The 55,922-nt window shown below is 54.1% G+C and carries 60 protein-coding genes and 5 pseudogenes (1 of these 65 running past the window's edge); 43 read left to right on the plus strand and 22 right to left on the minus strand.

What is annotated here, in order from left to right; genetic code table 11:
- The first annotated feature begins 139 nt into the window (after positions 1-139).
- From C8P63_RS14200 to glnA, 4 genes are all read left to right on the plus strand, one after another.
- Positions 140-1,423, plus strand: coding sequence for a methionine gamma-lyase family protein (locus C8P63_RS14200; RefSeq protein ID WP_245920933.1), 1,284 nt, complete (start codon positions 140-142; stop codon positions 1,421-1,423).
- A gap of 16 nt (positions 1,424-1,439) precedes the next feature.
- The gene (locus tag C8P63_RS14205) at positions 1,440-1,916 is read left to right on the plus strand and encodes a DUF456 domain-containing protein (RefSeq protein WP_108025317.1); all 477 of its coding nucleotides are present in this window, start codon (positions 1,440-1,442) and stop codon (positions 1,914-1,916) included.
- Positions 1,917-2,100: 184 nt separating this feature from the next.
- A complete protein-coding gene (locus tag C8P63_RS14210) occupies positions 2,101-2,514 on the plus strand; it encodes a MerR family transcriptional regulator (RefSeq protein WP_108025318.1) in 414 nt (137 codons plus the stop codon).
- Positions 2,515-2,547: 33 nt separating this feature from the next.
- On the plus strand, positions 2,548-3,888 hold the full coding sequence (glnA, locus tag C8P63_RS14215) for a type I glutamate--ammonia ligase (protein ID WP_108025319.1): 1,341 nt from the start codon (positions 2,548-2,550) through the stop codon (positions 3,886-3,888).
- A 48-nt stretch (positions 3,889-3,936) separates the two neighbouring features.
- Here the strand turns inward: glnA and C8P63_RS14220 are convergent, their stop codons facing one another.
- Both C8P63_RS14220 and C8P63_RS14225 read right to left on the minus strand, forming a co-directional pair.
- On the minus strand, positions 3,937-4,599 hold the full coding sequence (locus C8P63_RS14220; protein WP_108025320.1) for a spermine/spermidine synthase domain-containing protein: 663 nt from the start codon (positions 4,597-4,599) through the stop codon (positions 3,937-3,939).
- Between the two features lie 75 nt (positions 4,600-4,674).
- A pseudogene (locus C8P63_RS14225) lies at positions 4,675-5,255 on the minus strand (DUF2087 domain-containing protein).
- Positions 5,256-5,654: 399 nt separating this feature from the next.
- On the opposite strand from C8P63_RS14225, the gene C8P63_RS19190 reads away from it, so the two are divergent.
- Entirely contained in the window at positions 5,655-5,807 is a 153-nt protein-coding gene (locus C8P63_RS19190) for a hypothetical protein (protein WP_170109668.1), read from the plus strand.
- Between the two features lie 204 nt (positions 5,808-6,011).
- Here the strand turns inward: C8P63_RS19190 and C8P63_RS14230 are convergent, their stop codons facing one another.
- Positions 6,012-7,379 carry an FAD-binding oxidoreductase gene (locus tag C8P63_RS14230; RefSeq protein WP_425437313.1) on the minus strand — a complete coding sequence of 456 codons (1,368 nt, stop codon included), beginning with the start codon at positions 7,377-7,379 and terminating at the stop codon, positions 6,012-6,014.
- A 138-nt stretch (positions 7,380-7,517) separates the two neighbouring features.
- Between C8P63_RS14230 and C8P63_RS14235 the strand changes: the two genes are divergently transcribed.
- Positions 7,518-8,078, plus strand: coding sequence for a C40 family peptidase (locus C8P63_RS14235; protein ID WP_245920926.1), 561 nt, complete (start codon positions 7,518-7,520; stop codon positions 8,076-8,078).
- 174 nt (positions 8,079-8,252) lie between these two features.
- Here C8P63_RS14235 and C8P63_RS14240 read toward each other — a convergent pair whose 3' ends face one another.
- The gene (locus C8P63_RS14240; protein WP_108025322.1) at positions 8,253-9,434 is read right to left on the minus strand and encodes a CapA family protein; all 1,182 of its coding nucleotides are present in this window, start codon (positions 9,432-9,434) and stop codon (positions 8,253-8,255) included.
- Between the two features lie 130 nt (positions 9,435-9,564).
- Here C8P63_RS14240 and asnS point away from each other — a divergent pair, with 130 nt between their 5' ends.
- The 9 genes and pseudogenes from asnS to dhaM all read left to right on the plus strand — a co-directional run bounded on the left by asnS (position 9,565) and on the right by dhaM (position 15,489).
- Positions 9,565-10,854 (plus strand): asparagine--tRNA ligase, encoded by a 1,290-nt coding sequence (gene asnS, locus C8P63_RS14245; RefSeq protein WP_108025323.1) that lies wholly within the window; start codon positions 9,565-9,567, stop codon positions 10,852-10,854.
- 109 nt (positions 10,855-10,963) lie between these two features.
- Positions 10,964-11,692, plus strand: a complete 729-nt coding sequence (locus C8P63_RS14250; protein ID WP_108025324.1) for a DnaD domain-containing protein — start codon at positions 10,964-10,966, stop codon at positions 11,690-11,692.
- A gap of 176 nt (positions 11,693-11,868) precedes the next feature.
- Positions 11,869-12,207: pseudogene (locus tag C8P63_RS14255) on the plus strand (ammonium transporter); the annotation flags it as partial.
- A 112-nt stretch (positions 12,208-12,319) separates the two neighbouring features.
- Positions 12,320-12,424, plus strand: a pseudogene (locus tag C8P63_RS20075) (hypothetical protein); the annotation flags it as partial.
- A 108-nt stretch (positions 12,425-12,532) separates the two neighbouring features.
- Complete coding sequence (locus tag C8P63_RS19620) at positions 12,533-12,706, plus strand: hypothetical protein (protein ID WP_245920928.1); 174 nt, start codon at positions 12,533-12,535, stop codon at positions 12,704-12,706.
- A 14-nt stretch (positions 12,707-12,720) separates the two neighbouring features.
- The gene (locus tag C8P63_RS14265) at positions 12,721-13,281 is read left to right on the plus strand and encodes an exonuclease domain-containing protein (RefSeq protein WP_170109670.1); all 561 of its coding nucleotides are present in this window, start codon (positions 12,721-12,723) and stop codon (positions 13,279-13,281) included.
- Between the two features lie 192 nt (positions 13,282-13,473).
- On the plus strand, positions 13,474-14,478 hold the full coding sequence (gene dhaK / locus C8P63_RS14270) for a dihydroxyacetone kinase subunit DhaK (protein WP_108025327.1): 1,005 nt from the start codon (positions 13,474-13,476) through the stop codon (positions 14,476-14,478).
- Complete coding sequence (gene dhaL, locus C8P63_RS14275) at positions 14,475-15,110, plus strand: dihydroxyacetone kinase subunit DhaL (RefSeq protein ID WP_108025328.1); 636 nt, start codon at positions 14,475-14,477, stop codon at positions 15,108-15,110. The genes dhaK and dhaL overlap by 4 nt, the downstream gene beginning before the upstream one ends.
- Positions 15,100-15,489, plus strand: coding sequence for a dihydroxyacetone kinase phosphoryl donor subunit DhaM (gene dhaM, locus C8P63_RS14280; RefSeq protein WP_170109671.1), 390 nt, complete (start codon positions 15,100-15,102; stop codon positions 15,487-15,489). The genes dhaL and dhaM overlap by 11 nt, the downstream gene beginning before the upstream one ends.
- 58 nt (positions 15,490-15,547) lie before the next feature.
- On the opposite strand, the gene C8P63_RS14285 is transcribed toward dhaM, so the two are convergent.
- From C8P63_RS14285 to C8P63_RS14300, 4 genes are all read right to left on the minus strand, one after another.
- Positions 15,548-16,894 carry a UDP-N-acetylmuramoyl-tripeptide--D-alanyl-D-alanine ligase gene (locus C8P63_RS14285; protein WP_170109672.1) on the minus strand — a complete coding sequence of 449 codons (1,347 nt, stop codon included), beginning with the start codon at positions 16,892-16,894 and terminating at the stop codon, positions 15,548-15,550.
- Positions 16,895-17,063: 169 nt separating this feature from the next.
- Positions 17,064-17,741 (minus strand): TerC family protein, encoded by a 678-nt coding sequence (locus tag C8P63_RS14290; protein WP_108025331.1) that lies wholly within the window; start codon positions 17,739-17,741, stop codon positions 17,064-17,066.
- Positions 17,742-17,981: 240 nt separating this feature from the next.
- The gene (locus C8P63_RS14295; RefSeq protein ID WP_170109673.1) at positions 17,982-19,358 is read right to left on the minus strand and encodes a UDP-N-acetylmuramoyl-tripeptide--D-alanyl-D-alanine ligase; all 1,377 of its coding nucleotides are present in this window, start codon (positions 19,356-19,358) and stop codon (positions 17,982-17,984) included.
- Between the two features lie 116 nt (positions 19,359-19,474).
- The gene (locus tag C8P63_RS14300; protein WP_108025333.1) at positions 19,475-19,831 is read right to left on the minus strand and encodes a transcriptional regulator; all 357 of its coding nucleotides are present in this window, start codon (positions 19,829-19,831) and stop codon (positions 19,475-19,477) included.
- Between the two features lie 189 nt (positions 19,832-20,020).
- Between C8P63_RS14300 and C8P63_RS14305 the strand changes: the two genes are divergently transcribed.
- Positions 20,021-20,383 carry a hypothetical protein gene (locus tag C8P63_RS14305; RefSeq protein ID WP_108025334.1) on the plus strand — a complete coding sequence of 121 codons (363 nt, stop codon included), beginning with the start codon at positions 20,021-20,023 and terminating at the stop codon, positions 20,381-20,383.
- An 86-nt stretch (positions 20,384-20,469) separates the two neighbouring features.
- Here the strand turns inward: C8P63_RS14305 and C8P63_RS14310 are convergent, their stop codons facing one another.
- Complete coding sequence (locus C8P63_RS14310; protein ID WP_108025335.1) at positions 20,470-20,655, minus strand: DUF896 domain-containing protein; 186 nt, start codon at positions 20,653-20,655, stop codon at positions 20,470-20,472.
- A 76-nt stretch (positions 20,656-20,731) separates the two neighbouring features.
- Here C8P63_RS14310 and C8P63_RS14315 point away from each other — a divergent pair, with 76 nt between their 5' ends.
- The 9 genes from C8P63_RS14315 (at position 20,732) to C8P63_RS14355 (ending at position 29,614) form a co-directional block, all read left to right on the plus strand.
- Positions 20,732-21,403 carry a YneB family resolvase-like protein gene (locus tag C8P63_RS14315; RefSeq protein WP_108025336.1) on the plus strand — a complete coding sequence of 224 codons (672 nt, stop codon included), beginning with the start codon at positions 20,732-20,734 and terminating at the stop codon, positions 21,401-21,403.
- A gap of 23 nt (positions 21,404-21,426) precedes the next feature.
- On the plus strand, positions 21,427-22,491 hold the full coding sequence (locus tag C8P63_RS14320) for a M42 family metallopeptidase (protein WP_108025337.1): 1,065 nt from the start codon (positions 21,427-21,429) through the stop codon (positions 22,489-22,491).
- A 71-nt stretch (positions 22,492-22,562) separates the two neighbouring features.
- A complete protein-coding gene (locus C8P63_RS14325) occupies positions 22,563-23,513 on the plus strand; it encodes a DUF7847 domain-containing protein (RefSeq protein WP_170109674.1) in 951 nt (316 codons plus the stop codon).
- Entirely contained in the window at positions 23,473-24,171 is a 699-nt protein-coding gene (locus tag C8P63_RS14330; RefSeq protein ID WP_170109675.1) for a DUF4129 domain-containing protein, read from the plus strand. Before C8P63_RS14325 ends, C8P63_RS14330 begins: the two co-directional genes overlap by 41 nt.
- Positions 24,168-25,373, plus strand: a complete 1,206-nt coding sequence (locus C8P63_RS14335) for a DUF4350 domain-containing protein (protein ID WP_108025339.1) — start codon at positions 24,168-24,170, stop codon at positions 25,371-25,373. Before C8P63_RS14330 ends, C8P63_RS14335 begins: the two co-directional genes overlap by 4 nt.
- Positions 25,316-26,275 carry an AAA family ATPase gene (locus tag C8P63_RS14340; protein WP_108025340.1) on the plus strand — a complete coding sequence of 320 codons (960 nt, stop codon included), beginning with the start codon at positions 25,316-25,318 and terminating at the stop codon, positions 26,273-26,275. Before C8P63_RS14335 ends, C8P63_RS14340 begins: the two co-directional genes overlap by 58 nt.
- Positions 26,229-27,590, plus strand: coding sequence for a DUF58 domain-containing protein (locus C8P63_RS14345; RefSeq protein WP_108025341.1), 1,362 nt, complete (start codon positions 26,229-26,231; stop codon positions 27,588-27,590). The genes C8P63_RS14340 and C8P63_RS14345 overlap by 47 nt, the downstream gene beginning before the upstream one ends.
- 35 nt (positions 27,591-27,625) lie before the next feature.
- The gene (locus C8P63_RS14350; protein WP_245920929.1) at positions 27,626-28,087 is read left to right on the plus strand and encodes an HIT family protein; all 462 of its coding nucleotides are present in this window, start codon (positions 27,626-27,628) and stop codon (positions 28,085-28,087) included.
- Between the two features lie 207 nt (positions 28,088-28,294).
- Positions 28,295-29,614 (plus strand): YncE family protein, encoded by a 1,320-nt coding sequence (locus tag C8P63_RS14355; RefSeq protein ID WP_108025342.1) that lies wholly within the window; start codon positions 28,295-28,297, stop codon positions 29,612-29,614.
- A gap of 358 nt (positions 29,615-29,972) precedes the next feature.
- Here C8P63_RS14355 and C8P63_RS14360 read toward each other — a convergent pair whose 3' ends face one another.
- Positions 29,973-30,530 carry an acyl-CoA dehydrogenase family protein gene (locus C8P63_RS14360; protein WP_281258730.1) on the minus strand — a complete coding sequence of 186 codons (558 nt, stop codon included), beginning with the start codon at positions 30,528-30,530 and terminating at the stop codon, positions 29,973-29,975.
- Positions 30,520-30,690 carry a hypothetical protein gene (locus C8P63_RS19195; protein WP_170109676.1) on the minus strand — a complete coding sequence of 57 codons (171 nt, stop codon included), beginning with the start codon at positions 30,688-30,690 and terminating at the stop codon, positions 30,520-30,522. Before C8P63_RS19195 ends, C8P63_RS14360 begins: the two co-directional genes overlap by 11 nt.
- Positions 30,691-31,428: 738 nt before the next feature.
- Here C8P63_RS19195 and ahpC point away from each other — a divergent pair.
- The 4 genes from ahpC (at position 31,429) to C8P63_RS14380 (ending at position 34,774) form a co-directional block, all read left to right on the plus strand.
- Entirely contained in the window at positions 31,429-31,998 is a 570-nt protein-coding gene (gene ahpC, locus C8P63_RS14365; protein ID WP_108025344.1) for an alkyl hydroperoxide reductase subunit C, read from the plus strand.
- 15 nt (positions 31,999-32,013) lie between these two features.
- The gene (ahpF, locus tag C8P63_RS14370) at positions 32,014-33,543 is read left to right on the plus strand and encodes an alkyl hydroperoxide reductase subunit F (protein WP_108025384.1); all 1,530 of its coding nucleotides are present in this window, start codon (positions 32,014-32,016) and stop codon (positions 33,541-33,543) included.
- 207 nt (positions 33,544-33,750) lie between these two features.
- Positions 33,751-34,389: an IS3 family transposase gene (locus C8P63_RS14375; RefSeq protein WP_170109677.1), complete on the plus strand. Its 639-nt coding sequence runs from the start codon at positions 33,751-33,753 to the stop codon at positions 34,387-34,389.
- Positions 34,382-34,774, plus strand: coding sequence for an integrase core domain-containing protein (locus tag C8P63_RS14380; RefSeq protein WP_245920935.1), 393 nt, complete (start codon positions 34,382-34,384; stop codon positions 34,772-34,774). The genes C8P63_RS14375 and C8P63_RS14380 overlap by 8 nt, the downstream gene beginning before the upstream one ends.
- A 1,077-nt stretch (positions 34,775-35,851) precedes the next feature.
- Here the strand turns inward: C8P63_RS14380 and C8P63_RS14385 are convergent.
- The 4 genes from C8P63_RS14385 to C8P63_RS14400 all read right to left on the minus strand — a co-directional run bounded on the left by C8P63_RS14385 (position 35,852) and on the right by C8P63_RS14400 (position 37,616).
- The gene (locus tag C8P63_RS14385; protein ID WP_108025347.1) at positions 35,852-36,088 is read right to left on the minus strand and encodes a YitT family protein; all 237 of its coding nucleotides are present in this window, start codon (positions 36,086-36,088) and stop codon (positions 35,852-35,854) included.
- 90 nt (positions 36,089-36,178) lie between these two features.
- Entirely contained in the window at positions 36,179-37,024 is an 846-nt protein-coding gene (locus tag C8P63_RS14390; protein ID WP_108025348.1) for a YitT family protein, read from the minus strand.
- 62 nt (positions 37,025-37,086) lie between these two features.
- Positions 37,087-37,413, minus strand: coding sequence for a YnfA family protein (locus C8P63_RS14395; RefSeq protein ID WP_108025349.1), 327 nt, complete (start codon positions 37,411-37,413; stop codon positions 37,087-37,089).
- Positions 37,414-37,424: 11 nt separating this feature from the next.
- Positions 37,425-37,616: an AbrB/MazE/SpoVT family DNA-binding domain-containing protein gene (locus tag C8P63_RS14400; RefSeq protein WP_108025350.1), complete on the minus strand. Its 192-nt coding sequence runs from the start codon at positions 37,614-37,616 to the stop codon at positions 37,425-37,427.
- A gap of 447 nt (positions 37,617-38,063) precedes the next feature.
- Between C8P63_RS14400 and C8P63_RS20080 the strand changes: the two genes are divergently transcribed.
- Positions 38,064-38,615, plus strand: a complete 552-nt coding sequence (locus tag C8P63_RS20080; RefSeq protein WP_108025351.1) for a molybdopterin-dependent oxidoreductase — start codon at positions 38,064-38,066, stop codon at positions 38,613-38,615.
- A 212-nt stretch (positions 38,616-38,827) separates the two neighbouring features.
- Positions 38,828-39,601 (plus strand): four-helix bundle copper-binding protein, encoded by a 774-nt coding sequence (locus C8P63_RS14415; protein ID WP_483869523.1) that lies wholly within the window; start codon positions 38,828-38,830, stop codon positions 39,599-39,601.
- 193 nt (positions 39,602-39,794) lie between these two features.
- Here the strand turns inward: C8P63_RS14415 and C8P63_RS14420 are convergent, their stop codons facing one another.
- Both C8P63_RS14420 and C8P63_RS20085 read right to left on the minus strand, forming a co-directional pair.
- A complete protein-coding gene (locus tag C8P63_RS14420) occupies positions 39,795-40,373 on the minus strand; it encodes a transglutaminase-like domain-containing protein (RefSeq protein ID WP_245920931.1) in 579 nt (192 codons plus the stop codon).
- A gap of 800 nt (positions 40,374-41,173) precedes the next feature.
- The gene (locus C8P63_RS20085; RefSeq protein WP_108025353.1) at positions 41,174-41,545 is read right to left on the minus strand and encodes a CocE/NonD family hydrolase; all 372 of its coding nucleotides are present in this window, start codon (positions 41,543-41,545) and stop codon (positions 41,174-41,176) included.
- A 29-nt stretch (positions 41,546-41,574) separates the two neighbouring features.
- On the opposite strand from C8P63_RS20085, the gene C8P63_RS14430 reads away from it, so the two are divergent.
- The 6 genes from C8P63_RS14430 (at position 41,575) to C8P63_RS14450 (ending at position 45,473) form a co-directional block, all read left to right on the plus strand.
- On the plus strand, positions 41,575-42,048 hold the full coding sequence (locus C8P63_RS14430; RefSeq protein ID WP_108025354.1) for a hypothetical protein: 474 nt from the start codon (positions 41,575-41,577) through the stop codon (positions 42,046-42,048).
- 281 nt (positions 42,049-42,329) lie between these two features.
- On the plus strand, positions 42,330-42,536 hold the full coding sequence (locus C8P63_RS14435; RefSeq protein WP_108025355.1) for a hypothetical protein: 207 nt from the start codon (positions 42,330-42,332) through the stop codon (positions 42,534-42,536).
- A complete protein-coding gene (locus tag C8P63_RS14440) occupies positions 42,533-43,099 on the plus strand; it encodes a dienelactone hydrolase family protein (RefSeq protein ID WP_108025356.1) in 567 nt (188 codons plus the stop codon). The genes C8P63_RS14435 and C8P63_RS14440 overlap by 4 nt, the downstream gene beginning before the upstream one ends.
- A gap of 204 nt (positions 43,100-43,303) precedes the next feature.
- A complete protein-coding gene (locus C8P63_RS19920; protein WP_425437315.1) occupies positions 43,304-43,669 on the plus strand; it encodes an LD-carboxypeptidase in 366 nt (121 codons plus the stop codon).
- A 131-nt stretch (positions 43,670-43,800) separates the two neighbouring features.
- Complete coding sequence (locus C8P63_RS19925; RefSeq protein ID WP_342748082.1) at positions 43,801-44,403, plus strand: S66 peptidase family protein; 603 nt, start codon at positions 43,801-43,803, stop codon at positions 44,401-44,403.
- 497 nt (positions 44,404-44,900) lie between these two features.
- A complete protein-coding gene (locus tag C8P63_RS14450) occupies positions 44,901-45,473 on the plus strand; it encodes a beta-class carbonic anhydrase (RefSeq protein WP_108025357.1) in 573 nt (190 codons plus the stop codon).
- Positions 45,474-45,578: 105 nt separating this feature from the next.
- Here C8P63_RS14450 and C8P63_RS14455 read toward each other — a convergent pair whose 3' ends face one another.
- The gene (locus C8P63_RS14455; protein ID WP_108025358.1) at positions 45,579-46,568 is read right to left on the minus strand and encodes a stage II sporulation protein M; all 990 of its coding nucleotides are present in this window, start codon (positions 46,566-46,568) and stop codon (positions 45,579-45,581) included.
- A gap of 59 nt (positions 46,569-46,627) precedes the next feature.
- Here C8P63_RS14455 and C8P63_RS14460 point away from each other — a divergent pair, with 59 nt between their 5' ends.
- The 5 genes and pseudogenes from C8P63_RS14460 to C8P63_RS14475 all read left to right on the plus strand — a co-directional run bounded on the left by C8P63_RS14460 (position 46,628) and on the right by C8P63_RS14475 (position 49,737).
- Positions 46,628-47,425 carry an RDD family protein gene (locus C8P63_RS14460; RefSeq protein WP_170109678.1) on the plus strand — a complete coding sequence of 266 codons (798 nt, stop codon included), beginning with the start codon at positions 46,628-46,630 and terminating at the stop codon, positions 47,423-47,425.
- A complete protein-coding gene (locus C8P63_RS14465; RefSeq protein WP_108025360.1) occupies positions 47,415-48,170 on the plus strand; it encodes an SDR family oxidoreductase in 756 nt (251 codons plus the stop codon). The genes C8P63_RS14460 and C8P63_RS14465 overlap by 11 nt, the downstream gene beginning before the upstream one ends.
- Positions 48,122-48,541: pseudogene (locus C8P63_RS14470) on the plus strand (DUF6886 family protein); the annotation flags it as partial. The gene C8P63_RS14465 and the pseudogene C8P63_RS14470, both read left to right, overlap by 49 nt.
- 25 nt (positions 48,542-48,566) lie before the next feature.
- A complete protein-coding gene (locus C8P63_RS20090; protein WP_425437316.1) occupies positions 48,567-48,722 on the plus strand; it encodes a DUF6886 family protein in 156 nt (51 codons plus the stop codon).
- A 22-nt stretch (positions 48,723-48,744) separates the two neighbouring features.
- The gene (locus C8P63_RS14475) at positions 48,745-49,737 is read left to right on the plus strand and encodes a quinone oxidoreductase family protein (RefSeq protein ID WP_170109679.1); all 993 of its coding nucleotides are present in this window, start codon (positions 48,745-48,747) and stop codon (positions 49,735-49,737) included.
- Positions 49,738-49,981: 244 nt separating this feature from the next.
- Here C8P63_RS14475 and C8P63_RS14480 read toward each other — a convergent pair whose 3' ends face one another.
- Together C8P63_RS14480 and C8P63_RS14485 are read right to left on the minus strand one after the other, a co-directional pair.
- The gene (locus C8P63_RS14480; RefSeq protein WP_108025362.1) at positions 49,982-50,302 is read right to left on the minus strand and encodes an AzlD domain-containing protein; all 321 of its coding nucleotides are present in this window, start codon (positions 50,300-50,302) and stop codon (positions 49,982-49,984) included.
- Complete coding sequence (locus C8P63_RS14485; RefSeq protein ID WP_211308288.1) at positions 50,295-50,585, minus strand: hypothetical protein; 291 nt, start codon at positions 50,583-50,585, stop codon at positions 50,295-50,297. The genes C8P63_RS14480 and C8P63_RS14485 overlap by 8 nt, the downstream gene beginning before the upstream one ends.
- Positions 50,586-51,156: 571 nt before the next feature.
- On the opposite strand from C8P63_RS14485, the gene C8P63_RS14490 reads away from it, so the two are divergent.
- Entirely contained in the window at positions 51,157-52,398 is a 1,242-nt protein-coding gene (locus C8P63_RS14490) for an MFS transporter (RefSeq protein WP_108025363.1), read from the plus strand.
- A 103-nt stretch (positions 52,399-52,501) separates the two neighbouring features.
- On the opposite strand, the gene C8P63_RS14495 is transcribed toward C8P63_RS14490, so the two are convergent.
- Entirely contained in the window at positions 52,502-53,005 is a 504-nt protein-coding gene (locus tag C8P63_RS14495) for an ankyrin repeat domain-containing protein (RefSeq protein WP_170109680.1), read from the minus strand.
- Positions 53,006-53,338: 333 nt separating this feature from the next.
- Positions 53,339-55,922, minus strand: a pseudogene (locus tag C8P63_RS14500) (Tn3 family transposase) (it continues 406 nt past the right edge of the window).

Below are 55,922 nucleotides of genomic sequence, written 5' to 3' on the forward strand. Positions count from 1 at the left end.
AGATCTCCTCCGTTCCGTTCAATCCTTTTGTAATGAATTCTACAGATCGGACAGAAAACCTGGCTTGACAACGGACTTTTTCACAACGCTTCTAGTGAGCAGTCATGACATAATATCAGCAGTGGAAATGGTGTGTAACGTGTACGAGCATTTCAAACACAGCAGAATTCTGAAAAAGTGGTCTGAAGAAGCACAGCTGCGCATCGATCCGGTCATCCGATCCATCGAAAGCCGGGTGGACACCCACCAATGGCGGTTGCTGGAAGCATACCGGGACGCGGGGGTGGGGGAGCACCACCTGTCATCATCCACCGGATACGGTTATGACGATGCGGGGAGAGAGACACTGGAGGCGATCGTGGCCCGGCTGTTCGGAGCAGAAACAGCCTTGTTCCGTCCCCACATTGTTTCCGGGACTCACGCGATCGCCTCCTGTCTGTTCGGAGTGCTCCGTCCGGGAGACCAACTTCTCTACATTACCGGACCCCCGTACGACACCTTGGAAAAAGTGATCGGAAAGGGTCGGGACGGTTCGGGGTCCCTCGCTGATTACGGGATCTCTTACCAGGCGATTCCGCTGACTCCCGAAGGGAAAGTGGACTGGCGGAGGGTGAGGGAAGAAGCGGGTGCTGGAACCCGGTGTTTCGCGATTCAACGCTCGAGGGGTTATTCGGAGCGCTCCTCCTTCCGTGTGGAGGAAATCGGGGAAATGGTGGAGAAATGCCGGGAAATCTGTCCCGGCGCCGCCGTTTTCGTGGACAATTGTTACGGAGAATTTGTGGAGGACCGGGAACCCACTCACGTGGGGGCGGATCTGATCGCAGGTTCTTTGATCAAAAACCCGGGTGGAGGGCTGGCCAAGTCCGGCGGATACATCGCGGGGAAGAAAAAATGGGTGGACCGGGCCGCAGCGCGGTTGGTCGCTCCCGGGATTCTGGCGGAAGGAGGGGCTACCCACGGATACCTCCGGGATTATTATCAAGGTTTTTTCCTGGCTCCCCACGTCGTTGGGGAGGCGCTGAAAGGGGCGGTCTTCACATCCGCCGTTCTGGATGCCGCCGGTTTTGAAACCACTCCTCGGTTCGACGAGCCCCGTACAGACATCATCCAGCTGATCCGACTCGCCGATCCGAAGTTGCTGGTGGCTTTCTGTGAGGGGATCCAGGCCGCTTCCCCGGTGGATGCCCATGTGCGTCCGGAGCCATCTCCCATGCCGGGATATACGGATCCGGTGATCATGGCGGCGGGCACCTTCGTCCAGGGAGCGAGCATCGAATTGTCCGCCGACGGTCCTCTCCGTCCGCCGTACCTGGCCTACATGCAGGGGGGGTTGACCTTCTCCCACGTCAAAATCGGGGTCTTGACGGCGTTGGATCGGATGCTGGAGCATCGCCGGCGGTTTCCCTCGGAATCGGTACGATGAAAAAAGGGGTGGAAACATGGAACTTATCTGGTGGATATTGACGGTGGGGTTGTTTATCCTGGGGTTTGCCGGTCTGGTGCTTCCCGTCCTGCCCGATGCGCCGCTTCTTTTGCTCGGATTCCTCGTTTACCACTTTTTGATCAACCCGGAGGTCCTGAATCCCCCCTTCTGGATCGGAGCGGTGTTGATCACCATCGGGGTCGTTTTGATCGACTATTTCGCCGGCGGGATCGCGGCGCGAACCTACGGTGGTTCCAAGTGGTCGGTTTTGGCTGCGGTGGCCGGAGCTCTGGCAGGGATCCCCTTCGGACCTCTGGGGATCCTGGTCGGGCCCTTGGTGGCCGTGGTGGGGGTGGAGTGGATTCGTAAAAAGGACTGGCGGGAAGCCCTTCGAATCGGGTACGGGACTTTGGTGGGCTTTCTGGGCGGTCTGTTGGTCAAGGGGCTCCTGATGACGGGGCTGGTGATCTGGTTTGTGTGGCTTGCAGTCTGAGGCCGGTTTCGTGGGAAACCGGCTTTTTTCATTTCCGAGTGGGAACCGGAATGCGCGCGACATGTCCACCGGTTGCTGGTGACCGGCATGACCCACTTTTTTGTAAAAAATCCTTACATCGCTTGACAATATAATCTGACAAACATACAATGAAATCAAAGTTCAACCAAGGGAGGCACTGCTGATGCGCGATGAGATTCGTCGCAACATGCCCCTTTTCTCCATGGGCATCATCACCAAATTGACGGAACTGACGCCTCGCCAGGTTCGTTACTACGAACAGCAGGGCTTGATCCGTCCGGCCCGGACGAAGGGGAATCAGCGGTTGTTCTCATTCAATGACGTCGACCGGTTGCTACACATCAAATCCTTGATGGAAAAAGGGGTCAACATCGCCGGTGTCAAGGAGATGCTGCAGGAAAGAGACCGGCAGCAGGCCCGGGAGAGCCAGCCGGAACCGCAGCCGAAGAAAGCGGTCAAACCGGATCTGTCGGAGGCCGAACTCCACAAGCTTTTGAAACGGCAACTTTCGGAACTGAGTTACAAGCCGAATCGGAGCCATTTGATTCAAGGCGAGTTGTCCCGTTTTTTTCATTAATTCCACATCACTTCTTGAAGGGAGCTCACACACATGCCGAAAACGTTCACCCGGGAGGACATTCTGAAGTCGGTTGAGGAAAACAACGTCGAATACATCCGGCTTCAATTCACCGACCTTTTGGGAACCATCAAGAATGTGGAGATTCCCAAGTCCCAGTTGGAAAAAGCTCTCGACAACAAGATGATGTTCGACGGTTCTTCCATTGAAGGGTTTGTCCGGATCGAGGAATCGGACATGTACCTGTACCCGGATCCGAACAGCTGGATCATCTACCCTTGGGGCGGGACGGAGGATTCCCGTGTGGCCGGGCTGACCTGCGATGTTTACACCCCGGACGGTGAGCCTTTCGCCGGCGATCCCCGCGGTATTCTGAAAAGGGTCCTCAAAGAAGCGGAAGAGATGGGCTTCACCTCTTTCAACGTGGGTCCGGAGCCCGAATTCTTCCTCTTCAAGACGGATGCCCAGGGCGAACCGACGATGGACCTGAACGACAAAGGCGGATACTTTGACCTGGCTCCGCTGGACCTCGGCGAAAACTGCCGGCGGGACATCGTGGTCACGCTGGACAAACTCGGTTTTGAAATGGAAGCTTCCCACCATGAAGTGGCTCCGGGTCAGCACGAGATCGACTTTAAATACGCCAATGCGGTGGTTGCGGCCGACAACATCCAGATCTTCAAGCTGGTGGTGAAAAACATCGCCCGCCGATACGGGTTGCACGCCACCTTCATGCCCAAACCGCTGTACGGCGTGAACGGTTCAGGGATGCACTGCCACCAGTCCCTGTTCCGTGGGAACGAGAACGCCTTCTATGACGAATCCGACGAATTGGGCCTCTCGGAAACCGCCCGCCACTATTTGGCCGGGATTCTGAAACACGCCCGGGCGTTCACGGCACTGACCAACCCGCTGGTCAACTCTTACAAGCGGCTGGTCCCCGGATATGAGGCTCCCTGCTACGTCGCTTGGTCGCCCACCAACCGGAGTCCGCTGGTCCGCGTGCCGGCTTCCCGCGGTCTTTCCACTCGGATCGAAGTCCGCAGTCCGGACCCCTCCGCCAACCCGTACCTGGCCCTGGCGGTCATGCTGAAAGCGGGGTTGGACGGCATCAAGAACAAGCTGGAATTGCCGAAGGAAACCGACCGGAACATCTATGTGATGGACGAGGAGGAACGGAAAGAGGCCGGAATCGAAAGCCTGCCGGCGACGCTGAAGGAAGCCCTGGAGTTGCTGAAGGAAGACGAAGTGATGGTCGAAGCGCTGGGCGAACACGCTCTCAGCCACTTTATCGAGGCCAAGGAAATCGAATGGGACATGTTCCGCACCCAAGTGCACCCCTGGGAACGGGAGCAATATCTGTCCCTGTATTGATCCACCATGAACACCCCTGCCGCCGGGCAGGGGTTTTTTGTTGGATGTTCATTCCGCGGTTTCACTTTTTCGGGCCAAATAAATCCAATCGTGCTGTCCCTTGAAATGAGGAACCGATTCCAGTTTCACTTCAAAAAATTTCTCCAGGCAGTTTACGAACCTTCTGGAGAGTGAAGCGCTCCATACCGAGAGGATGCCTTGGGGTCGCAAAAGGGATTTCAAATGCCGAATCCCTTGTTCCGTATACAAACGGCGGTTCTTGTCGACGACGGTCCAGTCCGGACCGTTGTCGATGTCCAGGCAGATGAGATCAAAGGTGTTTTTTGTGTGTTCCATCCAATCGATGAAATCAGCCTGTACCAGATGGACCCGCGGATCTTTCAGTGCATGGTTTGAAAAGGGAGCCAAAACATCCCGGTTCCATCGGACAATATCCGGCTCGATTTCCACAACGGTCACGTGTTCCACGCGTCGATCGGTCAGTGCTTCGGCCAATGAAAAACCGACTCCCAGTCCTCCGATCAAAAGGTTCCGGGGGCACTGAACACGCTCCAGGGCGGACCGAACCAAAGCTTTTTCGGAATCACCCTGATAGGTGGCCATCAAAAAGGTTCCGTTGCTGATGATTTCGTAATGGCTTCCCCGGCACTGCAGTTGCATTTCCCCGCGCGGCGTTTGACAGCGTTCCACTGTTTCAGGAAGGTCGGACATGGCATTTCACTCCCGGTGATCCGCATTTGATATTCGACAATATGAAATGTCCCTTCCGTCCGGCAGTTCCATCATTCACTCCTGGATTCGGTCCTGCCACAGTTCCGGGGGGTTGACCTCATAGATCCCGTCTTCCCGGTGGAGAAAGTGGTGGGCCACCAGTTCCCGCCGGAGGGTGGCGGTGTCTTGGTGCACCGGTTTCAGGATCCGGTTGATGTTTGTCTCCGAATACCGCTTTCCCCTTTGAAACACCCGGCCAGTCGACGAAGAACGATCAACCGTTTTTTCCGCTGGGCGGGGAGTTGCTTCAGCTTTCCGTCGGGGGTGAAAAAATTCCGATGAACCCCCTGTTCGAAACGGGCCGCGTCCGGCTCCGTCGGACCCGGATCTTCCATCATGTTCAGCAACGCCCGGCTCTTCCGTTTCAGTACATCACGGTCCAGGTGGAAATACTGGGTGTTCTTCACCCGCCGCTGTCGGACCAGACCTGCCTCCCGCAGTCTTGCCATGTGATGGGTTACGGTGGGCGGTGTGATCCCCAGTTTTCCCGCGATCGCCTGACCGTGGAGGGGCTGCCGGGTCAATAGAAGCAGGATCCGGATCCTTGTCGGATCCGCCAGGGCTTTGTGAAAATCGACCAGTCGCTGAATTTGCAATACGAACCCTCCTTCTTTCTTTGTTGAATATCTAATTAGATAATGATCTAATTTATTTGCTCGGTCAATGGTGAGGAGGGGGAGTGATCGTGAAATTCAAATCATTTGGACCCTTGATCGTCCTTTTTTCTTTGATTTGTTTGACTTTTCGATGTTTGCGAATATTTGAGAAGAAACATGGAGCGTTTTGCTTCCGCCACGGTGGTCGGAGCAGAGAGAGGGGAGTTCCACTACGGGAAAACACCCCGTGAACGGAACTACTTTGAAAGGGTGTTTTTATGATGATCGATGCTCGGTATGGAGAGGAAACTCGTGATCCTCGTTTAATCGGTTCAGTTAAGAGGGAGGGAGGATCATGAAACGTTTTCTTGTGCCGAACGGCATTCCCTGGTGACGTTGTTGGCACGGGTTCATCAAAATCTGGTCCGGGTCGTCACAGGTGGAAAAATGGCGATCACTTATCAGAAGGTGGGAAAGAATACGGAAGATCCGACCCCGTTCGCAAATCGCCTGAGCGGCGAACTGGAGGAAGCCGGTTTTGTCCGGATCTGACGGGAATTCCGACCGTTCAAATGCGGCAACGCCGTATGCATCGTGACCGAGAAGCCAGTGGATTCATGAACACCAGGTTTTTCGTATCCGAATATCGGTATCGAGAAAAGGAGCCGTCCGGCTCCTTTTCTTTCTCCGACAGATCTAGAAGAGCTTGATGTAAAAGCTACGGGAGGGCTTTCATGGTTGTTGCTTCCGAACCCGTCACTCTTCTCCGAAGATTTTACCCGGATTGAGGATTCCTTTGGGATCCAACAGTTGTTTGATTCCCCGCATCACATCCAGCGCTTCTTCGTGCTCCCGCCGCTGGTAGCGGATCTTTCCCGAACCCACGCCATGCTCTCCGGTGCAAGTGCCGCCGTGATCCAGGGCATGATCCACGAGGGCTGCGTTGATCCGTGCCGCTTCTTCCATGTCCGCCCGGTCCTGCGGATCGATCATTAGAAGGGCGTGGTAGTTGCCGTCGCCGATATGGCCGAAAACCGCACCGGTCAGGTGGGAGGCTTCAATCAGGCGACAGGCATGTTCCAGGGAGTCGGAGAGGGCCGACAAGGGGACGCATACGTCCGTCACCATTTGCTTTTTTCCGGGGATTCCGTGGAGGAAAGCATAAACCAAGTGGTGCCGGGCTTCCCACAGCCGGGCCCGGGCATTGGATCCGGTTTCGAAAAGGAAGTCGTCGCACCCTTCGTCGGAAGAGAGTTCCTCAGCGAAGGAAGCGTCCCGTTGAAGGCCGGCTTCGTTTCCGTGGAATTCCAAAAACAAAGTGGCCTGTTCGGGATAATGGGTTTGAAAGTGCCGGTTCACTTGGCGGATGGCCCGGGCATCGACCAACTCCATCCGGGCCACGGGAATTCCAGCGGACTGAATCGCTCGCGCGGCCCGGACAGCGGGGGCGATGCCGGGAAAAGAAGCCCGGGCGGCCAGCACCTCCTCCGGAATGCCGTGAACTTTCAACCGGATTTCCGTGAAAATTCCCAACGTCCCCTCCGAGCCGACAAACAAGCCGGGCAGGTGGTACCCCGACGAAGATTTGACCGCACTCCCCCCCGGGCGGATCACTTTGCCGTCGGCGAGGACCACTTCCAGCTCCAACACTTGGTCCCGGGTCACCCCGTATCGAACCGAGGTGGTACCGCTGGCGTTGGTGGCCGCCATTCCGCCCACGGTGGCGTCGGCGCCGGGGTCGACGGGGTAGAAAAGACCGTATTTTTTCAGTTCCCGGTTCAACTGGGAACGGGTGACTCCGGGTTCCACCCGCACCTGAAAATCATCGGGGCGTATTTCCAGGATCCGGTTCATTCGCTCAAAATCGAGTGTGATCCCCCCCTTGAGAGGGATTACATGCCCTTCCAAACTGGAGCCCACTCCGAACGGAACCACCGAAATCCCGTGGCGGTGGGCGAAACGCATGACCCGGACAACATCCTCCCGGCTTTCGGGGAAGACGACCACGTCGGGGAGACGGGCCGTATGATAGGACTCGTCCCGGCTGTGGCGCTCCCGGACCGTTTCGTTGTCCGTCACCTGATCTTTTCTCAAACATTGTTGCAATTCCGCCTTCAAGTCCAATTTCATTCCCCCTTTTCCCCGTCTGTTTTTATCTTAACATTTGGACAGCAGAACCGGCTCCCGAATCTCCTCACATATTTTTTGGGTGCCATCGGATACTAAGATCGTCATGATTTTATCGAAAAAGGAGAAGAGGCGATGCGCACCATATGGAAAGGGCTTGCACTGATGGCCGCCGGGGGGTTGGTGTGGGGATTGGTCGGATGCATGCGGCCCGGGTCCCAACAGGGGCAGGAAAACCGGCAGCCCCGGCAAATGGTCAACCAACCGGATCAGGCTGATGATCGCACGGGAGTTCCCGCTCCGCAGCAGAACGCTTTCGGCGAGCGTATTGTCGAGACCGGACGTCGATATCTGGGGACTCCCTACCAATTCGGGGCGGAGTACGAGGAGAGCGGGAAGTTTGACTGTTCGTCCTTTACTCAGTACGTCTTTGCCAAAAACGGAGTGGATTTGCCCCGCCGTGCGGAACCTCAGGCCCAGATCGGGGTGGAGGTGCCTAAAAACGAGTTGAAAAAAGGGGATCTGTTGTTTTTCAAGCTGAGAAGCAAGCCCAACCGAGGCATCGAACACGTGGGGATTTATGCCGGTGACGGTAAGATCCTGCACACGTACGGACCGGGTGGTGTTCGCTTCGATGATCTGAGTGAAAGATGGCTGGAATGGGGATATGTAAAAGCCACCCGTGTCCGGCCGTAACCGCTCCTCGTCCGAACCGCTGTTGTCAGCGGTACAGCCCGGCGTTCATTTCCAACGCCGGGATTCTTTTATGAAAAATGGCGGAAGAAAATCGCTTAAGTGTAAACAAGTTTGTTACGCAAACAACAAACCGTCAAAAAAACCGTCCATCCAGGGATAGACGGAAAATGGAGATCAGGGGGAAGCCCCCTCTTCCCGTGAGAAGGTGGGGAAGCGTTCATAAGCGGACATGAGGGATGTCGTTCTCTCCCAGGTCCGTTCCAGTGAGATCCGGCTCAGTCCGGGGTACGAAGGAACGACTCGGTTGCCGTTTCGCCGGTCAATCGGAATGACAACAAATCTTTTCACTTGGTTTTGCCGGTATTTGTGCACATACGTGGGGACATAGGAGACGTTCTGAAGCCGGACGGGTTGGCTGGATCCTTCGCGCACCAGATCGAGGTACAGGATCAGGCCGTCGTTGGTGTACGGTTGGGTCTGATCTGAGATGAAGTTTCCCATCGAGTAGGCGACGAACTTCTCCCCGCCGTCCATCTTGATCCGCGTCATCGGTTGCAGGACATGGGGGTGTGCACCAATCACCGCATCCGCTCCGCTCTTCAGGATGGATCGGAACCACCGTTGTTGTTCCCGGTTCGGCTGACGTTGGTATTCCGATCCCATGTGAAGCAGCACGATCACATAGTCGGCACCCTGCCGTTTGCTCAACCGTATGTCTTTCCGAATTCTCTCTTCGTCCATCCGGTTGACCCGATGGTCTTTCCCCGGGGGAATCGGAATTCCGTTGGTTCCGTATGTATAGGCGGCAAAAGAAAGGGTGAGTCCGTTTTTATTAACCAGCACAGGTGATTGACGGCGGTTTCCGGCGGAGGTGCCGACAGGTTGAATCCCCCACTCCTTCAGTTTTTGAAAAGTGCGGACCACACCGGATTCTCCGGCGTCCATGCTGTGGTTGTTGGCGGTGGAGAGGAGGTCGAAGCCGGCTGTCTTTAACGCAATGCCCAGGGCGTCGGGGGAACGGAACCGCGGATACCCCGTGTAAGGAGAGCGGTGGTTTCCGGGAAAGGTGGTTTCCAGGTTGCCCAGGGCGAGGTCGGCCTGTTCCAGGTAAGGCTTGATCTCGCGGAAAAAGGGGCTGTAGTCATAGGTGCGGTTTTTTTGCCTCCCGGAGCGGATCTGGGAAGCGTGCATCATGATGTCCCCGACCACCGCCAAACGGAGCCGGGTGGATGGAGAAGTGGAGTCTGTTTGCCGCTCTTCCCCGGATTTGGAAACCCGCCAGGAAGCCGACGGCAGGCAGGCGGAGGTCCAGAGGGAAAGAACGAGGATCAAGAGCGTCAAAACCGGACGTTTCATGTGACAAGCCCCCCTTCTCCCGTTTATTATTGGCAGAAAACCCCCGATTGACACGGGTTCAGGCTTCGTTGACTCCGGTTTCCGGACAAGTATATAATGGACTGGTCAACAAGGGGATGGAGGTTAGAACGTGCTTACCACCATTGGAAACATATCCGACCATGTCGGAGAATCCGTGCGGTTGGGCGCCTGGCTTTACAATAAACGATCCAGCGGGAAAATCCAGTTTCTGCAGTTGCGGGACGGAACCGGTTTCATTCAGGGAGTGCTGGTGAAAAGCAAAGTTTCCCCGGACATATGGGAAGCTGCATCCGACCTGACTCAGGAAAGCTCCCTTTATGCGGAGGGGACCGTCCGGGCCGATGAGCGTGCTCCCAGCGGGTACGAGTTGGATATCACTTCGCTGGAAGTGATTCAGAAGGCCGAAGAATATCCCATCTCTCTCAAGGAACACGGCGTGGAGTTCCTGATGGACCACCGGCACCTGTGGATCCGTTCTCCCCGCCAACGGGCCGTCCTCCGCATCCGGGCGGAGATCACGCGGGCGATCCAGGACTGGCTGGACAAAGAAAATTTCACGCTGGTGGATCCGCCCGTCCTTACCCCTTCCTCCTGCGAAGGGACGACCAACCTGTTCCACACGAAATACTTCGACGAGGATGCTTACCTCACACAAAGCGGACAGCTCTACATGGAGGCGGCAGCCATGGCTTTGGGCCGGGTTTATTCCTTCGGCCCCACGTTCCGGGCGGAGAAATCCAAGACGCGCCGTCATCTCATCGAATTCTGGATGATCGAACCGGAAATGGCCTTCGTCGATCACGAGGAAAACCTCCGCATCCAGGAGAACATGCTCTCCCATGTGGTCCAGCACGTGCTGAAGGAATGCGGTCCGGAGTTGAAGACCTTGGGACGGGACACGGCTCCTCTTGAAAACGTCAAGGCCCCCTTCCCCCGGATCACTTACGACGAAGCAGTGGAACTGTTGAACCGGGAGGGGATGGAGTTCCAATGGGGAGAGGATTTCGGAGCGCCCCACGAGACGAAGATTGCGGAAACCTTCGATCGGCCGGTTTTTATCACCCATTACCCCACGGACATCAAAGCGTTTTACATGAAACCCGATCCGTCCCGGCCGGAGGTGGTGCTCTGTGCCGATCTGATTGCGCCGGAAGGGTATGGGGAAATCATTGGGGGAAGCCAGCGGATCGATGATCCGGCGCTGTTGGAAGAGCGCTTCATCCAGCACCGGCTTGACCGGAAAGATTACGAGTGGTACATGGATCTCCGCAAGTACGGAACGGTTCCCCACTCCGGCTTCGGTCTGGGGCTGGAGCGGACGGTGGCTTGGATTGCCGGCCTGGATCATGTCCGGGAAACCATTCCTTTTCCGCGCATGCTGAACCGGCTGTATCCGTAAGAAGGTTGACAAACATCCCGGAGCATCGGTGGGAGACCGATGCTCTTCTTATTTTCAAGTCTGTTTTTCCGCATCTGTGGTTGCTATAGTAGGATTGAGGTGAAAAAAGATGGACCGAAAAATGTCGCCGCACTCCGCTCTGGTCGATGTTCTGCAGCAGGGATCGACGGCTTTTCCGGTCGTGCTGTTCAAGGAATACAAGCGGCTGGGACTCAACGAAGGACAGGTCATACTGCTTTTACATATCATCGTGTTCCGGGAAAAAGAAGAGGTTCCTTTCCCGACCGTCAACCAATTGGAAGAGAGAATGAGCGTCTCTGCGGACCAGATTGTGCAGTGGTTGCAGACGTTGGTCCAAAACGGTTTTTTGTCCATTGAAGAGACCGTGGAGGGGGGCATCCGGAGTGAACAGTACTCCATTTCCCCTCTCCTGCAGCAGTTGGCTGCCGCCTGTCTGGACCGGGAACCGGAAGAGCCGGATGATTCCGTTGAGGAAGCTTACGAAAATCTGTTCCAGCTATTCGAAAGGGAGTTTGGCCGTCCGCTTTCACCGATGGAGTGTGAAACCCTCACCCAGTGGCTGGATGAGGACAAGCACCCGGAGCCCCTGATTGTCGCCGCTCTCAGGGAAGCGGTTTTCTGCGGCAAACCGAGCTGCCGTTACATCGACCGCATTCTTCTCGAATGGCAACGAAACGGGGTGCAGACTCCGGAAGAAGCGGCCGAATTTTCCCGGAAATTTCGCACCAAGGGAATTCTCTACCAATCGGAACGATCGGCAGGAGAAGGTGAGACGGGAGAGTTTTCCCTTTACAACTGGGTCAATCAGAGTCCATGACGGAAGCGTCCGCAAGAAATGGAACACTCCGGGCCAAAATAGAACACCGGAACACCCGCCCCGAAGGGCGGGTGATTTTTTGTCAGGAAATCTAACATAATGTCTTTTCAAACGGACGGTGATGTGATATTGTTAAGTCAATGTTAGAAAAGTTAACATAAGAAGGGGAAGGATCGTTGTTGGAGAAAGTGGTCTTGTCACTGGATTCGGTTTGGGTCCTGTTGTGTGCGATCCTGGTGATTTTTATGCAGGCGGGGTTCGCGCTGTTGGAAGCCGGGTCCACCCGGATGAAAAACGCCGGCCATGTTGCCGGGAAGCAAATCCTCGGTTTTTCCCTGGCCGCGCTCGCCTTCTGGGCTTTCGGATACGGCTTGACCTTTGGCGAAGGCAACCCGTGGGTGGGAACCACCGGTTGGTTTCTGGACCTTCCCGCAGAAACGGGGGAGATTCCCCTGGAGATCTCCTATCTGTTCCAACTCTCCTTCGCGGCGGTATCCCTGGCCATCGCCTGGGGCGCCAGCTACGGGTATCCCGAGCAGCTGCCCGCAGCCCACACCGGTCAGGTGGATGTGAAAGAGGGGGGGTATCTGCCGCTGGTGGTACGCCTTCTCTCTTGGGATCCGATCGGTGTCCACGGCGGAACGGATCCGGGGGACCGGAGGCCGCCTGGGTTGGTCGGTGGAGAAGACGGAGTCGGCTCTCTTTGCGCTGGAGGCTTTTCTCAAGATGCGGTTTCGCATCCACAGCGCCGGCGATCCGGGCGATCATCTCGATCCCGGAAGGTTACCCCGGGGGGGGAAGAAAGGAGTTGAAAAAGGCCATGACGGTGACCCGGGAGATTTGGAAGGAAATTCTCTGTCACCGGCCGGGAACCGGTTGATGGATTGGAACCACCCGATTCTCCGGTGGGTCCGGGAAAGAGGGGCCTCCATTTCCGGACTGACCGGAACCCCCGATCTTCGAAAGGAAGCCTACATCCCCTCGCTGCCCGGATCCCTTTGGAGACCCCGCTGAGAGAGGTTCCGTTTGTGATCTTCGACTTGAAAACGACAGGATTTCGTCCCCATCAGGGAGACGAAATCCTCTCCATCGGGGCGGTCCGGGTCCAGGGCGGAATCGCCGGGAAGGAAGGAAGGTTTCACACCCTGGTGCAGCCTGTACGACCGGTGCCGGAAGAGATCACCCTCCTCACCGGGATCACGCAGGAAGAGGCATCCCGGGCACCGGAGCCGGCGGATGCGCTGGAGCGCTGGTTGAACTACATCGGGCAGAGCACCCTCGTGGCCTACGGAGCGGGACACGATGCAGCGTTTATCCGGGAAGCGCTCCGCAAAACCTGGAAAAGCCGACTGACCCACCGAATTCCGGACGGTTGGCAAATCGCCCGGTGCCTGCATCCCGACTGGCCCGACCACTCTCTCGATTCCGCGCTCCAACAGTACGGGATTCCGATTCAAAACCGTCACACCGCCGACGGGGACGCCTGGATGACCGCCCTCCTCTGGGAGAGGATGCTCAACGTCTGCCGCGAACGCTCCATTCACTCGCTGGATCAGTTGTATTCCGCTTTGAACCAAATCCGTTATTGACCCGTCGCGAGACGGGGATTTTTTTGCAAAAAATAAAATAAACTTGTTTGTAACACAAACTTAAAAACATGCAAAATCGGAATCGTCCACAGACGGAGCCCCCAAAGGCGGGAGGAATTGAAATGGTTGAGGAAGAAGAAGTCCCATATCCCGTTAACAGAATGGAACACGTCTATCCAAGGGGGATCTCTGTTGAAAAAAGTGATGAATCAGCCCGAACAGATTGTCAAGGAAATGTTGGAGGGAATGATTCTGGCACATCCCGACCGTCTTCGAGGGATCAAGGAGAGCGGTGTGCTCCTGCGGACGGACGCCCCCGTGGAAGGGAAGGTCGGTCTCGTCAGCGGAGGAGGCAGCGGCCATGAGCCCGCCCATGGCGGTTTTGTGGGGAAAGGGATGCTGGATGCCGCCGTAGCCGGAGAGGTGTTTACCTCTCCCACCCCGGACCGGATCCTGGAAGCGATCAAAGCGGTGGACAGCGGAAAAGGGGTTCTCTGTATCGTGAAGAACTATACCGGTGATGTGCTCAATTTTGAAATGGCGGTGGAATTGGCCGCGGCGGAAGGGATCGAAGTTGATTCCGTCGTGGTCAACGATGACGTGGCGGTGGAAGACAGCACCCATACCACCGGACGCCGGGGCATCGCCGGCACTCTGTTTGTCCACAAAGTCGCCGGAGCCAAAGCGGAATCGGGGGCAACGTTGCCGGAGGTGAAGGAAACGGCGCGAAAAGCGATCGGCCGGATCCGCAGTATGGGGGTGGCCCTGACTCCCTGCACCCCACCCGAAGCGGGGAAGCCCAGTTTTACGCTGGAGGAAGACGAGATCGAAATCGGAATCGGAATCCACGGTGAACCGGGGGTGAAGCGAACCAAACTCCTTCCCGCTTCCCGGCTTGTCCGAACCCTTTTCGACCGGATTCGGGAGGATCTTCCTTTCAAAGCGGGCGACCGCGTGGCGGTCATGGTGAACGGGATGGGTTCCACTCCCCTGATGGAGCTGAATGTCGTCCACAAAGAATTGATGGCTTGTCTCAGAGAAAAAGAGATGAAGATGGTGGAAGCCTGGGTCGGTGAGTATATGACCTCCTTGGACATGGCGGGTTTTTCCCTCACGCTGTTCCAATTGGATGAGGAATTGGAAGCGCTTTTGGCCCAACCGGCGGATAGTGTGACCATCAGGAGGGGCGGGAATTGAACGCGAAGGACGTGGCCGGTTGGTTTCAGCGTTATGCGGATGTGATCGAAGAAAAAAAGGCTTGGCTGACGGAACTGGATTCCGCCGTCGGAGACGGGGACCACGGGGCAAATATGGCCCGGGGATGGAAGGAGGTCCGGAATCAGTTGAAGACGTTTGAAGGCGGATTGCCGGAAGTTTTTCTCTTGGTCAGCCGCACACTGATCTCCAAGGTGGGGGGCGCTTCCGGTCCTCTGTACGGAACGGCGTTTTTGCGCATGTCCATGTTCCTCAAAGGAAAAGAGGAGATCGGTCATGACGACTGGCCCGCGTTATTGAAGGCAGCTTCCGAAGGGATCGGACAACGGGGAAAAGTGAACGGCGGGGAAAAGACCATGTACGATGTCTGGGCCGTTGTCAGTGAGACGGCGGAGAAGAGGGCGGGGGAGCCTGTCCGGACCTCACACCTTCTCGAGTGGGCCCGTGAAAAAGCGGAGGCAATCCGGGACCTTCGGGCATTGAAGGGGAGGGCCGCTTATCTGGGGGACCGCAGTGTCGGTCACAGGGACCCCGGAGCGGAGTCCACGGTCCTGCTGTTTGAAACTCTCCACCAAACCGTTTCTTCCCGGGGAGGGAACGGCCGTGAAAGATAAGGTCGGATTATTGTTGGTGTCACACAGCGAGCGGTTGGCCTTGGGAACCCATGAATTGATATCGGCGATGGCGCGGGACGTGCCCATCCGAATTGCCGCCGGGGACGGGGAAGGGGGACTCGGAACGCGGGCGGAAGCGATCGAAGAGGCGGTTCCCTCCGAATGGGAGCATGTGCTTCTTCTGTTCGATATGGGAAGCGCCCGGATGAATGCCGAGATGGCAGCGGAGATGCTGACCGCCCGAGGCTGTGGTGTCACCATCATTGACGCCCCTTTCGTGGAGGGGGCCCTGACCGCCGCCATGGCCATTCAAGTGGGGAAAACTCCCTCCGAGGCGGTGAAAGAAGCGGAAGCCACCCGAAGGTCCAAAATGAATTGACCCCACAGGGAAAAGCAGCCGATTTCCACCGGCTGCTTTTCCGTTGAAACCCTTCGGTTCAGGAAAACCGGAGGGAATCGACGATTTTCTCGAGTTTGAGCTTTCTTGACGCTTTGAAGTAGATCATGGAACGGGGCGGGGTGTTCCGCAGATAACGGATCAGGGATTCGCGGCTTGTGAAGTGGATCACCCGTTTCGGGCTCATTCCGGCGGCGACGGCCGCTTTTCCGATTTCACGGGATTCGCGTCCGTAAGTGACCAATCGGTCAAGGTTCATGCGGGCGACGAATCGGCCGACCTGCCGGTGGGCCGTCCACGTATAGTTGCCCAGTTCCTGCATGTCTCCCAAAACGGCAACCGAAGTGCGTTTTCCGGACAGATGTTTCAGCACGGTCAAACCGGCTCTCATGGCGGTGGGATTGGCGTTCCAGGCATCATTGATCAACACCCGTCCCCGGGTTCCCGCCAGTCGCTGGAGTCGCATTTTTGGCAGCTTTACCCGTTCCAGCCCCCGTTTGATCGATGAAAAATCCATCCCCAATGCCCGGGCGATCCCAATGGCGGCCAGTGCGTTATAAACATTGTGCTCACCCCAGGTGGGAATCCGGAAGGTTCCCCGTTTTCCTTCCATCTTCACATCGAAACTCATGCCAAAGGGAGTGTAGCGGAGATGATTGGCCTGAATATCGGAGGGATGTTGGATACCGAAGGTGTGCACCTTCCCCTGAAAACGGCGGGTCGATAACCGTCGGGAACGCGGGCAGTCCGCATTCAAAAACAGGGTCCCGCCCTTCCGGAGTCCATCGATGAGCTCCTGTTTGGCCTTCACCACCCGGTCCAATCCGCCGAGGCTTCCCGCATGGGCTTCCCCCACATTGGTGACAGCCCCCACTTCGGGACGCACCACCCGGCATTGGCGGGCGATGTTGTTCAGCGACTTCATCCCCATTTCCAGCAATAACACCTGGTCCTTGGAGGACAGCCGCAGGAGATAGGAGGGAAGGAAGCTGAAGGTGTTCAGGTTTTCTGTTGTGTGAACCACCCTTTTGGTTTTCTTCAGGATCGTTCCCACCATGGCCGTGGTCGTTGATTTTCCGGCACTTCCGGTGACAGCGGCCACACGGGGGGAGTGATGTTTCCAGTTCCAATTGGCCAACCGCCAGATGGCCCGTTTGTTGTTCTTTACCCGGATCACGGCACTCTCTCCCGGGAGAGATGAGGCGGGAACGTCTTCGGGCAACACCACGGCGACGGGGGGGGTCTTTGCCAGCGCGGCGAGCTGCTTTTCACGGGAACGGGAAGTGGAATAAAAGTAGATCTGGTTTCTCCTGAGGGAGGAAGGCTTCCCCAGGTTGGCCGTCCGCAGGATGCTTCCGCCGTTTCCGCGAATCAAAGACCCGCCCATGATCTTGGCACAGTTTGATAAGGTGACGGGTTTCGTTGGAACCGCCTCCTCCATCCATTCGGTAATCGAGTCGGATACTCAACACATCCTATTCCGAAAGGGAGTGGCCCGGCACGAAGGAGGAAGCCCAAAAAAACCCGGCACCGAGGCGCCGGGTTAGGATGGGAAGTCAGGTCTGTGTCGCCTGTTTTTTCTTGGTCAGACGGCCGAGGGAGAGAACCCCGGCCACGATCAGCAGGACCAGCCCCCATTGGATGGCGGGTTCCCCCTCGAGAATTTCTTTCAGAAACGGCTCATCCACGATCATCTTGGCCGCGGTCCAGGCCAACACGCCGGAGCCGATGTAGATGATGGAGGGATAGCGTTCCATCCACTTGAGGATCATGGTGCTTCCCCAGATAATGATGGGCACGCTGATCAGCAATCCGAGAACCACCAGGATGTAATTTCCGTGGGCGGCACCCCCGATGGCCAGGACATTGTCCAGCCCCATGACCGCATCGGCCACAACGATGGTCCCGATTGCTCCCCACATGTTGTTGCTGGCTTTGACATCTTCGTGCCCTTTGTCATCCACCAGGAGTTTGTAGGCGATCCAGATCAGGATGAGCCCGCCGACCAACAGGAGGCCGGGGATCTTCAACAGCCATACGATTGCCAGAGTGGCCAGGGCCCGGATGACGACAGCGCCCATTGTTCCCCCGATGATGACCCACCTTTGCCTTTCCTTGGGCAAATTTCTCGCTGCCATTCCGATGACGATCGCGTTGTCTCCCGCAAGCACCAGATCGATGATGATAATGGAGATGAGGGCCTGAAGGAATTCCCATGATAGATACTCTGCCATGATTCTACCTCACTTTTCAGGTAATATAAAAAGACCTTCACCACAAAGAAACGGTAAAGGTCTTGCCAACAACACGAAGGTTGCCAACAAAGCCGGGGACGCATCCCGTAATGACGACTTTGTTGTATCAGCTACTCCCCTTTAACAGGAAGAGAATCCTATTCAATTTCCATTTCATTATACTTGTTGTTTGAGCCTATGTCAAACCCGGTTGGGACAGATTCCCGACCGGGTTTGACACTACTTCTTCAAAAGCTTTACGGTTTGCTCCAATTTTGTTTTCCGTGAAGCTTTGAAATAAAGGATCGAGCCTGGAGGGACTTTCTTTTTGATGCGTTTGGCCACTTTTTGAGGTCTGTTTTGGCAAAAACGAACTTTGTTTCGGGCATAACCGGATTGAATGGCGGCTCTTCCGATCTCTTTTGCTTTTGGACCCACCGTGAAAAGATAATCGGGATTCAGTTTCGCCACTTTCTTCCCGACCCGCCGGTGTCCCTTTTTGGACAGGCGCCCCAGTTCGGCCATATCTCCCAAAACAGCCACACTGGGTTTTTCCTTTGCGACTTTTTTCAATACTTTCAGTCCGGCGATCATGGAATTCGGATTGGCGTTATATGCGTCATTGATCAAGAGGCAGTTTTTGATCCCCCGGCTCCGCTGCAATCTCATTTTCGGGGGTCGGAAACGGCTCAACCCTTTCCGGATCTCCCGCCGCGGGACTCCGAGATGACGGGCCAGAGCAATCGCAGCCAAGGCATTGTACACATTGTGCTCGCCCCAAAGGGGAATCTCGTACTTCTTTTTTTTGACCCGGAACGACATCCCCTGACGGGTGTATTGAATGTCACCGGCTTGCAGGTGGGCACGGTTGCGGACACCGTACGTAATGATTTTGCCCCGAAAACGCCGGGTGTTCAGTTTCCGTGTCCCCTTGTCGTCCGCGTTGATGATCAATGTCCCTCCCGGCCTCACGCCGTCCACCAGTTCCTGTTTTGCCCGGACCACGTTGGAACGCTTTCCTCCCAAGCTTCCAACATGAGCCACCCCGACATTTGTCACAATTCCGATGTGGGGTTTTGCCACTTCGCACTGGCGTCGAATGTTTCCCAGACTGGACATTCCCATTTCAAGAATGACCGCTTGATGATCCGGTCGAAGTCGGATCAGGTTGAAGGGCAGCATGGACGCGACATTATAGTTGGCAATTGTTTTCAAGGTGCGGAAACGGCGGGACAAAACAACGGCTGTCATCTCTTTGGTGGTGGTTTTCCCGCAGCTTCCGGTGATTCCGATGAAAGCGGCGCGTGAACGGGAACGTTCCCGACGGATCAGATTTCTGACCGAATTCATCACATGATGGACTGTAATGACCGCGCATGTCCGGGGAACACGATGTTCCAATCCCTTTTTCACCACAACGGCTGTGGTCGGCTTTGGTTGTAACCTTTGAAGTTCCTTTGCTCCTGTTTGGGTGTTGAGTCGCAAAAAAACAACTCCGTGGTTTGGAAGAGGGGAAGTCCGTTGATACAATCCGTGTTTCAATTTCAGGTTCGGGTTTCCGCGGACAATCCGCCCACCGATCACACGGGCCAATTTTCCCAATTCGATCGGAAACAAGGGATCTTCTCTCCTTCCCAGACAGTCTATCTCCCATAGGTTATGACACGGTATGAGAGTCTGTTTGGGTGAAGGAACAGAAGGGGGCAAAAGAGGCTCATAGGAAAAAGGGTTGTCTAACGTTGGATCGACTTGGATTCGGATAAATGGACATGGGCGCCTTGTTTCCGGATGGCTTCATGGATGGAAGCGAGTTGTTGCCAGTGTCGCTCCACCGCGGACCGTCCGTCCGCCGTGATCCGGATCGTGGTTTGGGGGATCTTTTTTCTCACAAAGTGCTTGTCGATCACCACCAAATTGGCTTTTTCCAACTTGGCCAGGTGACTGGAGAGGTTTCCTTTGGTCAGTCCGGTCAACTCCTGTAAAAAGAGAAATTCAGCCAGAGTGCAAGCGGACAGGGCGGTCAGGATCGAGAGACGGGCCGGTTCGTGAACCAATTTGTCCATGCGGGCCAGCTCTTTGTAGGGCAACATGCAAGAATCGCCTCTCAAATATCAATATTTTGCCTCCACCTGTTACTATATATTACTAACTTATTGTTATCAATAACCAGTCTGTGATAGAAACTGAATAATTGAAAATCAGAATCCGGATGGTTGCATTTGCCCGCAAAAGAGGAAATGATAAAACCAAGGTACGGAACAACAGAGAGGAGGAATCGTATGAAGTTATGGGGCGTTCAGGTGCGGATCCGGGACGGGCAAGGAAACCCGGCATGGCAGCACCCCTTTATCGTGAAAGCAAAAACGGGGTTTGAGGTGACGGGGAAGGCACAGAAACGGATCGCTGAACGGGCTCCGGTAAACATCGGGCCCGGGAGCTCCGTGGAAATCCACCTCGAATGGGAAGAGCCGTTGGCCCACGGCCAGGAGGAGATCATGACCCGAATGGATCAGATCCGGGAAATCACGGAGAAAATGGAGGAATGGGAACGAAAAAAAGAGCAGGCAGAGCCCTCCGTCCGGCTGGAACTGGAGATGCGGATCCAGCGGGAGCGGGAAAAGCTGAAGCGTTTAATGAAGTGAAACCAAAAAAAGGGCCCCGTCAAGGGCCCTTTCCGTCTTTCATATTTCGTTCTCCCGGACACTTGTTTATAATGAAAGGGGCATCCTCAGGACCGATCCACATCATCAACGAAGCGGACCCGGTCCAGCTGGTTTTTCACCGCGCCGCGAATCCCTTTCAGATACCGCGCTCTCAGCTTTTGCTGTTCGCTCTTCTCTTCGGGAGTGAGTCCCTCGGCTTTCTGTTTGCGGGCCAGTTCGTTGATCCGTTGGATCAGTTCATCGGTAATCACCAGTATCACTCCTCCAACCTATCAATATACCGGAAGCCGATCGATATGGCAAGCCCTGAGAGGGGGTGGAAAACAGGTGAGGGGAATCATTTACGCCAGGGTCTCCACCCGGCGGGGGGAACAGGAAACCAGCCTGGAGCGGCAGGTGGCGGATCTTCAAGCGTGGGCCGAGAGCCTCCCTTGTGAAGTGGTGGAAGTCATCACCGAGCGACACAGCGGGTTCCAGCTGGAGCGGGAAGGTCTCTGCCGCCTCCTGGATGCCGTCCGGGAGAAAGAAGCCGAAGCCGTCCTGGTTCAGGACGATACCCGGCTGGGCCGGGGGGAAGCCAAACTGGCGGTGGTCCACCAACTGTCCCGCTCCGGCTCACGCATCTACAGTCTGCAATCCGGCGGGGAGCTGGAGTTGGAAGCGGGGGAGTCGACGGTTCTGCACATCATGGCCAAGGTGGAAGAACTGCAGCGGAAGTGGATGAGGCAAAAGATTTCCTGGGGGATGCGCCGGGCGGTCCGGGAAAAAGGGTTCAATCCGGCCCGGAACCTGAAAAACCAAGGCCAGGGCGGCCGTTCGCGGAAAGACGTCCCGATGGAACAGATCCTCGCCCTGAAAGAAAAGAAGCTGACATTTGAGGAGATTGCAGCCACCCTGCAGGGGTTCGGCTACGACGTTTCCCGGGCGACGGTCCACCGCCGTTACCGGGAGTGGAAGGCCCGGGAATCCGAGGACAACCCGAAGCAATCCCATACATAATCATGGTTGGAGTGAAGTGAGGCATGAATTGGAAACGTTTTGAGAAACTGACGCAGCTCGCGGGGGTTCCGGGAGCGGAAGAAGAGGTCCGTGAGGCGTTGAAAAAAGAGATCGGACATTACACGAAGGAGATGGTTCGTGACCGGCTCGGCAGCCTGTTCGGCGTGAAGCGGGGGACGAAAGAGAGCCCGCGGGTGATGGTGGCCGGCCACATGGATGAAGTCGGATTCATGGTGACCCGGATCACCGACGATGGTTTTCTTAAATTCCAGACTCTCGGCGGTTGGTGGGGCCAGGTGATGCTGGCCCAACGAGTGGAAGTAGTGACCCGGACCGGAAAACGGATTCCGGGAGTGATCGGATCGGTGCCGCCCCATCTATTGAAAGAAGAAACCCGGAGAAAACCGGTGGAGATCGATGACATGTTCATCGATATCGGAGCGGATGACCGGCAAGAGGTGGAAGCCGCCGGGATTCGGCCCGGGGATTCCATTACACCCGTCTGCCCACTGGTGGAGATGGAAGGCGGCCGCCGTCTGATGACGAAAGCCGTGGACAACCGGTTCGGGTGCGCAATGGCGCTGGAACTCCTGGAAGATCTCTCGGATATGGAGCACCCCAACGTCGTCTACTCAGGCGCCACGGTGCAGGAAGAAGTGGGTCTCCGGGGGGCCGTGACGGCGGCGCAAACCATCGAGCCCGATGTCTTCTTCGCCGTGGATGCGGGTCCCGCTGGAGACACACCGGGAGTGAAAGACGGCTTCGGCGAACTGGGAAAAGGGGTGGTGATCCGGCTGTTTGACCGGTCCATGGTGCCGCTTTCCGGCATGCGCCGTTTCCTGGTGGAGACGGCGGAGGAAGAGGGGATCCCGTACCAGTTTTTTGTCTCCCAGGGGGGAACCGATGCCGGCGCCGTACATAAAACGGGCACCGGAGTCCCGTCCGCGGCCGTGGGCGTCTGCGCCCGCTATATCCATTCCCATGCCGCCGTGGTGGACAAAGGGGATATCCGGGCGGTCAAGCGCTTCCTCACCGCGTTGATCCGCCGTCTCGACTCCGATCGGGTGGAACAAATTCTCCGGGGCTGATGTGTCAGCCCCCTCCGGTCAAGCCCGGGCTTCATTCCCGGGTTTTTTCAACTCAAAAAGGGGGAGTTCGTTTGACGGAAAAACCCTTGCCCGCCGGTTCGGTCCGGCCGTGGAAGTTCACCGGGATCCTGGACGGGGTTTTTCGCATCCTCCGCGTCCGGTTATGGAGCGTGTGGGCGATCTGCGCCGCATTTCTCGGTGTCGGAACGTTCTTTTTCCACTTTTCCCTGGGTCAGGCGGAGACCGCCCAGCCGATGGGAGTCGCGCCGGATCCCTACGCTCCGCCGGAGACTTCCTTGGTCCTCGTCTTTCTGTCTTTTGTGATTTACGGATTGTCTTTCCTGTTCCTCCATCCTCTCGCTGTCGCTTCGGTCACGGAGGTGGCCCGTCGGCATTTGAGAAGGGGGGAGGCGACGGGGATTCGGGAGGCCTTTCGCCTGGTGGGACGATACGGGGGATCGGTGCTGATGACGATGATCCTGAAATGGGTGTTGATGATCGCCTGCCTGGCGGTTCCCGTCCTGATCTTTCTTTTTTCGGGATTGCTGCTGGGGGCGGTCACCGGGGACTGGGCCTCCGCCATGGGGGGGGTGGCGGTATTGGCCGTCCTGTGTTCCCTGGGCCTGCTTTCGTTTCTGTATTGTCGGCTGTTTCTGGCGGTCCCGGTGATCCTGGAGGAGAATACACCCTACTGGCCCGCCTTGAAGCGAAGCTGGCAGCTGACCCGCTCCGCCTTCTGGAGAACCTTCGGGCTGTTGCTGGTTCTGGGTCTGATTCTGTATGTGTTCAACCTGGTGCCTTCCCTCCTGCAGATGTTGCGGCTTCCCCTGGAGTTCTTCCTCCCGCCGGGAACGCGCTGGATCTCCAACCTCCTCCTCTCGGCGATGGTGGCGGCTTTCACCTCCCTGGTTTATGCGGCCCCTCCCATTTTGGCGGTGGTGTTGTATTATGAGCGCCGTTTCCGCAAAGAAGGATGGGATCTTGCGGCGGAAGCGGAACATCTTCGGCGGGAAACGGCATGAGGCATCCACGCGGGAGAAGGAGGTGGGGCATGGCGTGTCGCCGGACTACCGGGAAGCACGAAAACAGTTGTCCGAGATTTTGAAAGAAGAAAACCGTTCCAAACAAAATTGGTTATTGGACATTGAGCGCCAACTGGATGCCTGGTCCCAGGAGGCCAACCGCTGGCTTTCCCACTGGATGGAAACCCTCTTCGGAATGGATGTGGACGTGCGGATCGGCTGGCTCCTGCCGTTCCTGCTTGCTCTGATGGGGGGACTGACTTTTTTCTGGCTGCGTCGGCGGGTGCATTTCCACCGGACAGTGGAGCAACGTCTATCCGGAACTTCCTCTTTTGAAAAACACCCTTCCTCCCGATGGTGGGACTTGGCGGAAACCTACGCGGAACGAAGGGAGTACCGGGAAGGAATCCGCTGTCTCTTCCGTTCGGTGCTGGTGTCCCTGAACGAGAGGCGGGTGTTGGTGCAAGGGGATTTTAAGACCAACCGGGAATACCGGCAGGAAGTGGAGCGGAACCGTTCCGAACTCCTTCCCGCCTTTTCCGCCTTGATCCAGCGGTTTGACCGGGTGTGGTACGGACGGGTGGAAGCCCGGGAAGAAGATTACACGGAATTCAAAAGGCTCTCCGCCGAGTTGGTGAAAGGGGGTGGAGCCGGGTGAAAGGAAAGATCCGGCCCTGGCTCTGGGTTCTGGTTCCGATCCTTCTGATAGCCTGGCTGCTCCCATTCGGATGGAACGCATCCATGGTTCCGTATTCGAGCCTGACTCCCTCCGACCGGGGAGTTTCCGGGATATACCGCCTCCTGGAGGAACGGGGAGAGCCTGTCGGGCGGTGGGAGGAAGGCTGGGATCATTTGCCGGAAACCCGGGGCCATGTTTTGTGGATCGTGGAACCTTCCCAACGCTTTTTCTCCCCCGGTGAGATCGACACCCTGAAACAGTGGGTCCGAAACGGGAACACGCTCATCGTCTGGGCCACGTTCGGCCGACCTTTATCCGACGGGTTGCATCTGGACGGGTATGAAATCGACCACCGAAAAAAGAAGGTTTCCATGGATCGGTCGGGTTCCGGTTGGAAAAACGAGGTGGAGACTCTTCATTTTCCCCGGAACCGCCGGCTTTTATCTTCGATGGACGAGGTCTGGAAAGATGATCAAGGCATTCCCCGGATCGGGAAGAGAGGGATCGGGAAGGGGGCCATCTATTACATCCCCGAACCGGACCTGATCACCAACCGGGGGATCGGCAAGGAAGACAACCTGGCCCTGGCCCTTTATTTTGCCTCCCTCGCAAAAGGAGATGGGCGAATCTGGTTTGACGAAACCGTCCACGGGATGGAGGCGCCGTCGGCCGGCGGGGCGGGGGAAGAGCGAACGCTGACGACCCTGATGTCCCCTTTGCTATGGTGGTTGTTTTTTCAGGGAACCCTTCTGTTTTTCCTCTGGCTCTACCGGAACGGGAAGCGGTTTGGAGCCCCCCGCTGGGAATCGGTTAAGGAAGAGCGGACCGGGAATGAATACATTCGGGCGATGGCCTCGCTGTACCAATGGGCCGGGGTGGGACAGGAGTCCTTGGCCATCCAGCTGGAGGGAGTGCTGCGGGAGACCCGGAGCCGGCTCGGACTCGGTTCCCGGAGTCCCCTTTCCAAGGTGCTGGAGCAGACGGAGCGAAGGATGGGATGGGTGGCCGCTCAGCGGTTCCGGAAATTGATCCGGGAGATTGAAAACCTTCCCGACACGCCAAAAGGAAGCACATTGATCCGGCTCAGCCGGGACTTGCAAAAGTGGAGAGAGGAGTTGGAAGGATGGAGACCCAAACGATCGACATCAAGGGAATCGGGGAGCTTTCCAACCGGGTTCTGAGCACGCTGGAAACGGTGGTCGTCGGCCAACAAGAGCCACTCCGGCTGTTGTGGGCCACCCTGCTGACCGGTGGCCATGTCCTCCTGGAAGGGGTACCCGGACTCGGAAAAACCTTGATCGTCCGGGCGCTGGGAGCCGTCATCGATGCTCCCTTCGCCCGGATCCAGTTTACCCCGGACCTGATGCCGGCGGATGTGACGGGAACCAAAATCTTCGATGCGCAAACCGGACGGTTCTCTTTTAAACGGGGTCCATTATTCACCTCCCTGTTGCTGGCCGATGAAGTGAACCGTACCCCGCCGAAGACCCAGGCCGCCCTCCTGGAGGCGATGGAAGAGGGACGGGTCACGGTGGACGGGGACGGAATGCCGCTTCCGGAACCTTTTTTTGTGGTGGCGACCCAGAACCCGATGGAGTATGAAGGAACCTATCCGTTGCCCGAGGCGCAGCTGGATCGTTTCACCGTCAAACTGACAGTGGATTATCCCGGGGAGGAAGAGGAAGTGGCCGTGCTCAAGGGTCACCGGATGACCGAGGGCCGGGAGGCATCCCTCCCCCCCCAGGTGACCACCCACGAAGTGTTGGCCTGCCGCCGGCGGTTGGAAGACGTTCGGGCCGAGGAGTTCGTCATCCGATACATCACGTCCCTCGTGCGGGCGACACGCCATCATCCGCAGGTGATGCTCGGGGCCAGCCCGCGTGCCGGCATCAGCCTTCTGTCCCTGGGGCGGGCACTGGCGGCGATGGACGGCCGGAATTACGTCACCCCGGATGATATCAAGAGTGTCATCAAACCGGTGCTCCGGCACCGACTCGTCCCCAAGCCGGATGTGGAATTGGAGGGATTGAACTCCGATGAACTCATCGAAGAGATCGCCCGTTCGATACCGGTTCCGCGATAATGCCCTGATTCCCACTCCCCGGCTGCTCCTCTCGGTCGCCCTGGGAGCGGTTGTCACCCTGGCCGCATCCCCGGCGGGGTTGGAAGGTCAGGCGGCGGGGATCTTCTATGGGGCACTCGCGACTCTGCTTGCGGGGGAAGGATTCACCCTCCTACGTTACGGCCGGTTGGACCTCTCACGGGAAAGTGCCGCCTTCTTCGAGTTGGGGGAAGACAACGAGGTGACGCTGAGGGTGTCCCACCCGGCTCCCTACGCCGTCCGGTGCGTTCTCCGGGATGATTTTCCCAAGGGGTTTCAGGTGGACGTCCGCGACCTCATCCTGCATCTGGCCCCGGGAGAAAAGGGGGTCGCCCGCTACCGGGCCCGACCCCACCGACGCGGACGGCACACTTTCGACCGGATTCATGCCCGCGTCACCGGGCGCTTCGGTCTGTTGATGCGGCAACAGGCACGGGAGGCCGGGGAGGAAAAGCGGGTCTATCCCCGGTTGAAGGAGGTGCGAAAGGTCCGGGGCGGGATCTATCGGAAACAGCTCTTGTCCGAGGGACCCCACACCCGCCGGGGGCTGGGACGGGGGTCGGAGTTTTCCCACATCCGGGATTACGTCCCCGGGGATGAACCCCGGATGATCAACTGGAACGCCACCGCCCGCATGAACAAGCTGGCCACCAACGTGTACCAGCCGGAACAGGGTCAACACGTCGCCGTTCTGATCGACTGCGGGCGGGTGATGGGGGTGAAAGACGGGGAATTAAGCCGTCTGGACCGGGCGGTGGAAGCGGCCCTTGCCTTTGCCGCCATCGCCCTGGAGCGGGGAGACCAGGTGAGCCTGCTCGCTTTTTCCAGCCGGGTGTTAAGGTGGGTTCCCCCGGGAAAAGGGGGCGTTCAGCTTCAGCGCCTGGTGGAGGCGGTCCACGACCTGGAACCGGAATATGTGGAGTCCGGTTACCGCACTGTGGTGGAGACCCTGGCATTCCGTCAGAAACGGCGGGCGTTGGTGGCCCTCTTCACCGACACCGGCAATCTCACCTTCGCCGACGAACTGGTGGAGCAGCTGGCGGTGCTCCGGCGGCGCCACCTGGTGATGACCGTGACGACGGAGGATCCCCTCCTGGAACGGGAACGGAGTCTCTACCCCCGGGTGGAGAAAGACGTCCACCGCAAAACGGTGGCCCAACGGATTTCCGACGATCGTTCGGAACGATTGCGGAACCTGAAGCGGCGGGGGGTGGTCACGCTGGACGTTCCTCCCGGCCAGCTGGCCCCCTCGGTCATTCACCAATACATCGAGATCAAAAACCGGGCGTTGTTGTGAAGACACGAAATCGGGGGTGTGACGGTGAGCGAGGATTGGAAAAAAGACCGGGTTGGTTCGGCTATCCGAGGCGAAAATCCGATGGTGATGGCCAAAATGAAAAGCGGTTTGCCGTGATCGGGGATACTCAGTTCCTTCCAGGGTATTGTGTGCTATTAGCTGCTCCCCGGGCGGCCGCATTGAACCAGTTGAGTTATAAAGAACGACAGGATTTTTTGATGGATATGAGCTTGATCGGTGAAGCCATCGAAAAAGTTTGTCATCCGAGGCGGGTCAATTATTCGATTCTCGGTAATAAGGATCCTTTTTTACATGCCCACATATTTCCCCGATACGAATGGGAGCCGGAAGAACTGAAGCCCTATCCGGTTTGGCGATATCCCGATGAAAAATGGATCGACAAGCGGGTTCATTATCGTGAAGAAAAACACGGCGATTTAAGAAAAAAAATAACGGAAGCGTTGGTTGAACGGATGAATCAGGCTGATCACGGGTGATTTCATAAAACCGGGCCCTCAATTCAGGGTGCCGGTTTTTTGTATGGGGAGGATCTCGGGAGTTTGTTTATCTTGGTCGGTTGCGTATTTTCAATCGGGGGGCGGGAACCGCGGATATTTTGGGAATATTGACTCACGCAGGATTGCCAAACATTATCAATTGATTTACAATTCCAACAAATCAATCACACAGAAGAGGTGAATGGCATGGGAGTGTTGAAAAAGCGGCGGACCCTGTTGAGGAGAACCGGTGCCCGTTGGGTGGCAAAACTGATCATGGCCGCCCTCGTGGTCGTTTTCCCAATGACGGCTTCCGTCAACGCATCCCAGGTACCGCCGGAAGGGCCGGAAACGCGGTCGGTCCTCTTTGTCGGAAACAACTGGGACGGTACGGTGGACATCATCGACCCCGAGGACTTCACCCGGCTCGGTCGGATCCATGTCATCCCGGATCTTGAGGAGCGTCGGCAAGCGATGGTGACCGATCCCGTGAGGGTCGGGTACTACTTGGCGATTCGCCAACTCGTCGGGGAGGGAAACGACCAGTACGTGGATGACATGTTCACGTCCCGCGATGGGCGCTACCTCTACGTCTCAAGGCCCAGCCTGGCCGATGTCGTCGGCATCGACCTGCGGACGCGGGAGATTGTCTGGCGCGTGCCGATGGAGGGCTACCGGTCGGATCACATGGCGATGTCTCCCGACGGCACGCGTTTGCTTGTGTCTGACTCCACAGCCCGGAAGGTGCACGTGATTGATCCGGCGGAGGGCCGTAAAGTCGGTAAGTTCGAGTCGGGGGACTCTCCCCACGAGAACAACTACTCCTCCGATGGTAAGCGGATTTTCCACGCGAGCATCGGCCACGTTTGGACCCCGGCCGACCAGCCGGCCCTCGACTCCACGAAGGGGGATCGTTGGTTCCAGATTGTCGATGCCGGGACGAACGAGGTCATCAAACGCCTGGATATCGGTGAGATCCTTGAGGAGCACGGCTACAAGGGCTACAGCCCGGCAGTCAGGCCGATGGCCCTCTCTCCCGACGAGAAAACCGCCTACCTGCAGCTGTCCTTTTTCCACGGGTTCGTCGAGTTCGATCTGGAGAACGAAAAGCCCTTGCGCCTTGCCCACCTGCCGGTCAGCGAGGAAGCCAGGAATACCCCGCGCGAGCAGTATCTTCTCGACTCCGCCCACCACGGACTGGCGATGAACCCCGAAGGCACGAAGCTCTGTGTCGCAGGAACGATGTCGGACTACGCCGCGATTGTGGATCGTGAGACATTCGAGTACAAGCTCTTCCCGAAGGTGGACAAACCGTATTGGGCGACCAACAGCGCCGACGGGCAATACTGTTTCGTCTCGGCCAGCGGTGATGACTCGGTCGTCGTCCTCGACTACGACACCGAGCAGGAGGTCACCCGGATATCCGTCGGCGACCACCCGCAACGGATGCGCATGGGGGTCATCCGTCACGACTACGTCAAGCACCTGCCCGGCGCAGAACACAGCGATCCTGCGAAAAGGCCGTAAGGCCGTAATGCCAATTCGGAGCATATAGGGGTCCGAAAAAAGAAAGAAAATGGTACGGCAAGATAAGGGGGTAGTCCGAGATACGTGCAATATATACAGCTCTATATGGGATTAATTGGTAATACCGTGAGGTATCGCTGGTAAGGGGCCCCGACGTCAAAACGCGGAAATCGCACGTTAAGAAGCTTTGACTACCAATAAAACCCGAAATCCTTTCGTTAAGGATTCCGGGTTTTTGGTCTAATACTCAGATTCGTCGTCGAATAAACAAAGTGATCCCCGTCAACCCTGCTGCTAAATAAAAGGCAGCGGCCAAACCATACAGGCTAGCGAAGATACCGAAGATTGAAGGACCAATTCAACAGTGTCCGATGTGGCGCTGTATGATTGCCGCCGTGTCGACGCCCCGCGGCAGAGTTCCGTATTCAAAGCTGGTTTGGTCACCGAGTCGTGCGGCGCAGAATGCATCAGCCACCACGGTCGGCGCGAAGCGCAAAAGTAGAGAAGCTTGCAGCGCGAGCGCCATCCGCTCGGTTAATCGCCGGGCCAGTGGTTCGAGGTCGTCGCCGCCACGGAGCTCAGCCTCCAGGTCGCGCACGAACATGTCAAACCGCGTGTCGTCACCCGCCGCCTCGTGAAGTTCCGCTAAGAAGGCATCGAGGGCCTGCGGCACCCTCAACGAACGTATAACATCCAGGCAAACGACGTTGCCGGAGCCCTCCCAGATCGACAGCACCGGCTGCTCACGGTAGCGACGGGCGAGTGGGAAGGTTTCGACGTAGCCGTTACCTCCCAGGCACTCCAACGCCTCGAAAGCGTGGTGCGGGCCTCGCTTGCACACCCAGTACTTCATTACGGGAGTCGCAAGCCGACGGAAGAGTAGTTCCCGTTCGTCGGCATTCGCTTCAGGCCGCAGGCATCATGATATCTGTGATACTTGGGTTTGGCTTACCGTCTTTCATTTCTTTGATCAGAAACAGGTATGAGATTTTCACTTCGACTGGTAACGTAGTGTCAAAGATCGCTCCTGGAGCTTGGAATTCTTCTGATGACCAACCTTGCACTAATTTTCCCATCAAAAAATCCTCCTCATAAGGCCTGCCGCGCCCACCAAGAGAAGGATTGCTCGCACTTTCTGTCTATTTTGATATGGGAAAAGTTGCCCTCCTATTGACTGAAAGTGTCTATAGAGGGTAAACTTAACCTAACCTATTGTAGTGCGAGTCACCGGTTTCTCTTGGCGGAGGACGGTGGCTCATTTATTTTGTTAAATCAATTCTACCAAATTGAACCACAATTTTCTATGTTGGTAGAAAAGAGCCGGGGGCGAACCCCGGTTTTTTTTGATTTCAAAACGGAAACGAGAGACTAGTCTGAAATGCAAACCTTTCTTGTTTCAGTCGTTTCCGGCCACAAATTCAACCTTGGTTGGATCACTTCGCGCATAGGCCTGGAGCAATAATAGCAGGACATGTCTGTGACTGATCGGTGGACTCGCTCAATCTGTAGACACCGGGGACACTGCATCCGTTTCATATTCATAGGCAGAACCTTCCTCAAGAAAATAAGGGAACGCTCACATATCCTCTTCGAATCTCCGTTTTTTGAGGAACAAACGAACTCCCTTGAAGGTTGAAAATTGAAGGAAATAGTAAATTTGGATGGTGGGTAACCAAGAGACTAAAGACTAGCCTTCAATTTCCATAATATGGTCGCGTGGTGACCCCTACTACCGCCTTGACAAAAGAATAGTTCCTAAGTAATAATTAATACTAAACTATAATCATTTTAAACTAATGAGGAGGAATTTGATTATGTCTCTAATTGGAACTGAAGTAAAACCGTTCAAAGCACAAGCTTACGACCCCAAAAATGACAAGTTTATCGAGGTTACCGAAGCCGACCTAAAAGGGAAATGGAGTGTAGTTTGCTTTTATCCAGCAGATTTTTCATTCGTTTGCCCTACTGAACTTGAAGATCTGCAAAACCAATATGCAACTCTCAAAGAGCTTGGGGTCGAAGTATACTCCGTTTCAACAGATACCCATTTTACTCATAAGGCATGGCATGATCACTCAGAAGCGATTAACAAAATTGAATACATTATGATCGGTGACCCTTCAGGAAAGCTCTCTCGCAACTTCGATGTGCTGAACGAAGAAGAAGGCTTAGCTGATCGCGGTACGTTCATCATCGATCCAGATGGTATCATTCAAACTGTTGAAATTAATGCGGGTGGCATCGGCCGTGATGCAAGCACGATTGTTAACAAGATTAAGGCAGCACAGTATGTTCGTAACAACCCAGGTGAAGTTTGCCCAGCTAAATGGAAAGAAGGTGCTCAAACTCTTAAGCCAAGCCTTGACCTTGTAGGAAAAATTTAAGGAGTATGATCAATGATGATACTGGATGCAGATATAAAAGCACAATTGGCCCAATACCTTCAATTGATGGAGGGTGATGTTCTTCTAAAAGTCAGCGCGGGATCCGATGACGTATCCCGCGACATGCTGGCGCTAGTGGATGAATTGGCTACCATGTCACCCAACATTAAGGTAGAGAAAACACAATTGCAGAGAACGCCGAGCTTTAGTGTAAATCGTATTGGCGAAGATACTGGGGTAACTTTTGCTGGTACCCCTCTGGGACACGAATTTACTTCATTAGTGTTGGCTTTGCTTCAGGTTAGCGGAAGAGCTCCAAAGGTTGATCAGAAGGTAATTGATCAAGTTAAAAGCATTCAGGGCGAATATCACTTTGAATCTTACATCAGCTTGAGCTGCCATAACTGTCCTGATGTTGTACAGGCACTGAACTTAATGAGCATTCTCAATCCTGGCATTACACACACCATGATTGACGGTGCAGTTTTCAAAGAAGAGGTAGAAAGCAAAGAAATCATGGCCGTGCCAACTATTTTCCTAAATGGCGAACCCTTTGGCAGTGGCCGTATGACACTTGAGGAAATCCTGGCCAAAATGGGGAACGGTCCAGACGCATCAGAGCTTTCTGATAAGGATCCATACGATGTGCTTGTTGTTGGGGGCGGTCCAGCCGGTGCAAGTGCAGCAATCTATGCGGCACGCAAAGGCATACGTACAGGCATTGTTGCTGAACGCTTTGGCGGTCAGGTAATGGACACCATGGGCATTGAGAACTTTATCAGTGTGAAATATACTGAAGGTCGTAAGCTGGTAGCAAGTCTTGAAGAACATCTCAAAGAGTACGACATTGATGTAATCAACTTACAGCGTGCCAAGCGTTTAGAAAAGAAAGACCTTATCGAAGTTGAACTTGAAAATGGTGCTGTTCTAAAGAGTAAAACCGTAATCCTTTCAACAGGTGCACGCTGGCGCAATATTGGTGTACCAGGTGAAGCAGAGTTCAAGAACAAAGGTGTAGCATATTGTCCTCATTGTGACGGCCCATTGTTTGAAGGAAAACATGTAGCGGTTATTGGCGGTGGTAATTCTGGTATTGAGGCGGCAATTGATCTCGCAGGTATTGTGAAACATGTAACAGTTCTTGAGTTCATGCCAGAGCTGAAAGCTGATGCTGTCCTACAGGAGCGTCTTTACAGCCTCCCTAACGTAACTGTCCTAAAGAACGTTCAAACAAAAGAAATTACCGGCACTGACAAAGTAAACGGCATTTCTTACATTGACCGTGAGACAGGAGAAGAACAACATATTGAACTGCAGGGTGTATTTGTTCAGATCGGCCTTGTACCAAATACCGAGTGGGTATGTGAAACAATTGAATGTAACCGCTTCGGTGAAATCATTGTCGATAAGCATGGCGCTACGAACATCCCTGGAGTGTTTGCTGCAGGTGACTGTACGGATAGCGCATATAAGCAGATTATTATTTCGATGGGATCAGGTGCTACGGCAGCCTTAGGTGCATTCGATTACCTAATTCGAAATTAATGAAGGATATCAGTAGAACCGTTGATATGACGGTTCTACTGACTATATCTTAAATTCGGAAAGTCACTTTACTATTTGTCCGGTAGTAAAGCGACTTTCTTTCTTTTTCTGGAGCTTATCTATAGCGCCCCATTTTAAAATGCAACACTCGGTTTACTGAGATCCCGCTCCCCATAATGGTAGAAAACCATCTATGGAGGGATGAAGATGAAGCGTCGTCATTGGAGCCAGGAAGAAAAAATGGCGATTGTACTGAATCGTTCCATCTCAGAAGTTTGCCGGGAGCATCAAATCTCGCAGGCACTTTATTACCAATGGAGGGATGCGTTTTTAGAAGGAGCTAAAGCGGGACTTCGTCCCAAACGGCAGACGGAAACGGCGATGTGGGAAAAAAAGATTGCGGAATATGAACGGCTTGTTGGCACCCCTTCCCTGAAGGAAGGACTCTCCTCGATCCAAGTGCTGGTAGAAGCCAACGAAGTGACGGTTACAGCCGTTTGCAAGGCGTTGGAGATTGAGCACTCAACGTACTACAGAGAGGTGAAACGCTCTTATGAAGTGAAGGCGCGATCCTGTCCCCGGCAGAAAATCTTGGCTCAAGAAGTGAAGCGCCTAACCACCCAGTATCCGACCTTTGGTTACCGTCGAATTTGGGCTTTACTCCAACGAAAAGGTTATCCCTGTAACCAGAAAACGGTTTACCGGGCAATGAAACGCATGAATTTGTTGCAAAAGACGATTCAGTATGGGGCCAAACGGTCCGTTGGGGAACGGCCCGCTCATCCGACGGGCCCGAATCAACGTTTGATCACGAGAGGGGTGGGCCTACTTGGTGGCGATGATTGACGCATATGATCGTCGGATTGTGAGCTTTGATGTTCAAGCGTTTTGCCGGGATGATGAAGCCATCCATGCTCTCCATCTCGCCGTGAACCAAACCTACCCCGAGGGGATTCGGGAAGTCGATTCCAGACTCAAACTCGTACACGATAACGGTCCCCAATTTACCAGTCGCGACTTCTTGAAAACGCAGTCCAATGCCTTGATCGAAAGATGGTTTCGCTCGCTTAAAGAAGAAGAGATCTGGCTACACGAGTATGCCTCCATTCGTGAGGTTCGAGAGGCGGTGAATCGATATGTTCATTGGTATAACGAGGAGCGTCCCCATTCCTCTTTGCGGTACAAAAGTCCGATGGAATACCATCAAACCCACCTCATGTTGGCTGCATAAAAAAGACACGATCCCGGTTCACCAGCTCTCGGCCAGCTTCACATCAGGTCTCGTGCCCTTGTTCCACTATCCAGTATAGTCAAGGGTTTAGACTTTCAAACGGATCCTGGGGACTGGCTTGAGGCTGGCTTTGCATCAGGGCCTTGTGCCCTTGTTCCAAAAGTTTTTGGGGATGTGGGCCTCAGTTACATATACGGTATGTGTGTTGCACTTTTAGGGTAGCATTACAAATTCGGGATACTATCCTCATCGAAAGAATGGGGATCCCCTTCCGCCCGGTTGTTGTTTAACGAGTCAAATCCACTGTCTGGAAGCATTGTCCGCTACAGAAAGAGGGGCAGATCTTGACCGATGATGTCGTGAAAGTTACTCGATCATTACTTGGTAAGTCAGTTATTAATATGACATCCACGAAGCGGCCTCCTCTTTTGCAGGAAAATGAGTTTTTCAGGGTACGTACGCAAAAGTTTACGAGATGCTATCGGCAGAGATTGAGAAAATGGTTGTTGTTATCCTCTGACAGAGTGGATTTAATCACAAGAAATCCAAACATGTTTGTATCACAAACAATTATATTTTAAACAACTGAGCAAATAATGAAGTAACAAACAAAGTGCTGAAACGTAAGGATTTCCTAAATATAGGCCGTTAAATTTCCAATATAAGCCCGTTTTATATTTTACCCAGGGGTAGAGAGATACCCTGATCTGATTCCCAAAATAATCTCTATTACAAGAAAGCAATTAATAGGGGTATAGTGGCCTTAGAAAATCATAATAAGAGGGGGGGAGAGGTAGCAAAGCTCGACTCAGGCACCATTCACCCATTAAATGGTAAAACGAATCGATTGGGTAGGATTTAGACTAAACACCAACCGGTGAGGTTGGCTTTTTTAGCGCTCAAGAAACCTTTTTTTCAGTCGGTCAAAGAAGGTTTCTTGTTTTTCTTGATCCTGTTTGGGTTTCTTCCCGGTTCCGCCACAATAAGCACAAGGAACTTCCATCGGTATCGGTAGCATCGTTTTTATCTTTCCTTTCCCCTTGCAGACAGGACAAGCCGCCATCGTCCCTCCACTTTCTAATGAATATTGCGCTTTTTAAAGCGTCCTCCCTTTACATCGTGAATATCTCCGATTGCTTTGTACCCCCAGAAGAAGAAGGGGAGGTTTAAGCAGAAAAGGAAAGCCCCCGAGGGGAGACCACTCAAGTAGGAAAGAATGATGGAGACCCCGACGATGTCGCCATCAATGATATGGTTCGGAACCAGAAAAATTTCCAGTCCCACAGCTACCAAGGACGATCCCAGCAGGATCATGATGCCTCGTTTCAGGATGCTACGCCATGTGAGTTTCTTGTGCTCTCTTTTCGGTACCAACGGACTCGTTCAACTCCATAAATGATCATTTCAGCCTTTGGGATACGGAAACAGGGATTTGTATTCGACGCCGGCGGTCTCCGCGACATACGACGCTTCCATAATCGCCCCAGGATCCGTTTCCAGCACCAGTTCTTTCAGCTTGGGATACTCGAAGCGGTCCACGATGCAATAAATGATTCGTTTTTCGTCTCCGGAGTATCCACCCTCTCCGCGAAGAAAGGTGAGGGAAACTTCCAGGTCATAAACCAGCCGTTTTCCCACTTCCTCCGGCTTCTCCGAGATGATCATCACGGATTTCGCCTGGTTCAAACCATCCATCACGAAATCGATCATTTTGGTCACGATGTAGAAAACCGCCAAGGAGAACATAGCTTTTTCCAGGGTGTAAACGAAAGCGGCAGCCGTGAAAATGACCGCGTTCAACGCCAGTAGAAAGGTGGTGATGGGGATGTGGAAGCGTTTGTGAAACCAAACGGCAAGCATCTCTGTTCCGTCAATCGCTCCTCCGGTTTTGACTACAAGGCCGATTCCCACTCCCAACAGAAGCCCTCCGTAGAGAACAATCAGAACTTCTGAAGTCGTGATGGCCGGGATCGGTTTAAACAGAATCAAACCAACGGTCGTAACTGCATTGGCATAAAGGGTGCGAATGACAAACCTTTTCCCGGTCACTCTGGCGGTGAACAGCAGAATCGGAAGATTCAGTCCGAGAAAGACCACCCAAAGCGGGATCTCCCAGAGCTTATTGGACATAATCGCAACGGCTGTCACTCCACCATCCACCAAGCCGTTGGGAGCCAAGATCAATTCCAATCCAACGGCGACAATGAACGAGCCCACGGTCAAGGAGAGGTATTCCCAAAATCGTTTCATTTTTCATCTCCTTTGTCACCTTCTGTCCTCCGGTTTTCAAATAAGGAACCACATCTTCTCTTTTAACTTCGAGGAGCCCAGAGCATGATAACGACTCCAAGCAGGCAAATGCCGGCGCCAATCCAATCGTACCGGTCAGGGGTCTTTTGGTCAATCCCCCAGCCCCACAGCACCGACAGCAAGATAAACACTCCGCCATAAGCAGCATAAACGCGACCGAAAGAAGGAAAGGCCTGAAAAGTGGCAATCACTCCGTACAGAAACAAAACCAATCCACCGATGAGTCCCCAAGTAGCTGACTTTCCTTCTCTGAGCCACAACCAGACGAGATAACCGCCTCCAATTTCGGCAAGTCCCGCAAGAAGAAATAACCCGATCGCTTTCAGCATGGTTTCCCGCCTTAATCCGGCTTTTGTTTGCCTTTCAGCTTCTGAATCTCATCAAAGGGGATCAGACCCACTTTGGTCACATAAACTCGACCATCCTCAATGCGATAGGTGATGTAATCCCCCTCACGAACATCCAAAAGATCTTGGACCTGTTTGGGTAGGGTCACCTGATTTTTTGAACTGATTCGATTGACGTGATGCATAAAATCCACCCCTTACAGGGATTTTTGGGATTCTTACTTTCTTACTACTATTTTATCATAAATTTCATCACATAAAGATTGAGCCCCCGACGAGATCGACGAGTGCTTTTGTTTTAGATGCTGATTATAGGGAAGCCTGCCCAGACGACTGCAAGGAAGGACTGGAATTCGCCCTGAAAGACGAACAGGAAACGGTAGACTTTTATCTTGATATCGCCGACAAAGCCAAAAACCGGCCATCCAAAAGCCTTCACCTGAGCGGCCCACGACGAACAAAACCACGCCGTCCGGGGACCACACACGTAACAAAGCAAAGGTTCTTTGTTTTTTAAACGTTCCTTAAAGGGGTCCTGCCAGATTTACCTTTGTTCGAATTTTTCAAATTACACCCTTTCTCTATGTCATAGAAATAAGGTGTACAGGAAACGAAGCGGAAGGAGCTTTTAGATGAGCAGGAGAAAGCGGCAGGTCCGTCCCTATCTCACCACCCGTTCCCTCCAACCAGAGAACCAGGAGACCCCGATCCGTTTTTTAAAAGAGGAAAGATCAGAATTCCTCTTTTTCCGAAGAAATCATTTTCCTTATCCCGATCCGGACATTCAGTTCCCGAGCCTTACAGTGGAGGGGGGTGTCCACTGTCCCCGAGTGTTTCACCCCGGAGAACTTTTGTCCATGCCCGCCCGTTCGCTGAAGGTGGTTCTGGAATGTTCGGGAAACCAGCGGACCCGATTCTATCCCCCTGTGTTCGGGGAACAATGGGAAGAAGGGGCGATCAGCCAAGGTATTTGGAGCGGGGTTCCCCTATCAGTTCTCTTGGAACGGACCGGATGGGCCAAAGAGGCCAAGGAAGTGGTCTTTGAAGGGATGGATCGGGGGAAGAGGACCGGCATGGATAGGATACCGAAAGGACCTCCAATCCCTCCGAATGGCCCGCCGACCCGCCAAAAACCCTCCAAATTCACAAAATTGACTTGTATATGGAGGATAAACAGGCACTAAGTTCACTTCTTTTTCCTGTTCATCCTTTTAATCGCATATTTCTGAGTACAAAAGTGGTTTCAGAAGAACTTCGGAGGTCGACAATTCCCTTGTGGGTCGAGCAGCGGATAAGAACGAATACCTCCCTATGGGCATAAAAATGTATAAATGACTTTCGCCCAGGAGGGATCATTATGTCCGTAACAACCAGTCATGCAAATGTAAGTGGTCATATGTCTTTAGTTCAGATCGTCCAGCATTGTCAGGTTGTCTGCGACCACATGGTCACCATGGTGGCTTCCATGCCCGATGCCGCCTTCCGCAGCAGACAACTCCGCTTGCTCCGGGATTGTGCCGACATCTGTGCGTTGACCGCCCAGATGCTGGCCCGATGCAGCTGTATCTCCAAACAAATGGCACTCCTCTGTGCCCACATTTGTGAACGATGCGGTCAGGAATGCATGAAATACCCGGACCCGCACTCCCAGCACTGCGCACAAGTCTGTCTACATTGCGCCTCTGTTTGTCGGGCCTATGCCAGTGGTTATGCAAATCGATTTAACCAAGAAGGCAATATAGAATTAATCGATTATGGAAGAAAACCGTTTGTTGTAAATATTAATAAAGCAGCTAAGCAAAATAATACGTTTCGTACCGCCTTATGGACAGGAGATCATTTACAAGTGACCGTGATGAGTATCGATGTTGGGGATGACATCGGTTTAGAGATTCATCCTACCGTTGATCAATTCTTACGTATTGAAGAAGGGCAAGGATTGGTTCAAATGGGTGATCGGAAAGATCAATTGGATTTTGAAGCAGAAGTTTATGATGATTATGCCATCATGGTACCTGCTGGTACATGGCACAATTTAATCAATACAGGGGATACACCACTGAAACTTTACTCGATTTATGCGCCACCTGAGCATCCTTTCGGTACTGTTCATAAAACGAAAGCAGACGCAATGAAAACTGAAGAAGGGGGTAGTCCGAGATACGTGTAATATATACAGTTTCAGATGGGGGTAAATGGTATATTCTGAGATGGACGTCCAAAGGCAGGTAACATATTCAAACACAAGGAGCGGATTCTTTATGTCTCACCCTTTATAAACATCTCCACGGTTCCCGATAACCCTTAACCGTACCGAAAAAAGAAAATTGTACGTTAAGAATTCCGGGTTTTTGGTCTAATACTTAGAGGTGTGTTGGTAAGTGATACTGATACATCTCAAGTGCGTTCATATGTTCTTTTAATACATTTGCTGTTTGCGGATTTGTATAAATTACGGGATAATCGATTTCTCCCAGTTCGGGTCGAACAGGGAAAGCCAATTTTTCCATATCAATTGAAAATTCCGCTTGCACACCGGGTTTATTCCCTCTGGCATCGAGGCGAATCCATTTCTCCGTAAAGTCAAGGTAAACCGCATTAAGACAATGGACTGCATAGCCTGTTTCCGGAGTCGAGCCCAAGGTTAACCGTTGATAACAAAATCCCGTCGGAATCCCCTGAGCCCTTAACAAAGCCGCAAGCAAATGGGACTTTGCGTAACAAATCCCTTCTCCATGTTGCAGAACTTCGGATGCTTTACAAGTTACTTTGGTACTTTGAATATCCCAAGAATGATGAATTTGGTCACGAACAAACTCGAATGTATACTTTATACAGTCTATCTCCGTCTGATGGGAGCTCGTTATTTCATCTGCCTTTTGTTGAATGTCATGGTGTAAATAATTGATTTCCTCTGATTCTTTAAGGTAGTCTTCCAACAAAGCGGATTGACATACGTTCCATACAGGTGCCTCCTTTCGAATAATTATTCAAATTATACTTATATTAATTCAAAGTGTAAACAGGTTATTCGAATGCCAAAACTCATCACAGAAAATACTTTCTGTGATGAGTTCGTCCGCTTTAACCCGCAAGTTTTCGTTACAATAGACATGAAACCGGCCAAATGAATTGCAAAAACTCGTAACGGAAATTTTTGAGGAGGGATATTCTCCTGAACGTGGTTCCCTGAAGAAGTGAGTAATTCATACAAAACCGATTCCTCACGTAACCGGTTTCTGAGCGTGCGGTATTTTTCATTTTGGATGGTAGGGCTGCTTAGCGTCCGTTTCCGTGTTTTAACGTCGGGACCCCGACATCGACTATGGGGGAGGGGAGCGACGAATCTATGATTTAAAACGGATTCTGGAGTCTCATTCGTAGATCGTTTTGTTTGACGGCATTCGGATGAAGGATAAACAGAGAACAGAGGTGATTGCCATTTTGGAGTGGGTATTGGAAAGAGGAACTAAAAAAAGTCCGATTCCAAAGGTCAAGATTCAATGGAAAAGTTTATCTTTCCACTATTATTTGAAGAATACTGTTTGCGACGAAAGTCGCCTTGGAACCGGACGGAGAAGATCCCGTCAGAGCAATAGTAAGTTTTGTCCTTCTATTGTGATAACATCAGGTGGGAGAGGAAGCAAAATGAAAAGATCGATCGGCTTATCCGAAAAGGGAAAATCGAAAGGCGCCGATGAGCGTCTATTTTTTTGAGCGTCCCGAAGGCCAACGCTCTTGGTTAGGCTTTCTTTTTTCGTTCTACAACCACAGAATACACCAGCTCCCGGCCGCCGTAGACCTGGCATCCCGAGGAATTGCGCGTTCCCCGCATGTCCAGCATGGCGACCGCATAGCCCCTGGGTACGAAATACTCGTCATACCACTCGGAGGGAGCCCAAGGCTCCGGCGTGGTAGTCAGGGTTTCGTCCCAGGGAGTCTTCCGTTCGTGTTTGTAGCCCCGGCCCAAGGTGTTGTAATAGGGAGACGAAAAGAAAATCGTCGGTACGACTCCTTCGTCTTCGGCCGAATGATGTCCAGGGCCAGCTGGGTCTTCCCATCCCGGGCTGTCAACATCGTTTTCTCCACAACAATCAGCAACTTTGTATTTGATTCATACGTCTAAATAGGGGGAGAGTGATTATGAAGAACCTCGTCCTGATACTCATGGTTGTGGCACTAATTATTGGTTGTGTCCCATTCATTCAAAAGGACGCCAATCCGCCAAAGCCTGGCAACCCACAGTGGAAGGCCGTTGTCTTTCCGAAAAAATACGAAGAGAGAGGGCGTTTTTTTGAAACAGCTTATCAAAAAAGTAAAATCAGCGGAGAATGTACCCTCGATCGAGAGGGAATGGATCAAAGAAAGAAGGAGGTGTTTAGGAATTCACCTCCGAAAAAGGGATATGATCGTGTGGCATGGCTCATGGTGATTTGCAAGGAGGGAGGCAAACATTCATATGTTGACTATATTCCATCCTCCAAGAATCAAGCAGCGGAAAAATGGCTTCAAAAAGAGTTGAAGAAATACCCGGACGGACAGGTAGTGAACATTGTCGTTGGAATAAAAAATATAAAGGGAGAGCATATAGACCGATTAGAGGAAAATAAAAAGTGAGCAAACCGACCATTTGTAAACGATCTCAATCCATCGGCGTCCTTGAGTATCATGACCGGCCACTCCCATCACAGAGACGGGTAGCGTGATGTAGTGGCCACGTGTGCAGAAGGAACGATCCCAATCCTCCTCAGGTAAATCCCTGAAGACAACAACAATGAGTTCAGACCGAGTCTCCAAATACTCCGGCCTTTCCACTCTTGGGGTCGATCTTCACCGGGACCATTTCCCCTCGCCAATCATTATCAGTAAAATCAGAATTGATCGAGGAGGTCGAAAAGATGAATGTATCAGCAAAACAGTATGACTGGATTCGTTGGACCATGGAGACGGCGGTTCGCTGCACGCTCCGGGACGTCCGTATCCCGGCCGACCAGGCCGACGAGTTCACCCGGCTCCCACCCTCCGGCGACGTCGTGCACGGCTTCACCGCCGCGGCCTACCCCACAGAACAGCCTCACTTCCCCGACCGGAAGGACCCGTCATGACCGACGTCATCGAGTTCCACCACGCTCAGGGACGGACGCCCGGCGTCCTCGCCTTCGCCGACACGCTCCGCGCCGCCGGCCACCCGGTCGCGGTCCCGGACCTCTACGACGGAGCAACCTTCGACTCGCTCCAGGCAGGCGTCGACCACGCAGAGCAGGTCGGCTTCGACGAGATCATCGCCCGCGGCGTCACGGCCGCCGAAGACCTGCCGCCCGAGACGGTTTACATCGGGTTCTCGCTCGGCGTCATGCCTGCACAGAAGCTGGTGCAGACACGCACCGGCGCGAAGGCAGCCCTACTGATCCACTCCTGCGTGCCGACCGACCACTTCGGCTGCCCGTGGCCGCAGGACGTCCCGCTCCAGATCCACACCATGGACGGTGACGAGTGGGGCGACGTCGACATCGTTCACCAGCTCGCAGAGACCATCGACACCGCGGAGCTGTTTCTCTATCCCGGCGATCGACACCTCTTCACAGACAGCAGCCTGCCCGACTACGACCAGAGCGCCGCGGCGCTGCTCACGCAACGCGTGCTGGACTTCCTCGACCGCGTCGGATAGTTCCAGCAACCCCCGGTCGCTGACCACCGTGGAGGAACCCACATGGCACGTTTCAATGTCGCGAACCGGGGAACGCCCCGTCGAGTCCATCCCGGACAGGAAGAGGCAACACCTCTGTGGCTCTACACCCAGCCTGCCCCATGACAGCGGGATCAAACGGATCGTTTCTCTATGGATTATCAAAACCACCAAACGGAGGGAACCATGCATTCTTTCATTCGTTATCCCAAGCCCCTGCGAACGGGAGATAAAATCGCTGTAACCGCACCATCCAGTGGAGTGGAGGAATCGCTCCACGTGCTGCTCCGAGAAGCAAAAGATCGTGTGACCCAGGCAGGTTTTACCGTGATCGAAGGGTCAACTATCTGGAACCAGTGCAAGGGAGCCAGTGCTCCGAAGGAAGAGCGGGCAAAGGAGCTGATGGGGTTTCTTTCCGATCCCTCCATCAACACGATCATACCGCCTTGGGGCGGGGAGTTTTTGATTGATCTCTTGCCTTTAATCGACGGAAAGAGATACGGTCCCTTTCACCAAAATGGATCCTGGGATATTCGGACATCAGCACGCTGACCTTTGTGTTCACCCTGAACACCAGCGTGGCCACCGCCCATGGTACCAATTACTGTGATTTACGCGCTTCCGAGTGGGACCCTCTGACCAGGCGATGGACTGACGTTCTCGGGACAGAAGTTGGTGGGAATGTGGTACAGCATTCTTCGGAAAATTATCAGTCTTCCTGGGAACAAGCTTTTCAACATCCGGGAACCGGCTTTCACTTGGACACCCCCACACAGTGGAAAGTCCTCGGGAAAAGAAACTCTGTCACCGTCTCCGGAAGGTTGATCGGCGGCTGTCTGGAAACCTTGGCCTCATTGGCCGGCACCCCCTATGCCCCCGTCCATTCCTTCGCCGAAAAATTTGCCGATGAGGGCATCCTCTGGTATCTGGAGAGCGCAGAGTCCTCTGCCGGCGAAATCTACCGCGCCCTCTGGACCTTGCGAGAAAACGGCTGGTTCCGATACACACAGGGGGTATTGTTTGGACGCCCAGGAGGGTACCGGGAGACGAAGGATTTTGATCGAGTAGACGCCCTTCACACTGCTTTCGGCCCGTTGCATGTTCCGGTCATCTATGATGTGGACATCGGACACGTCCCGCCCCAACTGACCTTGGTCAACGGGTCCTTTGCAAACAATCCTTTGTATAGAAGCACAGGATCGACTCCCCTCGCGGAGAAACTCTGGACAGGAAACCTTCATGGGACGAGGGGCATCCCCCTTAACGGACCTTATTCTGGATTTTGAGGGAGCGGTTGACCGAGAAGAATTAATCTTCACGGCCGGAATTCTTGCTGAAGCACTACACGGGACACCAGCCACAAAGTCAAAAAAACAGGGTGAGACTGACCATGGCACGGTTTTGATTTCTTAGATACTTTTCATATGGAGGTTGCCAGTAACGCTAATTCCAGTTTTCAGTTCCACTGTTCTCCAACCCCAAAAACCTCTCAAGCGGAATGGATCATATTATTACAAACGAGTCTGCAATACAAACCTTTCTTTAAAAAATCGAATTCATTTTCCAAACCAGAAACATCCCCTGCAGCCGAAATAACCCCTGCATTGCTTCCAATATCCCATCTTCATATAATAAAGCAGTCCTGTCTTCAAAGTTTTTATTAAAACGGTCAGGTAACCGTTTTAATAAAAATGATTCGGACATTGGGGTTTTTCGTCTCCGGTTCGGCCGGTTTTTCGTTTAAAATAAGAAAAACAGGCACAGATGCAGGGAGGGAAAACATATCAGCTTGTTAAATGAAATCCTGGAACATAACCGTACATTCGTCGAAAACCAACAGTACGAACCCTACCGGACCACCAAATTCCCGGACAAAAAACTGGTGATCCTGTCCTGCATGGACACCCGTTTGACTCAACTGCTGCCCGAAGCGATGAATCTGAGAAACGGGGACGCCAAGATCATCAAGAACGCCGGGGCGATCATCTCCGACCCCTTCGACAACATTACACGCAGCCTGTTCGTCGCCATCTATGAACTGGGAGCGGAGGAAGTCTGCGTGGTGGGTCACCACGATTGTGGCATGGCCGGGATCCAGCCGGCACGAACGGTGGAGAAGATGACGGACCGGGGGGTTCCCCGTTCCGTCATTGATACCCTGGAACGGTCGGGGATCCGGTTGGAAACGTGGTTGCAAGGATTTGACTCCGTGGAGGAGAGCGTCCAAAAGAGTGCAGCGATCCTCCGAAACCACCCGCTGCTCCCGGAAGGCGTGCCGGTGCACGGGCTGGTCATCCACCCTGAGACGGGCAAGCTCGATCTGGTGACGGAGGGTTATGGGAAGAGGGGTCTCTGATCGATCCATCGTTCATCCGGAGAAAACCGGCTCTCTCGGAGAGAGGCCGGTTTTCCTTTCTTTTCCCTTTTTTTCGTATTTTTCGGTTACAATGAAAGAGGTCCATCAACGAACCAACGGGGCATGAGACCGCCGACGGACCAGGACGAAAGCGGGCCGTCCGAAGTAGAGGAACAAGGCCGTCAGGGTGGCGAGGGCGATTCCATATTTCGTCCAAAGCGGCCATGGAGCCGGGGTGATAAAACCTTCGATCAAACCTGCGACGATAAACATGGGAATCACACCGAGCACCAACTGGACCGTCACCTTTCCTTCCCGTTTAAAGGACTCCAGACGGGTCAACTCTCCGGGAACCCAGAACGCATAGGCGAGGGAGAGTCCGGCTGCCCCGGCGATGAAGATGGCGGCTAGCTCAATCACTCCGTGGGGCCAGATGTAAGCCCAGAAAGAATAAGCTTCGCCGGCCCGGTGGAACAGAGCGGCCAGACTGCCGATCAGAAGCCCGTTCATAAACAGCACCCAGACGGTTCCGACTCCCAATAACGCTCCCAAGGCGAAGCAAAGAAAAGCGACCCGGATATTATTGGTCATGATCTGACCGGAGACAATCGCATGATCCCACTGGTTCCCGTTCTGAATCCCTTTCGGATCGACCTCGGCCAAGCCGGGGGGGAGGAAGGCGTTCGCATTGGCGGGATCCACCCAAGTCAGACCGAAGGAGAGGCCGGCTCCCGCCGCAAAAAGGAGCAAAGAGATCAGGAAAAAGGGAGCCCGTTCATGGAACAGTACCGGGAAACGCCGGGTGAAGAAGCGAAGTCCCTCCTTCAGGTCTCCTTTGGCGTTGGTGGCGTAAATCGTCTGATGGGCCCGGCCGACCAGACCGTTCAGGTAAGATACGACGGGCTGGTCGGGAAAATACGTCTGCGCGTAGGCCAGATGAGCCGCCGTTCTTCGGTAGGTATGGCCGAGCTCGTCCAATTCTTCCCTTCCGGCCCGACGGGAGCGGCAACGTCGGATGAGTTCCTCCAACCGGTCCCATTCCGGTTGATGTTTTTGGATAAAATGGGTCCATCGATGGGCGGATTGGGTGAGCATTCGATTGGTTTCACCTCCGCGTCCATTGTATCATGAAGCCTTTTCAAAGGAGTGATTCCATGGAAAACCGGGTTTCGGTGACCACTCCCGAACACGTAAAACTGGATTTTCACACTGCAGGGATTGGCAGCCGGGCCGTCTCCCTTTTGATCGACTGGCTGATCCTGGGGGTCGTCAACGGCACCCTCCTGGTATTTGCCATCCTTTTTTCCCTGTATTCCACAGGTGTGGGAACTCCATTCTGGTCTTCGGTCACCATCGGCATCTTTCTGTTTCAGTTTTTCTTTCTTCCGCTTTGTTACTATACCTTGACCGAATACTTTCTGAACGGGCAAACCTTGGGCAAAAAAGCGATGGGCCTCACGGTGGTGACTGACCGGGGGACCGCCCCGGGTTTTCTGGCCATCGTGTTGCGAAACCTGCTTCGAATCGTCGACACGCTGCCTCTTCTTTACCTGACCGGGGTCCTGACTGTTTTTATCAACGGGAAGGAAAAGCGGTTGGGAGACCTGGCCGCGGGCACGATGGTGGTTCACAGAGACCCGGGCCGGATTCCCCGAATCCAACCGCTTTATCGGCACGAAGCCCCGGTCTTCACCTCCGGGGAATTGATCGGGATGAAAGATGCGGAATGGGCGCTTTTGGGCCATTTTCTGGCCGGAAGGGAAGAGATGTTCCCGGAAGCCCGGAGGGAGATCGCCCGAAAGTTGGCCCTCTCGTTCCTGCCCGAGGGAAAGGCAGAAGAAGGCCGGGAAGAATTTTATCTGGAGGCCGCCTATTTGCAGCGAAATGAACGGGGCGCTCCCGCCTCTCACGGACGACAAACGGAGGCAGGGGAGGTTTTCCATGGAGTCTAAGCAAAACCGGGATTCCGCCCTGGTGACCGGCGCCGGCCGGTTGAAGGGGATCGGAGCGGCGATCTGCCGGGCATTGGCCGAAGGAGGCGCCGATATATGGTTCACCTGCCGGCCGGGCCCCGAAGAAGAGGAAGCGGAAAAGCTGAAACGGGAATTGAGGGAAAAAGGAATCCGCGCCCGCTTTTCCCCGCTCGATCTTTCTGATCCCTCCGCTCCCATGAAACTGCTGGACGAGGTGGAAAGTACGTGGCATCTTCCCCGGGTCCTGGTGAACAATGCCGCCCATTCCGTACGGGACGTCTCCTTCGACACGCTGGATGCGGAAGTGCTGGACGTCCATTACGCGGTCAACCTTCGGGCGCCCCTGCTTCTGAGTGCAGCATTCGTCAAACGGTGCGAAGCCGGCCGGGGCGGGCGCATCATTTCCATGACCTCGGGTCAGTCCCTCGGCCCGATGCCGGGGGAGCTGGCCTATGCCGCGACGAAAGGGGGAATGGATGCCTTCACCCGTACACTGGCGGCGGAGGCGGCTCCCAAGGGAATCACGGTGAATGCGGTCAACCCCGGACCGACGGACACCGGCTGGATGACAGACGAGATTCGGAAGGAACTCCTGCCCCGATTCCCGATGGGCCGCCCGGGTGAACCCGTGGACGCCGCGCGTCTGATCGCGTTTTTGGCAAGCCGGGAAGCGCAATGGATCACGGGACAAATCCTGCACTCGGAAGGGGGCTTTCTTCGTTGAAGCCGGCGTATTTGTACCATTTCAGCGACGAACCGGAGATCCGGGTTTTTCATCCCCGGTCCCATCCCCGTCATCCCGACCGTCCTCCTTCCGTCTGGGCCATCGACGGTGCCCGGGAAGCCCACTACTGGTTTCCCCGGAATTGCCCCCGGGTGATTTTCTGGCCCAAACCGGACAGCCGGCGGGAAGAGGTGGAGATGTTGATGGGCCCCTCACCGGCGCCGAAGGTAATCGCGATGGAAAGCAGGTGGCTCCCCCGCATCGGGAAACATCGACTTTATCGTTACAAACTGCCGGCGTCTTCTTTTCGTCTCTTCGACTCCACCGCCGGGTACTGGGTATCGGAGAAGAGCGTTCAGCCTGCCGGGGTGGAGGAGATCCCCGAGTTTGGAGCGATTGGCGTCAACGGGGGCGGAAGTTCGGTTCCTTCCCCGGTTCCTCCCGCTGGCGAAAGCGGTGGCGGCGTCCACTCTCAACTTTTCCATGATTCGATTGGGCAACGCCCATTCATCTCCCTCGGGTCACGTTTCCTGTGATAAGATGGAACCGTAGACACAGCCAGGAGGGGATCCCAGTGAAAGCAGTCGTCCATCATCAACCCGAAGGCTTTGACGGACTGAAAGTGACGGCAATGGAGGAGCCGACCCCGGGTCCCGGCGAAGTGACGGTGGCCCTGAAGGCTTCCGGTCTGAATCACCGGGACATTTGGACTCTGTTCCGCAAGCGGGAGTCGTCCGATCCGGTCATCCTCGGCTCCGACGGAGCAGGGGTGGTGAAAGCCGTCGGCGAAGGGGTCGAGTCATTCCGGGTGGGACAGGAAGTGGTGATCAACCCCAGTCTCGGCTGGCCTGTTAAAAGTGAAGCCCCGCCGGCCGGATTCGAAATCCTGGGGGCGCCCACCCACGGAACCTTCGCGGAGGAAATCCGCATCCGGGCGGAAAACGTGGAACCGAAGCCGACCCACCTGACCTGGGCGGAAGCCGGTGTACTTCCCCTGGCCGCCCTGACGGCATACCGGGCTCTCTTCACCCGCGGCCAGGTGAAAGAAGGGGAACATCTCCTGATCCCGGGCATCGGCAGCGGGGTGGCCACCTTTCTCCTGCAGATGGCCAAGGCGGCGGGAGCCCGGGTGACCGTCACTTCCCGAAGCGAAGAAAAACGAAAGCAAGCCCTGGAGCTGGGAGCCGACGCGGCCATTGACAGCCACGGGGACTGGGCGGAGCAAATGAAGGGCGAACAGGTGGACCTGGTGATCGACAGCGTGGGACCGGCCACCTTTGACCAGTGCCTCGACCGCCTCCGCCCCGGGGGGAGACTGGTCAACTTCGGTGAAACCAGCGGCAAAACCGTGGAGATCCCTCTTCGCCCCTTTTTCTTCGGCCAGTTCACCCTGATGGGAACCACCATGGGAAGCACCGAAGAGTTTCGCGAGATGCTCCGCTTTGTCTCGGAGCACCGGATCCGCCCGGTGATGGACCGGACATACCCGCTGTCAGAAGCCCGACAAGCCTTTCTCCGAATGGAGGAGGGGAAACAGTTCGGTAAAATCGGTTTTGAAAATGCCTGATCATCGATCGAGCGGTGGTGGGGGGCTTAACCGGAACCTTGCCGTCCCGATTCCTCAGCACTCAAAAGTCAAACACCGGCCCCGTTATCATAAATGGGGTCGGTGTTTTGTATCTGACAGGGGGGTACGGCGGAATCAGGGGCCGCTATTGTACAGGGATGAAAAAGGGATGGTTGCTTTGTTTATCCTGCCTTTGTTGTTGACTGGATGACAGAAAACCAAATCGGTGATATCTATTCCCAATTTAACTTATTAAAAAATAACGGGCTAACAATCCAATCATGATTCCAATCACAACAGAAGGAAGGAATATTTTGATTATCTTCATTGTAATGGCTGTGGAAAGACAGCCGATAAGAACCGGATATGAAATATCCAGATGTCCTTCCGTGGGTACTAAGATTTGTTTGATGATCAGTGCCGATATAATTGCAACAGGGACATAATTAAAATATATACGAAAGGCAGAACCCATCTTTCGTCGTGCCATTATTTCGACTCCGATGATTCGTGATACATAGGTGGAAACGGATAGTAATCCGATTAGAATCCACTCATTAAGCATCTTGGGACCCCCTCTTCAGATAAAGACCCACCAGCGGTGACAAAACACCCGTAAGAATAATCGTAAATACATTACCCGGTATTAAATATTCGAGCCCCATCGCGATTACTGCAGCAGTGAGTGCTGTAGCAATCACGGGACTTTCTTTAAGACCGGGGATCAGAAGAGCTACAAAAGTAACCGGAAACGCCAGGTCCAATCCCCATTTTCCAGGATCGATTTGATTTCCAATCAAAGCTCCAATGAGCGAAGAGAATACCCAAGCGATATAGAAAGTACCCACAACGATCCCAAAATAAAGAGGGTCGGGTCCATATTTTTTAAACCTTGAACTAAAACAATATGTAACAAAACATTAACGAGCAAAACGATTCATACAGATCAAACTTCTTCCGGGCGAATTCGGTACCGGGAACGAAAGCCAACCTCGGAGGTAATCCGTGTCGTTTAAAATAAGCACTGAATCGAAAAATGCTATTGGTATCCCTTTGTGTACTTTTCGGAAGGTTTGATATAAGATAATGTCGTACCATGCCAACCCGACCGAGATCTCACCCGCGGTCGGAAATGAGGGATTATCCTTGCCAGCCGTGATTTTAAACTGACCAAACAAAAGAAGACGGCATAAGAGACCGCCAAAGCGAAAAAACCTGTTATTTTACAGGTTTCTTTTCTGTGCCGTTTTCCGGGTTTCGTTTAAGAGCATGGGTGGCTTCCCGTCCCTAAGATCACCGGCCTTTACGGGCTGTGCGGTTTTTATGTCAGGACAGGAAGGGGTCTTCCTGTCCTTTTTGTCTTGGGAATGGCCTGCCTGTGTTCATCATCGACCGAACACAGAAGGGATGAAAATATAAATGGATCGACGCATGTTCGCTTATCATATGTACCTTGTGTATATGGGTGCCACGGCTTTTTTATTCGCTGTGTATTCCACCGCAGCTTCCGTTTACCGAATTCAAGAAGTGGGGTTGGATGCCGTTCAGCTTCTGTGGATCGGGTTCGCGTTGGAAGTGAGCTGTTTTCTCTTTGAAATCCCCACCGGGGTGGTGGCGGATCTGTACAGCCGGAAGCGCTCGATGGCCATCGGCTTGTTGTTGACGGGATGTGGATTCCTGTTGGAGGGAAGCGTCCCCCTCTTTGGTGCTGTGTTGGGGGCTCAGGTTTTGTGGGGAGTCGGATACACATTTCTCAGCGGCGCTGATCAGGCTTGGATCGCCGATGAGCGGGGTGGCGACGGGATGGAAGGACTCTATCTGCGCGGGGCCCAAGTCGCTCAGTTTCTCACTTTGGCCGGCATGGCTGCAGGAACGGGATTGGCCTCTTATGATCTTTCCTTTCCGCTGCAGGTCTCGGGGGTCATGTATTTTGCACTGGCGTTATTTGTTTGGCTCGGCTTTCCCGAGAACAGGTTCACTCCTTCCGATTCCCGGGAGGAAAACACTTGGAGGGCCATGTGGGGGACATTTTTCCTTGGCGTCAAGGCGGTACGAGCCAGTACCGTTCTGGTCGTCATCCTTGGGATCAGCCTTTTCAGCGGATTGTACAGCGAGGGGTTTGATCGCCTGTACACTCTGCATCTGCTGGAGAACTTCCGGTTTCCTGGTTTCATCGATATTCCGGATGTCGTCTGGATCGGCGGAATCAACGCCGTTGCCATGGTCCTGAACATTATCGCGGTGGAATGGATCCAACGCCGATTCCAAAAGACCGGACGACTGGAAAAAGTGGCCGTGTTATTGGTCATTAACAGCCTGATGACAGGATCCATCTTCGCCTTCGCCGTAACCGGGGAATTTTGGATGGCCTTGGCTGCCTACTGGATCACCTATATTCTCCGAGGGACCAATCAGCCAATCTACAACGCATGGATCCATGAACAGATCCGGGAATCCCACCTACGGGCCACCATTCTCTCCACCCAAGGTCAGATTCACGCCCTCGGGGAAATTCTGGGCGGCCCCCTGGTGGGAGCCATTGTCTGGAGAAGCTCTGCCGTATTCGGCCTGATTGCCTCCAGTATCATCTTGGCCCCGGTCGTTCTTCTTTACCTGATGGTCTGGAGAGAGCGAAAGGGGAAGAGTTTCATGAAGATGTAACCATCAAACGCACTCCGGTAAAGGTGATATGGGCGGGGGCCTTGTCTTCATGTGGTTTGCTTCGGGATGGTTGCTCACCGTACAAGGGGCAGAACCAGCAATACTACGAAATCAGCAATACATCCAATAATCGTTTCGCCAAGGATTTGTGACCTTTTTTTTCGGCCAAAATCAAAGGTGTTTCTCCTGAATTATTTTTCAGCTTAGGATTAGCCCCACGTTCAAGTAGAATGTCAACGATTTCATCTGCCCCATGAGCTGCCGCATGGTGTAAGGGACTCCATCCAGCGCTGTCTTGAACCGAAATGTCACTATTTGCATCGATCAGCATTTTGGCTATTTCCGTTCGCTGACCCGCCAAGGCGGCGTGCAAAGGAAGATTTTTCATCGCATTTTTGGAAAGCACATTCACTTCCGCCCCTTGATCTAAGAGGAGTCGTGCTACTTTTTGATGTCCGAAGAAGGAAGCGAGGTGCAAAGCGGTCCATCCATCCTCACTGTGGACATCAAGTAGTTCAAAATCTTTCTCCAAGTTTTCTTTTACAGCATGGACATCTCCCACGGCCGCCGCTTCGTACAGATTAAGACGCGCACCTTGGTCAACCAATAGCTGTGTCACCTCCGTAGAGCCAAAGTATACCGAAGTCAGCATAGGGGTTACCCCATCCTTGTCTTTGGAGTACATGGGGTTAGTCCGAGATACGTGTAATATATACCGTTAGACTGATTATTTGTTCCAAATGTAAAATAATTGAATTTTATCCATTTGTACCGGAGTTTCTAGGGAAGAAAAACTTCAGGTTGAAGGGTATTCGGAGGAGGGTTTATGGCCTGTACAGACCAAATTAGAGGGATATATGGAGATGATTTGATGGGAGGGATACCAAAGTGGTATCCCTCCCATCTCTTATTCCATCCCATCACCATAGACGAAGCCGAGCTATACCGACACCTCGAGGGGGAGACTTTCCGGAAAGATCAATTCCGGCTCTGGCGGTTCCGGGGCATTGTCCATATCGATGATATAGTCCCCGAAACGCTTGATATGACTGGTCATGTAGGGGCTTAGGGCGGCCACGGATTCGCTATCAAATCCGTAACCCTCCTTAGTCAACTCCCGCAACGCGGCGGTAAGATCCACGACGTTCTGAAAGATAACTGCGTTGGCCACCAGATCGTTGTACTTGATTGCCTTTTCCTGCTCTTCGGGATCGTTGTCGGCAATGACGCTCTCACCGCCAAAAAAGAGCCATTTGGAAAAGCCGTTATATGCTTCTGCCTTGTTCGTCGTGGCTGTGATTTGTTGGCGCAGTTCCAAATCGGAAATGTACTCGAGAAGAAACACGGTCCGGACCACCCGGCCCAACTCCCGGAACGCCTTGTATAACCGGTTCTTTCGGCTGTAGTTACTGAGTTTGCGAAGCAGCGTGGCGGAGGAGATTTTCCCGGCCTTGATAGAGAGTACGACCCGAAGGAGGTCTTTCCAATGCGTCTCAATGAGTTTCCAATCGATCGTTTCGGTAAACAATCCGTCAATATGTCGGTATCGAACATCCTCAAAGGGACGGAAAAACGTCCGATGCTTCAGGTTGCGGATCCGCGGCATTAGCTTAATCCCCAGCAGATGGGCCAATGCGAACACCGGCGTGGATTGCCCCTGGGTGTCGGCATGAACCGTATCCGGCTGGATATCGGACTCGTTTTTCAACAGGCCTTCGATGATGTAGACCGCCTCCCACACACCGCAAGGAATGAAGTGACTGAACAGGGCGATGTAGTTATCCGACACATGGTGGTAGGCGATTCCGCCATATCCCCCGTAGCGAATGTGGTATTCGGCCAACAAGTTTTCCTCGTAGATGTCGTACTTGGTCCCGTCGGCGGCCGCCGTCTTGCCGCTTCCCCACAGTTGGGGAAGATCGAACCGGTAATATTCATTGATAACGTCCTTGATTGCTTGATCCAGCTTCTTTGCCGTGATGTGGCGTTGGTTCACGAATGAAAGCATCTTGGGAGTGACCAGTCCCCGCATGTGACGGGCAGCCTGGGCAGGTCCCAAGTTGCAACCGTAGGTGAAGGTATTGAGGATGTATCGTTCCGTCGGTTTTTCCAGCTTGGGATCGGAGCCGGACAGTGGTCCAAAATGACGGGTCCATCGGACCCAGTGCTCCACGTTGCACAAGATATCGAGGATGCTTCGCTCCGGCATCCGTTCGAGGATGAGTTGTTCCAAGTGCTTCTGGTCAGCTGTGGGATCTTTTGCCCGGACCTTTTTCAACTCGGGTTCGCCTTTTTCATTGATCACCACCACATCGCCGCAGTCGGGATACTTACGGTCTACGGCCTGGCAGGTGCCGTTCATCCAGTCTTGTAAATGTTGGATAAACTCCCGTCCCGATTCGGGAAAGTCCATCTCATCCAGGTAGTCGGGTAGCAGAGGGGAGCATTCTTCCCAAGAAAGCAGTTGTTCCCGGTAATCGGCGAAATCATCAGAATCCTGGATGCAGACATCTCCGGTTTTCAGTTCCGTCGCTAGGCAGGAAAAGACACACACTTCCAGTTGTCGGCGAGCAATCTCATAGCCGCCGACGCGCTTTTTGACCCGGATGATCCTCTGCCATGCCTCTGGGGCGAACGATAGGTCCACCTCGTCCGGCAGCCAATCGCCTCGAAGGTTCCGGTGTTCTTTCACAAACTCCAAAGCCTGGATGAGTCGGCGATCCTCCGATGTAGAATCAAGGCGGAGTGCATCAATCACACGGAACAAAACCGAACGATGACTGTTCCTTCGAAAGAACTTCAGGATCAGGGGAAGGTAGTTGTTACCGTGGCAAGAAGCGACGGCTTCACAGTCGTTGAGGAGATCGGAGATGCCCCCGTGGGCGGCGAGAGTCGCTTTCACAAGGCGGCCTGCTTCCGCGTCCTGGGGATCATCCTGTAAGGATTGCAGCACTTCCGTCAAGGTTGAAACCAGGGATTCCGTCCGCTCCCGGTGTTGCTCCCTCACTCGCTCCAATTCCTCTTTGCCGGCCTTATGGAGGCTTGCCATCCGTTTAATGAACAGTGTCCCGAGGTGATCCCGTGTCTTTGCTTGCCCCCGATGCATCAGACAGAGGAGAAGGGTGATTCGCTTTTCCCGTGAAAAATCTTTCATTTCCGAGCATCCAAAGCTTTAGCCTGGGCAGCAAAATGATTCACCTTCGCCGGCGGGATCCCTTCCAGGTATGATCCTGCATCGCCGAAGGTGATCAACCAGGCCAAGTGATCTAACCGTTCCCGGATCTCTGATAGTTTGGGTTTCTTGGGTAGGTTTTTTAACCGGTTATAGTCACTAAAATGGGATTCCCCCCGTTCCAGCAGCTCCTCCAGCCGATGGATCTCCCGGTCATTTAGACGTTGGATCACCTGTTCAAAAAAACCGTCGTTGACTGTTTTGCGGATATGTCGGGCCATCCGGTCCAAGGTGCTGAAGGCGGGCAGTTCAAAGGATTGTCGAATCAGCTCCGCAATAGCCACGTTAATTA

Origin of the sequence: Melghirimyces profundicolus (assembly GCF_003054245.1) — a bacterium.
GTDB lineage: Bacteria > Bacillota > Bacilli > Thermoactinomycetales > DSM-45169 > Melghirimyces > Melghirimyces profundicolus.

What these genes read in the sequence shown, in the direction of transcription:
- C8P63_RS14205 (WP_108025317.1), top strand. Translation starts at nt 1,440, where the DNA reads ATGGAACTTATCTGGTGGATATTGACGGTGGGGTTGTTTATCCTGGGG.
- C8P63_RS14210 (WP_108025318.1), top strand. Translation starts at nt 2,101, where the DNA reads ATGCGCGATGAGATTCGTCGCAACATGCCCCTTTTCTCCATGGGCATC.
- glnA (WP_108025319.1), top strand. Translation starts at nt 2,548, where the DNA reads ATGCCGAAAACGTTCACCCGGGAGGACATTCTGAAGTCGGTTGAGGAA.
- C8P63_RS14220 (WP_108025320.1), bottom strand. Translation starts at nt 4,599, where the DNA reads ATGTCCGACCTTCCTGAAACAGTGGAACGCTGTCAAACGCCGCGCGGG.
- C8P63_RS14235 (WP_245920926.1), top strand. Translation starts at nt 7,518, where the DNA reads ATGCGCACCATATGGAAAGGGCTTGCACTGATGGCCGCCGGGGGGTTG.
- C8P63_RS14240 (WP_108025322.1), bottom strand. Translation starts at nt 9,434, where the DNA reads ATGAAACGTCCGGTTTTGACGCTCTTGATCCTCGTTCTTTCCCTCTGG.
- C8P63_RS14250 (WP_108025324.1), top strand. Translation starts at nt 10,964, where the DNA reads ATGGACCGAAAAATGTCGCCGCACTCCGCTCTGGTCGATGTTCTGCAG.
- C8P63_RS14285 (WP_170109672.1), bottom strand. Translation starts at nt 16,894, where the DNA reads ATGGGCGGGTCTTTGATTCGCGGAAACGGCGGAAGCATCCTGCGGACG.
- C8P63_RS14290 (WP_108025331.1), bottom strand. Translation starts at nt 17,741, where the DNA reads ATGGCAGAGTATCTATCATGGGAATTCCTTCAGGCCCTCATCTCCATT.
- C8P63_RS14300 (WP_108025333.1), bottom strand. Translation starts at nt 19,831, where the DNA reads ATGTTGCCCTACAAAGAGCTGGCCCGCATGGACAAATTGGTTCACGAA.
- C8P63_RS14305 (WP_108025334.1), top strand. Translation starts at nt 20,021, where the DNA reads ATGAAGTTATGGGGCGTTCAGGTGCGGATCCGGGACGGGCAAGGAAAC.
- C8P63_RS14320 (WP_108025337.1), top strand. Translation starts at nt 21,427, where the DNA reads ATGAATTGGAAACGTTTTGAGAAACTGACGCAGCTCGCGGGGGTTCCG.
- C8P63_RS14340 (WP_108025340.1), top strand. Translation starts at nt 25,316, where the DNA reads ATGGAGACCCAAACGATCGACATCAAGGGAATCGGGGAGCTTTCCAAC.
- C8P63_RS14345 (WP_108025341.1), top strand. Translation starts at nt 26,229, where the DNA reads ATGAACTCATCGAAGAGATCGCCCGTTCGATACCGGTTCCGCGATAAT.
- C8P63_RS14355 (WP_108025342.1), top strand. Translation starts at nt 28,295, where the DNA reads ATGGGAGTGTTGAAAAAGCGGCGGACCCTGTTGAGGAGAACCGGTGCC.
- C8P63_RS19195 (WP_170109676.1), bottom strand. Translation starts at nt 30,690, where the DNA reads ATGGGAAAATTAGTGCAAGGTTGGTCATCAGAAGAATTCCAAGCTCCA.
- ahpC (WP_108025344.1), top strand. Translation starts at nt 31,429, where the DNA reads ATGTCTCTAATTGGAACTGAAGTAAAACCGTTCAAAGCACAAGCTTAC.
- ahpF (WP_108025384.1), top strand. Translation starts at nt 32,014, where the DNA reads ATGATACTGGATGCAGATATAAAAGCACAATTGGCCCAATACCTTCAA.
- C8P63_RS14375 (WP_170109677.1), top strand. Translation starts at nt 33,751, where the DNA reads ATGAAGCGTCGTCATTGGAGCCAGGAAGAAAAAATGGCGATTGTACTG.
- C8P63_RS14380 (WP_245920935.1), top strand. Translation starts at nt 34,382, where the DNA reads ATGATTGACGCATATGATCGTCGGATTGTGAGCTTTGATGTTCAAGCG.
- C8P63_RS14385 (WP_108025347.1), bottom strand. Translation starts at nt 36,088, where the DNA reads ATGATCCTGCTGGGATCGTCCTTGGTAGCTGTGGGACTGGAAATTTTT.
- C8P63_RS14390 (WP_108025348.1), bottom strand. Translation starts at nt 37,024, where the DNA reads ATGAAACGATTTTGGGAATACCTCTCCTTGACCGTGGGCTCGTTCATT.
- C8P63_RS14395 (WP_108025349.1), bottom strand. Translation starts at nt 37,413, where the DNA reads ATGCTGAAAGCGATCGGGTTATTTCTTCTTGCGGGACTTGCCGAAATT.
- C8P63_RS14400 (WP_108025350.1), bottom strand. Translation starts at nt 37,616, where the DNA reads ATGCATCACGTCAATCGAATCAGTTCAAAAAATCAGGTGACCCTACCC.
- C8P63_RS20080 (WP_108025351.1), top strand. Translation starts at nt 38,064, where the DNA reads ATGAGCAGGAGAAAGCGGCAGGTCCGTCCCTATCTCACCACCCGTTCC.
- C8P63_RS14415 (WP_483869523.1), top strand. Translation starts at nt 38,828, where the DNA reads ATGTCTTTAGTTCAGATCGTCCAGCATTGTCAGGTTGTCTGCGACCAC.
- C8P63_RS14430 (WP_108025354.1), top strand. Translation starts at nt 41,575, where the DNA reads ATGAAGAACCTCGTCCTGATACTCATGGTTGTGGCACTAATTATTGGT.
- C8P63_RS14435 (WP_108025355.1), top strand. Translation starts at nt 42,330, where the DNA reads ATGAATGTATCAGCAAAACAGTATGACTGGATTCGTTGGACCATGGAG.
- C8P63_RS14440 (WP_108025356.1), top strand. Translation starts at nt 42,533, where the DNA reads ATGACCGACGTCATCGAGTTCCACCACGCTCAGGGACGGACGCCCGGC.
- C8P63_RS19920 (WP_425437315.1), top strand. Translation starts at nt 43,304, where the DNA reads ATGCATTCTTTCATTCGTTATCCCAAGCCCCTGCGAACGGGAGATAAA.
- C8P63_RS14455 (WP_108025358.1), bottom strand. Translation starts at nt 46,568, where the DNA reads ATGCTCACCCAATCCGCCCATCGATGGACCCATTTTATCCAAAAACAT.
- C8P63_RS14460 (WP_170109678.1), top strand. Translation starts at nt 46,628, where the DNA reads ATGGAAAACCGGGTTTCGGTGACCACTCCCGAACACGTAAAACTGGAT.
- C8P63_RS14465 (WP_108025360.1), top strand. Translation starts at nt 47,415, where the DNA reads ATGGAGTCTAAGCAAAACCGGGATTCCGCCCTGGTGACCGGCGCCGGC.
- C8P63_RS14480 (WP_108025362.1), bottom strand. Translation starts at nt 50,302, where the DNA reads ATGCTTAATGAGTGGATTCTAATCGGATTACTATCCGTTTCCACCTAT.
- C8P63_RS14490 (WP_108025363.1), top strand. Translation starts at nt 51,157, where the DNA reads ATGGATCGACGCATGTTCGCTTATCATATGTACCTTGTGTATATGGGT.